This window comes from uncultured Roseovarius sp., from assembly GCF_963972555.1.
GTDB lineage: Bacteria > Pseudomonadota > Alphaproteobacteria > Rhodobacterales > Rhodobacteraceae > Roseovarius > Roseovarius mucosus.
Map to the genome: position 1 here is coordinate 1 of NZ_CAXAUM010000019.1, position 55590 is coordinate 55590.

At 61.6% G+C, this 55590-nt stretch carries 57 protein-coding genes and 1 pseudogene (1 of these 58 only partly in view); 34 read left to right on the forward strand and 24 right to left on the reverse strand.

Going from position 1 to position 55590, the window contains the following annotated elements; translation table 11 throughout:
- The 5 genes and pseudogenes from AACZ65_RS15325 to AACZ65_RS15345 all read left to right on the forward strand — a co-directional run.
- Window positions 1-122, forward strand: a pseudogene (locus AACZ65_RS15325) (S-(hydroxymethyl)glutathione dehydrogenase); the annotation flags it as partial.
- A 111-nt stretch (window positions 123-233) separates the two neighbouring features.
- Window positions 234-2036, forward strand: coding sequence for a lanthanide-dependent methanol dehydrogenase XoxF5 (gene xoxF5, locus AACZ65_RS15330; protein WP_037273091.1), 1803 nt, complete (start codon window positions 234-236; stop codon window positions 2034-2036).
- Between the two features lie 82 nt (window positions 2037-2118).
- Window positions 2119-2655, forward strand: coding sequence for a c-type cytochrome, methanol metabolism-related (locus tag AACZ65_RS15335; protein WP_037273093.1), 537 nt, complete (start codon window positions 2119-2121; stop codon window positions 2653-2655).
- Window positions 2639-3466, forward strand: a complete 828-nt coding sequence (locus AACZ65_RS15340) for a substrate-binding domain-containing protein (RefSeq protein WP_339672282.1) — start codon at window positions 2639-2641, stop codon at window positions 3464-3466. Before AACZ65_RS15335 ends, AACZ65_RS15340 begins: the two co-directional genes overlap by 17 nt.
- A complete protein-coding gene (locus AACZ65_RS15345; RefSeq protein WP_339672284.1) occupies window positions 3463-4011 on the forward strand; it encodes a PQQ-dependent catabolism-associated CXXCW motif protein in 549 nt (182 codons plus the stop codon). Before AACZ65_RS15340 ends, AACZ65_RS15345 begins: the two co-directional genes overlap by 4 nt.
- Before the next feature lie 103 nt (window positions 4012-4114).
- Here the strand turns inward: AACZ65_RS15345 and AACZ65_RS15350 are convergent, their stop codons facing one another.
- The 7 genes from AACZ65_RS15350 to AACZ65_RS15380 form a co-directional block, all read right to left on the reverse strand.
- A complete protein-coding gene (locus tag AACZ65_RS15350; RefSeq protein ID WP_339672286.1) occupies window positions 4115-4930 on the reverse strand; it encodes a quinoprotein dehydrogenase-associated SoxYZ-like carrier in 816 nt (271 codons plus the stop codon).
- Window position 4931: 1 nt separating this feature from the next.
- Window positions 4932-5450: a DUF3280 domain-containing protein gene (locus AACZ65_RS15355; protein ID WP_339672288.1), complete on the reverse strand. Its 519-nt coding sequence runs from the start codon at window positions 5448-5450 to the stop codon at window positions 4932-4934.
- Window positions 5451-5510: 60 nt separating this feature from the next.
- The gene (locus AACZ65_RS15360; RefSeq protein ID WP_339672290.1) at window positions 5511-6695 is read right to left on the reverse strand and encodes an amino acid aminotransferase; all 1185 of its coding nucleotides are present in this window, start codon (window positions 6693-6695) and stop codon (window positions 5511-5513) included.
- Window positions 6695-7546: a 3-mercaptopyruvate sulfurtransferase gene (gene sseA / locus AACZ65_RS15365; RefSeq protein WP_339672292.1), complete on the reverse strand. Its 852-nt coding sequence runs from the start codon at window positions 7544-7546 to the stop codon at window positions 6695-6697. The genes AACZ65_RS15360 and sseA overlap by 1 nt, the downstream gene beginning before the upstream one ends.
- An 80-nt stretch (window positions 7547-7626) precedes the next feature.
- Complete coding sequence (locus AACZ65_RS15370; RefSeq protein ID WP_339672294.1) at window positions 7627-7887, reverse strand: SsrA-binding protein; 261 nt, start codon at window positions 7885-7887, stop codon at window positions 7627-7629.
- A 16-nt stretch (window positions 7888-7903) separates the two neighbouring features.
- A complete protein-coding gene (gene smpB, locus AACZ65_RS15375; protein WP_297538628.1) occupies window positions 7904-8380 on the reverse strand; it encodes an SsrA-binding protein SmpB in 477 nt (158 codons plus the stop codon).
- Between the two features lie 47 nt (window positions 8381-8427).
- Window positions 8428-9084, reverse strand: a complete 657-nt coding sequence (locus tag AACZ65_RS15380) for a GntR family transcriptional regulator (RefSeq protein WP_339672298.1) — start codon at window positions 9082-9084, stop codon at window positions 8428-8430.
- 136 nt (window positions 9085-9220) lie between these two features.
- Between AACZ65_RS15380 and dctP the strand changes: the two genes are divergently transcribed.
- From dctP to AACZ65_RS15445, 13 genes are all read left to right on the forward strand, one after another.
- Window positions 9221-10207 carry a TRAP transporter substrate-binding protein DctP gene (gene dctP / locus AACZ65_RS15385; RefSeq protein WP_037273111.1) on the forward strand — a complete coding sequence of 329 codons (987 nt, stop codon included), beginning with the start codon at window positions 9221-9223 and terminating at the stop codon, window positions 10205-10207.
- 72 nt (window positions 10208-10279) lie between these two features.
- Window positions 10280-10828 (forward strand): TRAP transporter small permease, encoded by a 549-nt coding sequence (locus AACZ65_RS15390; protein ID WP_037273113.1) that lies wholly within the window; start codon window positions 10280-10282, stop codon window positions 10826-10828.
- Window positions 10828-12144 carry a TRAP transporter large permease gene (locus AACZ65_RS15395; RefSeq protein ID WP_037273115.1) on the forward strand — a complete coding sequence of 439 codons (1317 nt, stop codon included), beginning with the start codon at window positions 10828-10830 and terminating at the stop codon, window positions 12142-12144. Before AACZ65_RS15390 ends, AACZ65_RS15395 begins: the two co-directional genes overlap by 1 nt.
- Window positions 12141-13382 carry a malonyl-CoA decarboxylase gene (locus AACZ65_RS15400; protein ID WP_339672302.1) on the forward strand — a complete coding sequence of 414 codons (1242 nt, stop codon included), beginning with the start codon at window positions 12141-12143 and terminating at the stop codon, window positions 13380-13382. Before AACZ65_RS15395 ends, AACZ65_RS15400 begins: the two co-directional genes overlap by 4 nt.
- 12 nt (window positions 13383-13394) lie before the next feature.
- Window positions 13395-14912, forward strand: a complete 1518-nt coding sequence (locus AACZ65_RS15405; protein ID WP_339672304.1) for a malonyl-CoA synthase — start codon at window positions 13395-13397, stop codon at window positions 14910-14912.
- Window positions 14913-15165: 253 nt separating this feature from the next.
- Window positions 15166-16347, forward strand: a complete 1182-nt coding sequence (locus AACZ65_RS15410) for an ABC transporter substrate-binding protein (protein WP_339672306.1) — start codon at window positions 15166-15168, stop codon at window positions 16345-16347.
- Between the two features lie 10 nt (window positions 16348-16357).
- Window positions 16358-17323 (forward strand): YVTN family beta-propeller repeat protein, encoded by a 966-nt coding sequence (locus AACZ65_RS15415; RefSeq protein WP_339672308.1) that lies wholly within the window; start codon window positions 16358-16360, stop codon window positions 17321-17323.
- A 34-nt stretch (window positions 17324-17357) separates the two neighbouring features.
- Window positions 17358-17798 (forward strand): hypothetical protein, encoded by a 441-nt coding sequence (locus AACZ65_RS15420; protein ID WP_339672310.1) that lies wholly within the window; start codon window positions 17358-17360, stop codon window positions 17796-17798.
- Between the two features lie 48 nt (window positions 17799-17846).
- Window positions 17847-18566 carry an ABC transporter ATP-binding protein gene (locus tag AACZ65_RS15425; protein ID WP_339672312.1) on the forward strand — a complete coding sequence of 240 codons (720 nt, stop codon included), beginning with the start codon at window positions 17847-17849 and terminating at the stop codon, window positions 18564-18566.
- Entirely contained in the window at window positions 18563-19354 is a 792-nt protein-coding gene (locus AACZ65_RS15430) for an ABC transporter permease (RefSeq protein WP_339672314.1), read from the forward strand. Before AACZ65_RS15425 ends, AACZ65_RS15430 begins: the two co-directional genes overlap by 4 nt.
- Window positions 19355-19412: 58 nt before the next feature.
- Window positions 19413-20135 carry a response regulator transcription factor gene (locus AACZ65_RS15435; protein WP_037273128.1) on the forward strand — a complete coding sequence of 241 codons (723 nt, stop codon included), beginning with the start codon at window positions 19413-19415 and terminating at the stop codon, window positions 20133-20135.
- A gap of 46 nt (window positions 20136-20181) precedes the next feature.
- Complete coding sequence (locus tag AACZ65_RS15440) at window positions 20182-21348, forward strand: FIST N-terminal domain-containing protein (RefSeq protein WP_339672316.1); 1167 nt, start codon at window positions 20182-20184, stop codon at window positions 21346-21348.
- A gap of 3 nt (window positions 21349-21351) precedes the next feature.
- Complete coding sequence (locus tag AACZ65_RS15445; RefSeq protein ID WP_339672318.1) at window positions 21352-23559, forward strand: PAS-domain containing protein; 2208 nt, start codon at window positions 21352-21354, stop codon at window positions 23557-23559.
- A gap of 10 nt (window positions 23560-23569) precedes the next feature.
- Here the strand turns inward: AACZ65_RS15445 and AACZ65_RS15450 are convergent, their stop codons facing one another.
- Genes AACZ65_RS15450 through AACZ65_RS15460 form a run of 3 tightly spaced genes read right to left on the reverse strand, consistent with a single transcriptional unit; the run spans window position 23570 to window position 27174 of the window.
- On the reverse strand, window positions 23570-24718 hold the full coding sequence (locus tag AACZ65_RS15450; protein WP_339672320.1) for an alpha-D-ribose 1-methylphosphonate 5-triphosphate diphosphatase: 1149 nt from the start codon (window positions 24716-24718) through the stop codon (window positions 23570-23572).
- A 2-nt stretch (window positions 24719-24720) separates the two neighbouring features.
- Window positions 24721-25449: an alpha/beta fold hydrolase gene (locus tag AACZ65_RS15455; RefSeq protein ID WP_339672322.1), complete on the reverse strand. Its 729-nt coding sequence runs from the start codon at window positions 25447-25449 to the stop codon at window positions 24721-24723.
- A gap of 39 nt (window positions 25450-25488) precedes the next feature.
- Entirely contained in the window at window positions 25489-27174 is a 1686-nt protein-coding gene (locus AACZ65_RS15460; protein WP_339672323.1) for a thiamine pyrophosphate-binding protein, read from the reverse strand.
- A gap of 124 nt (window positions 27175-27298) precedes the next feature.
- Here AACZ65_RS15460 and AACZ65_RS15465 point away from each other — a divergent pair, with 124 nt between their 5' ends.
- Window positions 27299-27742: an NUDIX domain-containing protein gene (locus AACZ65_RS15465; protein ID WP_339672325.1), complete on the forward strand. Its 444-nt coding sequence runs from the start codon at window positions 27299-27301 to the stop codon at window positions 27740-27742.
- Here the strand turns inward: AACZ65_RS15465 and AACZ65_RS15470 are convergent.
- The 3 genes from AACZ65_RS15470 to AACZ65_RS15480 form a co-directional block, all read right to left on the reverse strand.
- On the reverse strand, window positions 27709-28587 hold the full coding sequence (locus tag AACZ65_RS15470) for a DMT family transporter (RefSeq protein ID WP_339672327.1): 879 nt from the start codon (window positions 28585-28587) through the stop codon (window positions 27709-27711). The genes AACZ65_RS15465 and AACZ65_RS15470 overlap by 34 nt on opposite strands.
- Window positions 28588-28758: 171 nt before the next feature.
- Window positions 28759-30399 carry a chaperonin GroEL gene (gene groL, locus AACZ65_RS15475; RefSeq protein WP_037273138.1) on the reverse strand — a complete coding sequence of 547 codons (1641 nt, stop codon included), beginning with the start codon at window positions 30397-30399 and terminating at the stop codon, window positions 28759-28761.
- A gap of 54 nt (window positions 30400-30453) precedes the next feature.
- Window positions 30454-30741 carry a co-chaperone GroES gene (locus AACZ65_RS15480; protein WP_008281664.1) on the reverse strand — a complete coding sequence of 96 codons (288 nt, stop codon included), beginning with the start codon at window positions 30739-30741 and terminating at the stop codon, window positions 30454-30456.
- A 257-nt stretch (window positions 30742-30998) separates the two neighbouring features.
- Here AACZ65_RS15480 and AACZ65_RS15485 point away from each other — a divergent pair, with 257 nt between their 5' ends.
- Entirely contained in the window at window positions 30999-31919 is a 921-nt protein-coding gene (locus AACZ65_RS15485; RefSeq protein WP_339672332.1) for a manganese-dependent inorganic pyrophosphatase, read from the forward strand.
- Window positions 31920-32071: 152 nt separating this feature from the next.
- On the forward strand, window positions 32072-34099 hold the full coding sequence (locus AACZ65_RS15490) for an NADPH-dependent 2,4-dienoyl-CoA reductase (RefSeq protein ID WP_339672334.1): 2028 nt from the start codon (window positions 32072-32074) through the stop codon (window positions 34097-34099).
- Window positions 34100-34105: 6 nt separating this feature from the next.
- On the opposite strand, the gene AACZ65_RS15495 is transcribed toward AACZ65_RS15490, so the two are convergent.
- On the reverse strand, window positions 34106-34549 hold the full coding sequence (locus AACZ65_RS15495; protein WP_339672335.1) for a DUF4399 domain-containing protein: 444 nt from the start codon (window positions 34547-34549) through the stop codon (window positions 34106-34108).
- A 193-nt stretch (window positions 34550-34742) separates the two neighbouring features.
- On the opposite strand from AACZ65_RS15495, the gene AACZ65_RS15500 reads away from it, so the two are divergent.
- Together AACZ65_RS15500 and AACZ65_RS15505 are read left to right on the forward strand one after the other, a co-directional pair.
- Window positions 34743-35648 carry a LysR family transcriptional regulator gene (locus tag AACZ65_RS15500; RefSeq protein WP_339672384.1) on the forward strand — a complete coding sequence of 302 codons (906 nt, stop codon included), beginning with the start codon at window positions 34743-34745 and terminating at the stop codon, window positions 35646-35648.
- Window positions 35649-35830: 182 nt separating this feature from the next.
- Window positions 35831-36370: an NAD(P)H-dependent oxidoreductase gene (locus AACZ65_RS15505; RefSeq protein WP_339672337.1), complete on the forward strand. Its 540-nt coding sequence runs from the start codon at window positions 35831-35833 to the stop codon at window positions 36368-36370.
- A gap of 51 nt (window positions 36371-36421) precedes the next feature.
- Here the strand turns inward: AACZ65_RS15505 and AACZ65_RS15510 are convergent, their stop codons facing one another.
- Entirely contained in the window at window positions 36422-38065 is a 1644-nt protein-coding gene (locus AACZ65_RS15510) for an ABC transporter substrate-binding protein (protein WP_339672339.1), read from the reverse strand.
- Window positions 38066-38328: 263 nt separating this feature from the next.
- Here AACZ65_RS15510 and aroC point away from each other — a divergent pair, with 263 nt between their 5' ends.
- On the forward strand, window positions 38329-39432 hold the full coding sequence (gene aroC / locus AACZ65_RS15515; protein ID WP_339672341.1) for a chorismate synthase: 1104 nt from the start codon (window positions 38329-38331) through the stop codon (window positions 39430-39432).
- A 53-nt stretch (window positions 39433-39485) separates the two neighbouring features.
- Here the strand turns inward: aroC and AACZ65_RS15520 are convergent, their stop codons facing one another.
- The gene (locus tag AACZ65_RS15520) at window positions 39486-40355 is read right to left on the reverse strand and encodes a DMT family transporter (RefSeq protein WP_339672343.1); all 870 of its coding nucleotides are present in this window, start codon (window positions 40353-40355) and stop codon (window positions 39486-39488) included.
- 83 nt (window positions 40356-40438) lie between these two features.
- Window positions 40439-41080: a ribonuclease T2 gene (locus tag AACZ65_RS15525; RefSeq protein ID WP_339672345.1), complete on the reverse strand. Its 642-nt coding sequence runs from the start codon at window positions 41078-41080 to the stop codon at window positions 40439-40441.
- A 131-nt stretch (window positions 41081-41211) separates the two neighbouring features.
- On the opposite strand from AACZ65_RS15525, the gene AACZ65_RS15530 reads away from it, so the two are divergent.
- Entirely contained in the window at window positions 41212-41979 is a 768-nt protein-coding gene (locus AACZ65_RS15530) for a cell cycle transcriptional regulator TrcR (protein ID WP_037273155.1), read from the forward strand.
- Window positions 41980-42048: 69 nt separating this feature from the next.
- Here AACZ65_RS15530 and AACZ65_RS15535 read toward each other — a convergent pair whose 3' ends face one another.
- From AACZ65_RS15535 to AACZ65_RS15550, 4 genes are all read right to left on the reverse strand, one after another.
- Window positions 42049-42405, reverse strand: a complete 357-nt coding sequence (locus AACZ65_RS15535; RefSeq protein ID WP_339672348.1) for a DUF1294 domain-containing protein — start codon at window positions 42403-42405, stop codon at window positions 42049-42051.
- 51 nt (window positions 42406-42456) lie between these two features.
- A complete protein-coding gene (gene recR, locus AACZ65_RS15540) occupies window positions 42457-43050 on the reverse strand; it encodes a recombination mediator RecR (protein ID WP_339672350.1) in 594 nt (197 codons plus the stop codon).
- 67 nt (window positions 43051-43117) lie between these two features.
- The gene (locus AACZ65_RS15545) at window positions 43118-43462 is read right to left on the reverse strand and encodes a YbaB/EbfC family nucleoid-associated protein (RefSeq protein ID WP_037273999.1); all 345 of its coding nucleotides are present in this window, start codon (window positions 43460-43462) and stop codon (window positions 43118-43120) included.
- 104 nt (window positions 43463-43566) lie between these two features.
- Window positions 43567-45333 (reverse strand): DNA polymerase III subunit gamma/tau, encoded by a 1767-nt coding sequence (locus AACZ65_RS15550; RefSeq protein WP_339672352.1) that lies wholly within the window; start codon window positions 45331-45333, stop codon window positions 43567-43569.
- A 133-nt stretch (window positions 45334-45466) separates the two neighbouring features.
- Here AACZ65_RS15550 and AACZ65_RS15555 point away from each other — a divergent pair, with 133 nt between their 5' ends.
- The 9 genes from AACZ65_RS15555 (at window position 45467) to AACZ65_RS15595 (ending at window position 53519) form a co-directional block, all read left to right on the forward strand.
- A complete protein-coding gene (locus AACZ65_RS15555; protein WP_339672354.1) occupies window positions 45467-45955 on the forward strand; it encodes a protein-tyrosine phosphatase family protein in 489 nt (162 codons plus the stop codon).
- A gap of 115 nt (window positions 45956-46070) precedes the next feature.
- Entirely contained in the window at window positions 46071-46448 is a 378-nt protein-coding gene (gene crcB / locus AACZ65_RS15560; RefSeq protein ID WP_339672356.1) for a fluoride efflux transporter CrcB, read from the forward strand.
- A complete protein-coding gene (locus AACZ65_RS15565) occupies window positions 46445-47488 on the forward strand; it encodes an RluA family pseudouridine synthase (RefSeq protein ID WP_339672358.1) in 1044 nt (347 codons plus the stop codon). Before crcB ends, AACZ65_RS15565 begins: the two co-directional genes overlap by 4 nt.
- On the forward strand, window positions 47485-48159 hold the full coding sequence (locus AACZ65_RS15570; protein WP_339672360.1) for an HAD-IA family hydrolase: 675 nt from the start codon (window positions 47485-47487) through the stop codon (window positions 48157-48159). Before AACZ65_RS15565 ends, AACZ65_RS15570 begins: the two co-directional genes overlap by 4 nt.
- A 3-nt stretch (window positions 48160-48162) precedes the next feature.
- Window positions 48163-48885, forward strand: a complete 723-nt coding sequence (locus tag AACZ65_RS15575; RefSeq protein ID WP_339672362.1) for an ATP12 family protein — start codon at window positions 48163-48165, stop codon at window positions 48883-48885.
- A gap of 204 nt (window positions 48886-49089) precedes the next feature.
- On the forward strand, window positions 49090-50109 hold the full coding sequence (locus AACZ65_RS15580) for an amino acid ABC transporter substrate-binding protein (RefSeq protein WP_037273172.1): 1020 nt from the start codon (window positions 49090-49092) through the stop codon (window positions 50107-50109).
- Window positions 50110-50230: 121 nt separating this feature from the next.
- Complete coding sequence (locus tag AACZ65_RS15585; protein ID WP_037274004.1) at window positions 50231-51445, forward strand: ABC transporter permease subunit; 1215 nt, start codon at window positions 50231-50233, stop codon at window positions 51443-51445.
- Window positions 51446-51447: 2 nt separating this feature from the next.
- On the forward strand, window positions 51448-52737 hold the full coding sequence (locus AACZ65_RS15590; RefSeq protein ID WP_037273175.1) for an amino acid ABC transporter permease: 1290 nt from the start codon (window positions 51448-51450) through the stop codon (window positions 52735-52737).
- Between the two features lie 14 nt (window positions 52738-52751).
- Window positions 52752-53519 carry an amino acid ABC transporter ATP-binding protein gene (locus AACZ65_RS15595; RefSeq protein WP_008281687.1) on the forward strand — a complete coding sequence of 256 codons (768 nt, stop codon included), beginning with the start codon at window positions 52752-52754 and terminating at the stop codon, window positions 53517-53519.
- Window positions 53520-53619: 100 nt separating this feature from the next.
- On the opposite strand, the gene AACZ65_RS15600 is transcribed toward AACZ65_RS15595, so the two are convergent.
- The 3 genes in view from AACZ65_RS15600 to AACZ65_RS15610 are tightly spaced (at most 7 nt apart) and all read right to left on the reverse strand, a layout consistent with a single transcriptional unit that may run on beyond the window.
- Window positions 53620-54735: an acetoin utilization protein AcuC gene (locus AACZ65_RS15600; RefSeq protein ID WP_339672367.1), complete on the reverse strand. Its 1116-nt coding sequence runs from the start codon at window positions 54733-54735 to the stop codon at window positions 53620-53622.
- A gap of 7 nt (window positions 54736-54742) precedes the next feature.
- Window positions 54743-55231, reverse strand: coding sequence for a histidine phosphatase family protein (locus AACZ65_RS15605; protein ID WP_339672369.1), 489 nt, complete (start codon window positions 55229-55231; stop codon window positions 54743-54745).
- Window positions 55228-55590, reverse strand: the 3' portion of a protein-coding gene (locus AACZ65_RS15610) for a ferredoxin (RefSeq protein ID WP_339672371.1). It continues 282 nt past the right edge of the window; 363 of the gene's 645 nt are visible here — the last part of the coding sequence; its start codon lies beyond the right edge, outside the window; the stop codon is at window positions 55228-55230. The genes AACZ65_RS15605 and AACZ65_RS15610 overlap by 4 nt, the downstream gene beginning before the upstream one ends.

Below are 55590 nucleotides of genomic sequence, written 5' to 3' on the forward strand. Positions count from 1 at the left end.
ACATGCAGGGCAAGATCGAGATCGACCCGATGATCACCCACACCATGCCGCTCGAGGACATCAACAAGGGCTTCGACCTCATGCACTCCGGCGAAAGCATCCGCAGCGTGGTGGTCTACTGAGCGCGGCCCCGAAGAGGGGCTGCAACCCAAGAAATGTGCCCCGGTTCCATCGCAGAGGAGGGCGATGCGGGGCAACAGACAGACGACAAAGTTTTATCCAGGGAGGACAAAATGAAGAAATCACTCTTGATGTCGGCGGCGTTCTTTGTCGGCGCATCCGGCATGGCCACGGCCAACAGCGATCTTCAAGCGCTGATTGACGATCCAACGCAATGGGCGATCCAGACCGGCGACTACGCCAACACACGCTATTCCGAGTTGGAGCAGATCAACAAGGACAACGTGGGCAAGTTGCAGGTCGCTTGGACATTTTCCACCGGCGTGCTGCGCGGGCATGAAGGCTCGCCGCTGGTGATCGGGGACATCATGTATGTCCACACGCCCTTTCCGAATATCGTCTATGCGCTCGACCTGAACGACAACGGCAAGATCATCTGGAAATACGAGCCCAAGCAGGACCCCAACGTGATCCCTGTCATGTGCTGCGATACGGTCAACCGAGGCGTGGCCTATGCCGACGGCAAGATTTTCTTGCATCAGGCGGATACCACCGTGGTGGCATTGGATGCAAAGACCGGCGAGGTTAAGTGGACGGCCGTGAATGGCGACCCCTCGATTGGCGAGACCAACACCGCGACGGTGCTGCCGGTCAAGGACAAGGTGATCGTTGGCATCTCGGGTGGTGAATTCGGTGTGCGCGGCCACACGACCGCCTATGACATGAACACTGGCGAACTTGTCTGGCGAGCCTATTCGATGGGGCCGGACAGCGACACGCTGATCGATCCGGAGAACACCACCCATCTGGGCAAGCCGGTGGGGCCGGATTCGGGCACCAACACTTGGGAAGGCGATCAGTGGAAGATCGGCGGTGGCGCAACCTGGGGCTGGTATTCCTATGACCCGGAGCTGGACCTCTTCTATTACGGCACTGGCAACCCTTCGACCTGGAACCCGGCGCAGCGTCCCGGCGATAACCGCTGGTCCATGACCATCATGGCGCGTGATCCCGATGACGGGATGGCCAAATGGCTCTATCAGATGACCCCGCATGACGAGTGGGATTATGACGGCGTCAACGAAATGATCCTGACGGATCAAGAGGTGAACGGTCAGATGCGCAAGCTCTTGACCCACCCGGACCGCAACGGTCTGGCCTATACGCTGGACCGCGAGACCGGCGAATTGCTGGTGGCCGAGAAGTTCGACCCAGCGGTGAACTGGACCACGGGCGTGGATATGGACCCGGCCTCCGAGACCTACGGCCGCCCGGCTGTGGTGGCGCAGTATTCGACCGAGCAGAATGGCGAGGATGTGAACTCGACCGGTATCTGCCCGGCGGCACTTGGCACCAAAGACCAACAGCCCTCGGCATTCAGCCCCAAGACCGGGCTGTTCTATATCCCCACCAACCACGTCTGCATGGATTACGAACCGTTCCGTGTGAGCTATACCGCCGGTCAGCCCTATGTGGGTGCCACGCTGGCGATGTATCCCGCACCGGGCAGCCATGGCGGCATGGGCAATTTCATCGCCTGGGACAATATCGAGGGCAAGATCAAGTGGTCGATCCCCGAGCAGTTCTCGGTCTGGTCAGGTGCTCTGGCCACGGCGGGCGATGTGGTGTTCTATGGCACGCTTGAGGGCTATCTCAAGGCGATTGATGCCTCGACCGGCGACGAGCTTTACAGCTTCAAGACGCCATCGGGTATCATCGGCAACGTGATGACCTATGAGCATGGTGGCAAGCAATATGTCGGTATCCTGTCGGGTATCGGCGGCTGGGCCGGGATTGGCCTTGCGGCTGGTCTGACCGATCCGAATGCCGGCCTGGGGGCCGTGGGCGGCTATGCGGCGCTGAGCGACTATACTGCACTTGGTGGTCAACTCACTGTCTTCAAACTGCCGGATTGATCGCGAATCCGACCAACTGACTGGCGGCGCGGCCCCTAGATGTGCCGCGCCGCCGAACCTAAGAACCCAGAAGGAGCTACGAATGTTGACGTCCCGCCGCCTCTTGTCCGCCGGTCTGGCCGCATCTCTGGCGCTTGTTGCGCTACCGGTCCTCGGCGAAGAGGCCCCGTCGCCCGATGATCCAAAGTTCGCCGCCTCCTACGAACAGGAGGGGCGCTATTTCACCGCCGATGATATTCCGACCTTTAACGTGGCCGAGGATGGCACGGTGGATTGGCGTACATTCTCCGGGTTTCGGCGCTATCACGCGGAATGCCATGTCTGTCACGGCCCGGATGGCGAAGGCTCGACCTACGCGCCGGCGCTCAAGAATTCGGCTGTGAAGATGGATTACTACGACTTTTACGGGGTCGTGGCCGAGGGGCGGCAAAAGGTGAATGCGTCGGAAAATTCGGTAATGCCGTCCTTTGGCACCAATCCAAATGTGATGTGCTACCTCGATGACATCTACGTCTATCTCAAGGCGCGCGGTCTGGGTGTGGTCGAGCGTGGCCGCCCGGCCAAGAAAGAGGCCAAGTCAGAGGGTATACAGGCGGATGAAGATGCCTGCATGGGTTAAGGCACTGGCGTTTATCGCGGCTCTGTTGCCAGGGGCTGCGGGCGCGCAGATGGCGGAGTTGGTTTCGCAATCGGCGCTGCGGGTCTGTGCCGATCCGGCCAATGATCCGATGTCGACCGAGGCGGAAACCGGGTTCGAGAACAAGATCGCCGATCTTCTGGCCGCTGCGTTGGAGCGACCGGTTGAATATACTTGGTTTCCGATGGCGACGGGTTTCGTGCGCCGGACCTTGGGCGAAAAGCGGTGTGACGTAATCATCGGTTTTGCGCAGGGGCATGAGCTGGTGCAAAACACCAATCATTACATGGTCTCGGCCTATACGCTCATCCTACCGCAGGCGGGCGAATTGTCGGATGTGGTGACGCTGGCGGATCCGCGCCTCAAAGGCAAGGTGGTGGGAATCATCGCGGGTAGTCCGCCGGGCACGCATATGGCGCGCAACGGGCTGATGGCCAAGGCGCGCGCCTATCCTCTGTTCGTGGATCGACGCGTGCAGTCGCCCGCGCAGGATATGCTGCGGGATCTTGAGGCCGGAGAGATTGACGCCGCCGTGCTCTGGGGGCCCATCGGCGGCCCGTTGGTCAAGCGCGAGCATCCCAGTTTGAAGGTGGTGCCGCTGATGCAGGAAGCGGGGGCGCCCAAGATGTTCTATCGGATCACCATGGGGGTGCGTCTGGGCGAGGATCAGTGGAAGCGACAGCTGAATTCGCTCATTCGGCGCAATCAGGCGGGGATTGACGCAATCCTGGTCGAGGCAGGGGTGCCGCTGCTCAATGACATGGGCACAGAGGCCAAGGTGCTCTTGCAATGATCCGCGCAGCTCTGGCCGTGCTGATGCTGCTGACTGGACCGGTGGCGGCGCAGGGCGTGGCAGAGCCCGAGGGCTATCGCGGCGAGCCCTACCGCGCGCCGGTGCCCAAGACATTGGCGGGGGCAGTTGTGGTCGATGCCGGCGCTGCGCATGACCTCTGGCAGGGGGGAGAGGTGGCTTTTGTCGACGTGCTCCCGCGCCCGCCCAAGCCTGCGAACCTGCCTGCGGGCACGATCTGGCGTGACAAGCTGCGCTTGTCCATTCCGGGTGCAGTCTGGCTGCCCAATACCGGCTATGAGCGGATCGCGCCCGAAACGGAGGCGTATCTGCGAGAGGGCCTGACAGAGGTGACAGGGGGCGATCCGGACCATCCAGTGTTATTCTTCTGCCTGGAGGACTGCTGGATGTCGTGGAACGCGGCCAAGCGGGCGCTGGAGATGGGATATTCCGAAGTTTACTGGTTTCCAGAGGGTACCGATGGCTGGGATTTTGAAGGCTATCCGCTGGAACGGGTGCAGGCGAGACCGGGGGAGCCGGGGACGTAGGGGCCTCAATTGGCCTGAAGGGAACCTTGGCTTGGTGCTCCTACGCGCGGCTTATTGCTTGAGTCCGATGGCCATTTCAGGCCCAACCTTAATCAGCTCTCTCTCAATACGCCGCAAGGCTGGTGCGGGCGCTCGTCCTGGTGCCGTCGGTATCGCGCAGGCCGACCGCTGCTGTCGTGGTGCCAGTCGGGATCGAGACCCGCACGCGCGGGTTCTCAGAGAGGGAAATACTGCCCGTCATGGTGAGGTAGGGGCGATCGTCGAGCGTGATCGCGATTTCATCCACAACGCGCATCGGCGTGAACAGCAGGGTGATCTGATCCATCGCCAAACCGGAATGGCTGGGATGGCTGATATCTACATCAAGCGCGTGAACCTTGCCCGAAAGCGCCGCAAGACGGGTGTTCACGCTCTTGCTGGGGGCGGCGAGGTCGGGCAGAAACGCCAGTTCCATCTTGCCCAAGGTGGCTAGGGCCGCGATGGGATCGGTACCCGGTGGCGCGGCGCAGGCACCCTGGCCCGAGGTTTTGAGGAACGCCTCGGCCACGTGTCGCTCGCCTGTGTCGGTGAGGGCGACGAGGTGCAGCGGCGTTTGGCCGTTGAGACGGGCGGTGAGGGAAAAGGCGAATTCGTCCTGCGGTTCCGCCAGATGGAATTCGGCGGCCACTGGGGCGGGGTTCTCGTCGATCACAAGCGTCACGTTGGTGATCTTCTGCCCCGGCGGGGCGACCACATGCCCGCCCAACACAGTGCGTGCATCATCCGTGGCGCGGTAGGGCGCATCAAGCGTGACATGCGCGCTTTGCGCGATGAGGGGCGCGTCGCCGTAGAGAGCGTGTTGAATGTCGGGCCAAGCGGACTGCGCCAGTGCGGGGCCAGAGAGCAGCAGCGCCGCAAGGGCCGGGGCCAGATGTTTCATGTCATCCCTCCGCAAAAATATGGGTCTTGAAGATATAGCGCATGCCGCGCAGCCAGGAATCATCGGTGTTGGAGCGGATATCGACCGCGCGGGCGCGCACCACCTCGCCGCTGGGTACGGCGCGCAGCACGAGGTTCATCGACAGGATCAAGTTCGAAACCTTTTGCACCTCGCCCACCAGCACGTAATCGGCATTCAGCCGCGCAGCGAGGCGGGTTTCGCAGCCGTAACAATCGGCAGGGTTGGTTACGGCGGCAAGGTCAGTGGAAATCGGCGCGAGGTCGATCAGGACAAACCCATCCTCGGTAAAGCGGGCCTCGACATAATCGCGCACAAGCGCCAGTCGCGCGGTCTCATCGGAACGCACAGGGTTATAGGCCCCTTCGGTCGATGTGTCGATGAAGGTGATCCCGAGAAAGGCGACGCGCGCCCCTTCGCGCAACGGCACAAGCCCCTGCGCCGTGGCGGCGGAGGCCGACAGCAACCCGGCCAGTAGCCAGAGGAAAAGTGCCCGTTTCATGCGGCGATGTTATGCCGCGTCAGGGTGGGGCGCTATGCGACTTTGGGTGGAGGGGGCGCCCTAGACGCCCACCTCGATCATCGCCTTGGCCAAGATCGGCACCGTCTTCGCGTTGAGTCCCGCGATATTGATGCGGCTGTCGCCGATCATGTAGATCGCGTGATCGGCGCGCAGGCGCTCGACCTGTTCGGGTGTGGCCCCAAGGCGCGAGAACATTCCGCGATGCTGGGCGATAAAGCCGAAGCGATCCGAACCCGAGAGGCGCTGCAACTCTGCCGCAAGGGATTCGCGCAGCTTGAGCATGCCGAGGCGCACCTCCTCAAGCTCTGACTGCCAGTCGGCACGCAGGGCGGGATCGGTCAGCACCATTGTCACCAGTCGCGCACCGTGATCGGGCGGGAAGGAATAGTTCTGGCGATTGAGATAGGCGAGATTGCCTTGGGTAACTTTTTGCAAGGCGCGGTCCTGCGCCACGGCCATCAGGATTCCGGTGCGCTCGCGGTAGATGCCGAAATTCTTGGAGCAGCTGGCCGCAATCAGCATCTCGGGGCAGTTTTCCGCCACGAACCGCACCGCGGCGGCATCAGCCTCGAGCCCGTCACCGAAACCCTGATAGGCGATGTCGATCATCGGCAGCGCGCCGCGCGCATTGAGCAGATCCACCACGGCCCGCCACTCGGTCATGTTGAGATTGGCGCCGGTAGGGTTGTGACAGCAGCCGTGCAAGAGCACCACATCGCCCGCGCGCAGACCGTCGAGATCGGCCATCATGCCGGTGAAATCGACGCCCACGGTTTCAGGGTCGAAATAGCGATACATCACCACCTCGATGCCCATATGGGCAAGGATGCTCAGGTGGTTGGGCCATGTCGGATCAGAGACAAAGACGCGGGCACCGGGGCTGGCCATCTTGATGAGATCAAAGGCCTGACGCACGGCACCGGTACCGCCCGGCGTGGCAATGGCAGAAACCTGATCGCGCGCGACCGCGTCACCCAGAACGAGCGTAATCATCGCGTCTGCAAAGGCCGGATCCCCGGCGAGGGCAGTATAGGCCTTGGTGGTCTCGGACTCCCAAAGCTGTTTCTCGGCGGACTTGACCGCGCGCATGACCGGGGTCACGCCCTCGGGAGTTTTGTAGACGCCGACTCCAAGGTCGATCTTGGTCTCGCGCGGGTCCTCGCGGAACGCCTGACCGAGGGCCAGAATCTTGTCGGCGGGTTTTTCTTTCAGTGCGTCAAACATCAGGCTTCTCCAGTGGCGACAGGCAGGGTGGGGAACGCGCCCCATTCGGTCCAGGACCCGTCATACAGCGCATGGTCGGTCTTGCCGATCCGCTCCAGCGCCAGATTGATGATGGCGGCGGTCACGCCAGAGCCGCAGGAGGTGATGACCGGCTTGGTCATGTCCACCCCGGCGGCGGCAAAGACCGCGCGCAGGGCGTCGGGGTCTTTCATGGTCATGTCGGCGTTCAAGAGGTCCGTATAGGGCACGTTCTTGGAGCCGGGGATGTGGCCGGCGCGCAGACCGGCGCGGGGCTCGGGGGCTTCGCCGCGAAAGCGGGCGGCAGAGCGGGCATCGAGAATTTCGTAGTCGCCCAGCTTGGCTGCGGCGGCGACCTGGGTCACGTCCTTGACCATCTGGTTCTGGCGGCGCACGGTCATGTGGCGGTCGCGAATGACGGGCGGCATATCCTCGATTGGGCGACCTTCGGCCTGCCATTTCGGAAAACCGCCATCGAGCACGGCGATATTCTCCTGGCCCATCAGCCGGAACAGCCACCAGACGCGGGCCGCGGAAAACAGCCCCTTGGCGTCATAGACCACCACCTGATGCCCGTCACCCACGCCCATGGCGCGCAGTTTGGACATGAATTTTTCGACCGGCGGGGCCATGTGGGGCAAGTCCGAGCGTGCATCGCTGATGTCGTCAATGTCAAAAAAACGCGCGCCGGGGATATGCGCCGCGTCGTATTCCGCTTGCCCACTGCGCCCCTCAGAGGCCATGAACATGGTGCCGTCGAGAATACGCAGGTCTGGGTCCTTGAAATGGGCCGCCAGCCAATCGGTGGAAACAAGCGTTTTAGGATCGTCCATGGCCATTTGCCCCCCGGTTCAAACGATTTCTGCCTACAGTCTGAGGGGCAAAAGGGCAAGACCGCGCAGCATAAGCGCGGTTATCTGCGCAACAGGCGGGCGATGGCCCCAATGGCCCAAAGTGTGACGGTGCCGCTCGCGCCGGCGACGGCGACGAGCCGGATCAGATAGGCCACGTCACCGCCTGTGGCCGGGACGATGTTCAGGAGATAGATGCTAACAGCGCCACCGAACGCGCCCAGGCCCGCATGAATGAGCCACCCCAGACGCGGCGAGAGCCAAATTGACGCGGCGATCATCGCCGCCGTGGCGCCGGTCAGAAGGGCGATCAGCAATTCCATCCGCCGCTCCCTTGCCCTAGCCGTGATCCTTGAGCAGGCGCTGTTTCTGCCGGGCCCAATCGCGCTTGGCCTCGGTTTCGCGCTTGTCGTGGTTCTTCTTGCCCTTGGCGATGCCAATCTTGAGCTTGGCGATGCCGCGATGGTTGAAATAGAGCACGAGGGGCACCAGCGTCATGCCCTTGCGCTGGGTCTCGCTCCAGAGGCGGGAGAGCTCTTTTTTGGACACAAGCAGTTTGCGCCGCCGTTTTTCCTCGTGGCCAAAGGTCTTGGCCTGCTCATAAGGAGCGATGTAGGAATTGACGAGCCAGAGTTCGCCATTCTCGACCATGGCATAGCTCTCAGCGATATTGGCACTGTTGACGCGCAGCGATTTCACCTCGGAGCCTTCGAGGATGATGCCACATTCGAGATCGTCCTCGATTGCATAATCATACCGCGCACGCCGGTTCTCGGCGATCACCTTGTAATTCGGATTTTCCTTTGCCTTGGCCATTGCGCTTACCTAATGGCGCGCGCGGGCGCTGTCCAGCGGGGGTGATGTCATTCCGCAGCGCGGCGGAGGCTTGCCATCAGGAGATGGAATTTCTCGCCTTGAATGGCGACATGACCGCGCAACACCTCGGCGGCGCGCTCTGCCTCTCCGGCGCGCAGGGCGGTGACGACCGCCTCGTGTTCGGCCATGGATTGTGCCATGCGCCCGCGCAGGCGCAATTGCATCCGACGAAACGGTTTCAGGCGGCGGTGCAGGCGCAGCGCCTCTTGTTCGAGAAAGCCGTTGCCCGCGTGACGATAGATCATGTGGTGAAACCGCTCATTCTCGCGGTAGTATCCGTCGGCATCGTCTGCCGCGATGGCCTCCGTGCAGCGGGCGTTGGCGGTGTCGAGATCGGCGAGAGCCTCTTCCGAGATGCGGTGCGCGGCGAGGCGGCCGCAAACTCCCTCGATTTCGGCCATGGTCTCGAACATTTCCATCAGTTCGACAAGGCCAGGCTGGCGGATGAAAACCCCGCGACGTGGGATTTGCACGGCCAGACCTGAGGCCACAAGCCGTTGCAATGCCTCACGAATCGGAGTGCGCGAGACATTGAATTGCCTGGCGAGGCGGATTTCATCCAGCCGGTCGCCATCGCTGAAATCGCCAGTAAAGACCAGCTCTTCCAGTGTATCGGCGATCATGTCTGCGCGGCGTATCTCCATGAAAAAATCGTAGCGAGGGCAGGGTTTGTGCGCAAGTGGGAAAATCTTGTATACAAAAATCTTGACTCTGAATTCAAAACACCAAACACTCTTGGTACGGTCCGGGCCACACGTTCGGGCAGAATGGGAGGAAGATATGAACAAGATGACTTTCACGGCGGCTGCTGCTGCCGGGATGATGCTGCTGAGCAGCGCAGCCTTTGCCACCGAACTGCGCCTGTCGCATCAGTGGTCCAACAGCGATGTGCGGCACAAGGTGGCGCAGATCGTGGCTGACGAGGTGGCCGCTGCCGGTGTCGATCTCGACATCAAGATTTTCGGATCGCAATCGCTATTCAAGGCCCGCGAGCAATACACACCGCTCAGCCGGGGTCAGCTTGACATGACCGTGCTGCCGCTCAGCTATGCCGGGGGGCAACAGCCTGCCTATAACCTTACGCTGATGCCTGGTCTCGTCAAAAACCATGACCACGCAGCGCGCCTGTCCGACAGCCCCTTTATGGAGGCGATCGAGGCCAAGATGGCCGAAGATGACGTGATGGTTCTGGTCCATGGCTATTTGGCTGGTGGCTTTGCAAGCACCGACAAATGCATCACCAAGCCCGAGGATGTGGCAGGTATGCAGACCCGCGCCGCGGGCAAGGCGTTTGAGCAAATGCTGGCCGGCGCAGGCGCGTCCATTGCGTCGATGGCCTCGTCCGAGATTTACAACGCTATGCAGACCGGCGTTTTGGATGCGGTCAACACCTCGTCCTCTTCTTTCGTGTCTTTCCGTATCTACGAGCAGGTGAAATGCTATACCCCTGCCGGCGATGTGGCGCTGTGGTTCATGTATCAACCGCTCTTGATGAACAAATCTACCTTTGACGGGTTGAGTGCCGAGCAACAAGCGGCTCTGCTGACTGCGGCGGAAAAAGCCGAAGCCTTCTATCTGGAAGAAGCTAAGAAAGAGGATGCCGCGTCGGTCGAGGTGTTCCGCAACGCTGGTGTCGAGATCGCAGAGATGACCGAAGCGGATTTCGACGCATGGCGCGCATTGGCGCAGGAAACCTCCTATAAGGCATTCGTTGAAAGCGTGCCGGACGGACAGGCGCTGCTTGACATGGCGTTTGCCGTCGAGTGATCCCCTCGGGCTGCCGCGCAGGTCGCGCGCGGCAGCCGCTTACATGCCCTCCCCCCTGACATGAGGTAGACCATGGCTGGCCATGCATCGGGTGCCGTTGCGCGCACCGGACAAAACCCTTTTCTGCGTGCGGTTGCCGCGCTCTCTACACTGGCGGGGTGGATCTCGGCGGCGATGATCGTTGCCTCTGTGGTCATCACCTGCCAGATGATTTGGGTGCGGTTCGTACTGAACGGCACGACCGTTTGGCAGACGGAGGCAGTGGTTTATCTGATGATAGCGGCCACGCTTCTGGGCCTGTCGTATGTGCAGCGGTTGCGGGGGCATGTGAACGTGGACCTGATCCCTCTGGCTGTGCCTCGCCGTGCGCGCAAAGGGTTGGCAGTGGTGACGCTTACGCTGTCCATCGCGATTGTCGCAGTCATGCTCTGGTACGGCTTTGAGTTCTGGCATGTCGCCTGGGCACGCGGTTGGACCTCGGACACGGTTTGGGCAATTGATCTGTGGATCCCGTATCTTGCCATCCCCGTGGGCCTTGGCCTCTTTCTCTTGCAACTGGTTGCCGATCTCGTGGCGCTGCTCTTGAACATTGATGCGCCCTTTGGGCTGGAGGATGTCTGATGGACCCGCTTTTGCTTGGCCTGATTGTCGCGGTCGCGACCATCATGGTGTTGTTCTCCGGGGTATCTGTTGCCTTGGGTCTGCTGATCGTCTCGGGCGGGTTCCTGATCGTGTTCGACGGGATGCGCTCGCTTGAACTCATGCCGGAAATCTTTTTTGGCAAGCTCGACAATTTCGCCCTTCTGTCGATCCCGATGTTCATCATCATGGGGGCCTCTATTGCCTCGACGCGTGCGGGTGCTGACCTTTACGAGGCGCTGGAGCGGTGGCTGACGCGCGTGCCCGGCGGCTTGGTGATCTCGAACCTCGGAGCTTGCGCACTTTTCTCGGCAATGTCGGGGTCAAGCCCCGCCACCTGCGCCGCGATTGGCAAGATGGGCATCCCCGAGATGCGTAAGCGTGGCTACCCCGATGCGGTTGCCGCAGGCTCTATCGCGGCGGGGGGCACCTTGGGGATTCTCATCCCGCCCTCAGTGACGATGATTGTCTACGGTATCGCCACCGAGACCTCGATTGGGCGACTGTTTCTGGCCGGGGTTATTCCGGGCCTGATGCTGGTGGGTCTCTTTATGGCGTGGTCACTCTATTCCACATGGCGCTCCGGGGATATCAACCTGCTCACGGGGCGCAGCTATAGCTGGCGCGAGCGGATCGAGATCCTGCCACGCGTCCTGCCGTTTCTCTTCATCATCCTTGGTGTGCTCTATGCAATGTATGGCGGGATCGCGACGCCATCCGAAACGGCGGCAGTGGGCGCGCTCTTGTGCCTCGTGATTGCGATGGTGATCTACAAACTGTGGTCGCCTGTGGCTCTCTGGGTGGTGCTGCGCGACAGCACGCGCGAGAGCGTGATGATCCTCTTCATCATCGCGGCGGCTGGGGTGTTCTCCTATATGCTGTCGTCGCTCTTTATCACGCAATCCATCGCCGAATGGATCGGCACGCTGGATGTGAACCGTTGGGTGTTGATGGGAGCGGTCAATGTATTCCTTCTCGTCGCTGGCTTTTTCCTGCCGCCTGTGGCGGTTATCCTGATGGCGGCACCGATCTTGTTGCCGATCATCACGACGGCGGGATTTGATCCGATCTGGTTTGCCGTAGTGCTGACGATCAACATGGAAATCGGGCTGATTTCGCCGCCTGTGGGCCTCAACCTCTATGTGATCAACTCCATCGCGCCGGATATCAAGCTCAAGACCATCCTCTATGGCTCTTTGCCCTATGTGGGCTGCATGGTGTTGGCGATTGTTCTCTTGTGTCTCTTTCCCGGTCTGGCGACGTGGCTGCCGGATGCGGTGATGGGAGCAACACGATGAGCGTTCTGGCCGATCTGCTGGCGACCGTGTTCGAGCGGCGCTATCGCGGCGCGTCAGAGCCGGATCACAAGAACCGTAGCATCGAGAACCTGTGTCGTGACCTCTTGGGTAGTTCTGGCGAGGTGTCGGGAATGGCGCTGGCGCGGCTCATCCTGGATCGTTATGCCGGGATGGAAGATGATGAGAAACTGAGCTTTTTCAGGTTTCTGACCGACGGCATGGGCGTAGATCCCGAGAGCGTGCGAAACGCGCTGGACGCATTTGAGGCAGGGCCGGACCGGGCCAGCTATCGCGCCTTCATGTCAGCAGCAGAGCCACCAAGGCAGGAATTGGCGCGCCGCCTCAATCAGGTGCCGGGGGCCACGGCGCAGCTTGTGGCGATGCGGGCCGATCTCTTGCGGTTGGCGCGGGACAACCCGGCGCTGGCCGTGGTTGACTTGGACCTCAAACATCTGTTCGCCTCATGGTTCAATCGCGGTTTTCTGGTGCTGCGCCCGATCAATTGGTCATCGCCCGCCGATGTGCTGGAAAAGATCATTGCGTATGAGGCGGTGCATGCCATTGACAGCTGGGACGACCTGCGTCGGCGGCTCGCACCCAAAGACCGCCGCTGTTTCGGGTTTTTCCACCCTGCCATGCCAGACGAGCCGCTGATTTTTGTTGAGGTGGCGCTGAGCCAGGGGATTCCGGGGGCGATTCATGACGTGTTGTCCGAAGAGCGGGCCGTGATTGGCGCGCATGAGGCGGATACGGCGGTTTTCTATTCGATTTCCAACTGTCAGTCCGGGCTGGCGGGAATTTCCTTTGGCAACTCGCTGATCAAGCAGGTGGTGGCGGACCTGTCGCAGGAACTGCCGGGGCTTAAGACCTTTGTCACGTTGTCGCCGATTCCGGGGTTGACCCGCTGGTTGAGCGAGACCCGTGCCGTGCTGCCCGAAGAGGCAGAGACCCGCCGCGCCGTGACGGCCCACTATCTGCTCAAGGCCAAGCGCCCGGACGGCGGTCCCTATGATCCGGTCGCGCGATTCCATCTGGGCAACGGCGCCTCGGTGCACGCCATTCATGCCGGTGCGGACCTGTCGCCCAATGGTCAAAAACAATCGGGCGGGGTTATGGTGAATTACCTTTACGACCGCGCGCAGATTTCGCAGAACCACGAGCGATTTGCAGGGGCAGGCGTGATTGCCGCCTCTGCCGAGGTGACAGCGTTGGCCGCCGCCGCGAAAAAGACAGAGTGAAGGACAAGAGCCATGGCCAATCCCCTCTACGATAACCTGTTCGGACGCCATGCCGGGCAAACTGCGCCTTTCCTGCATTTGGCGGATGGCGCTGTAGTCAGTTATGACGCGTTCCTGCGTTTGACGGCACGCTATGCCCATGCGCTGCGCGGCGCAGGGCTTGCCCCCGGCGATCGTCTGGCGGCGCAGGTCGAGAAATCGCCCGAGGCGCTCGCGATCTATGCCGCCTGTGTGCAGGCGGGGATCGTGTTTCTGCCGCTCAACACGGGATATACCGGCGATGAGGTGGGTTATTTCGTGGGTGATAGCGGTGCCAAGATTCTGTTGTGTGACGAGGCGAAAGCGGGCGCGCTGCAGGGGGTGGCGGAGCGTGCCGGGGCGGTGCTGATGACGCTCAACGCCGATGGCACGGGCACATTGCCGGAGGCGGCCAAAGAACAGCCTGAGCATTTCGAGACCACCGCGCGCGGGCCGGATGACCTGGCGGCGTTTCTCTATACCTCGGGCACGACAGGGCGCTCCAAGGGGGCGATGCTGACACAGCGCAATCTGCTCTCCAACGCCGAGGTCTTGGTGGACTATTGGCGGTTTACGGCTGACGACGTGCTTTTGCATGCGCTGCCGATCTTTCACACTCACGGTCTCTTTGTTGCGACCAACATCATCCTCTTGGCGGGCGGGTCGATGATATTCCTGCCCAAATTCGATCAGGATCAGGTGATCGCGCAATTGCCGCGCGCCACCTCGATGATGGGAGTGCCGACATTCTACACGCGCCTTCTGGATGATCCGCGTTTTACCCGTGATCTGGTGGCGCATATGCGGCTCTTTACCTCTGGCTCTGCGCCTCTGTTGGCGGAAACCCATGTGGCCTTCGAAGAACGTACTGGCCATCGCATCCTCGAGCGCTACGGCATGACCGAGACCAATATGAACACCTCGAACCCCTATGAGGGCGCGCGGCGGGCGGGCACGGTCGGCTTTCCCTTGCCGGGGGTGGAACTGAAAATCACCGATCCGCAAACGGGGGCCGAGGTGCCGCAGGGAGAGATTGGCATCATCGAGGTGCGGGGGCCGAATGTCTTTGCGGGCTATTGGAACATGCCCGAAAAGACGGCTGAGGAGTTGCGTGAGAACGGGTTTTTCATCACGGGCGATCTGGGGCTCATTGACGATCAGGGTTATGTGCAGATCGTCGGACGCAACAAGGACCTGATCATTTCGGGTGGGTACAATATCTACCCCAAGGAAATCGAGTTGTTGCTGGATGAGCAGCCCGGTGTCTTGGAGAGCGCCGTGGTGGGCGTGCCGCATCCCGATTTTGGCGAGACGGTGGTTGGGTTCCTCGTGCCGCAAAAGGGGGCGGCGCTTGATCTGGAGGCGATTGCCGTGGCGGCCGCCAAGAGCCTTGCACGGTTCAAGCATCCCCGGAAATTGATCGTGCTCGACGAGTTGCCGCGCAACACGATGGGCAAGGTGCAAAAGAACATCCTGCGCACGGATTATGCGGGGCTGTTTGCCCCGGCGTGAAACGGGCGAAAACGAATGGATCATGGCCCGGCAACCGATGGTGCCGGGCCTTTTGGTGCAGGTGGTGGACCCGTGCGACCAAAGTATGACATGATTTAATGCTTTGAAATACATGAATAATAAGGCGAAACCTAGGTGGTTTTCCGCAGGCAGGCCTGCTTTCGTGCGAAAGACCCTTACAAACCTGTCGGTTTTGCTAGGATACCCGTATGGGGCGATCACGCCCCCGCCATGACGTTGACGGAGACCGCGCATGTTACGCTTAGCCCTGCTCGTTCTTGCGGGCCTGCTGACCCTCGCAAAGCCTTCCCAAGCGCAAGATGTTAAAGCCGTCGTGCTTCGGGTGGACTACCCGGCGCTCTTGCCCGTGTCGCGGCTTGATCTGCGGCCTGATGATCTGGGGTTTGCCGGTGCGCAACTGGCGACCGAGGATAACCAGACCACAGGGCAGTTTATGGGCCAGACCTATGTGACCGACGTGGTGGCCGCCGCGCCCGAGACTGCCTTGACCGAGTTCGAGCGCTTGCAGGACGCGGGCCTGCGGTTCTTTGCGGTGCAGGCGCGGGCCGAAGAATTGCTGGCGATTTCAGAGGCCGCCGCTCCGGATACGCTGATCTTCAACACTTTGGCACCGGATACCGCGCTGCGCAGCGCCGAATGTCGCGGCAATATCCTGCATATCGCCCCTTCACGCCAGATGCAGAGCGATGCGGTGGCGCAATTCCTGATCTGGAAGAAATGGCCGCGTTGGGCGCTTATCCATGGCTCCCACCCCGAGGACGTGGCGCTGGCCGAGGCATACCGCGCCTCTGCCGCCAAGTTCGGCGCGAAAATCGTGGATGAGCGTGAGTTCACCGACACGGGCGGCGCGCGGCGCACCGATACCGGGCATGTGCAGGTGCAACGACAGTTGCCGGTCTTAACGCAGGACTTGAAAGAGCATGACGTCATCATCGCCGCCGATGAAACCGATGTTTTCGCTACCTATCTGCCGTTTCACACATGGCGGCCCTCGCCCATTGTCGGATCGGCGGGGCTGCGGCCGTTGGAGTGGCATCCGGCGCTGGAGGCTTGGGGCGGAACTCAGTTCCAGAATCGGTTCGAAGAGTTGACGGGCCGCTACATGCGCCCCGAGGACTACACCGCCTGGCTTGCGCTGCGGGTGCTGGGCGAGGCGGTGACGCGCACCAAGAGCGCCGATCCCGCCGAAATCCGCGCCTATGCGCTGAGCGACAAGTTTGAATTGGCGGCGTTCAAGGGGCAAAAGCTGACCTTTCGGGGATGGAATGGCCAATTGCGCCAGCCGATCCTGCTCGCCGATGGGCGGATCATGCTGAGCGAGTCGCCGCAAGAGGGGTTCCTGCATCAACGCTCGCTCTTGGATACGCTTGGGCTTGATCAACCCGAGAGCGCCTGCACCGCCTTTGATCGATAGGAGAGAGCACATGAACCGAGTGGCCCTTGCGAGCGCCCTTCTTGCCCTGATGACCAGCCCTGCACTGGCGGGCAAGGTGTTTGTCAGCAATGAACGCGGCAACACCATCACCGTTGTCGATAGCGAGACATGGGAGGTGATCACCGAATTCCCCGCCGGAAACCGCCCGCGCGGCATCACCGCAAGTCCCGATGGCAAGCATCTCTATGTCTGCGCCTCGGATGACAATGTGGTGCGGGTGTTTGATACCGCGACCTATCAGGAATTGCACACGCTGCCCTCGGGGCCTGACCCGGAGCTTTTCGTGCTGCACCCGTCGGGCAATCCGCTGTTCATCGCCAATGAGGATGACAATCTGGTCACGGTGACGGATGTGAACACACACACGATTCTGGCCGAAGTGCCGGTGGGTGTGGAGCCGGAGGGCATGGGGATTTCGCCGGATGGCAAATATGTGGTCAACACGTCCGAGACCACAAACATGGCGCATTTTATCGACACCACGAGCTATGAGATCGTGCAGAATACGCTGGTGGATCAGCGTCCGCGCTTTGCGCAGTATACGGCGGATGGCAAATACCTGTTTGTGAGCGCCGAGATTGGCGGCACGGTCAGTGTAATCAATCCCGATGGCGGTGAGATCGTCCACAAGGTGACGTTCGAGGTGCCCGGCATCCCGCCGGAACTGTTGCAGCCTGTGGGGGTGCGCGTCACCTCGGATGGCAAGAAAATCTTTGTGGCGCTTGGGCCGTCGAATCGAGTCGCGCTGGTCAATGGCCAGACCTTCGAGGTCGAGAAATACCTGCTGGTTGGACAGCGCGTCTGGCAACTGGCCTTCGATGCCGAGGAAAAATACCTCTACACCACCAACGGCAATTCCAACGATATTTCGATCATTGATGTCGCCGCCGAAGAGGTCGTGAAATCGGTGCAGGTGGGGCAACAGCCTTGGGGCGTCGTCGTCGTGCCCAATTGATCCGAGCCAATCCAACAGCAAAGAGGAAAGAGTGATGAAACATCTGTTGACTGCCGCCGCGTTTGCAATGCTGGCGATGCCCGCCCATGCCGCACCGCTCTGCGATGATCTGGGCTTTGCCGGGCTTTTGGCGAAATGCAACCGCGGGGATGAAATCGAGGTCACGCTGGCCTCGGGCAAGCCCTTGGGCGAGGGGCCGATCACCCTACAATCGGGGGCCTACTACGAGATGGAGATCACCGCCGATGGCAGTGCAGAACTGGCGCTGACGGGGCCAGAGTTCTTTCGCGCGATCTGGATGGACGAGATCGTGATCAATGACATCGAGATCCGGCCAATGGCAATCGACAGTTTCGAGTTTGACGATGCGGGCACGGCGGAGTTTTCCTTTATCGCGATCAAGCCGGGTCGGTATAACCTCTTGATCCCCGGCACGACAGGTGAGAGCCAGCGGCTCGAGTTCATCATTCAATAAGGTCTCGCTCCGGTCTATGGTAGCCGCTGGAGCAGGTAGGAACGCGGCATGGCGGGGCTGAGGATCGAGGGGCTGGGATTTTCCTACGGGGCCAAGCGGGCCTTGGACGATGTGAGCTTTGAGGTGGGGCAGGGCGCTTTCTGTGCCCTGCTTGGACCGAATGGCGCGGGGAAATCGACGCTGTTTGCGCTGCTCACGCGGCTTTTCACGACGCGTGAAGGGCGGATCAGGGTGGCGGGCCATGACATAGCCACCCATCCCCGCCAGGCGCTGGCGCGGATCGGGGTGGTGTTTCAGCAACAGACGTTGGATCTCGACCTGAGTGTGCGGCGCAACCTGCGCTACTTCGCGGCCCTGCACGGCCTTGCGGGGCGCGCTGCGGAGATGCGGATCGAGGCGGCTCTGGAGCGGATGGCGATGCTTGAACGTGCGGATGAGTTGGCGCGTGATCTCAATGGCGGGCACCGCAGGCGCACCGAGATTGCCCGCGCGCTGGTGCATCAACCAGCGGTTCTGCTGTTGGATGAGCCGACCGTGGGGCTGGATGCAGAGGCGCGGCGCGCGATTACGGGCCATGTGCATGATCTCTGCGCGAATGACGGGCTGACCGCGCTCTGGGCCACGCATCTGACCGATGAGGTCTGGCCGGAAGATCGCTTGGTCATTCTGCACCGGGGCCGCGTGCTGGCCGACGGCCTCTCACGTGAGATTGCCGGGCAGGACGGGCTGACCGAGCGATTCCTGAGCCTGACAGGGGCGCCCGTATGAGGCCGCTCTTGATCGCTCTGGCGGCAATTGTGACGCGCGAGGCGTTGCGCTTTGCGCGGCAACGCTCGCGCTTTGTCTCGGCCCTTGTGCGGCCCCTGGTGTGGCTGGTGGTCTTTGCCGCCGGCTTTCGGGCCGCACTCGGACTTTCGATTATCCCACCCTATCAGACCTATATCACCTATGAGACCTATATCGTGCCGGGGCTCTGCGGCATGATCCTGCTCTTCAACGGGATGCAATCGTCGCTCAGTCTGGTCTATGATCGCGAAATGGGCTTGATGCGGCTGTTGTTGACCAGCCCTTTGCCGCGTTGGTGGCTCTTGTTCGCCAAGATCCTCGCGGGGACCGCCGTGTCGGTGCTGCAATGCTACGCATTTCTGGGCATTGCGGCGGCGATGGGGATCAAGATGCCGGTGATGGGCTATGTCTATGTGCTGCCCGCGCTGGTCCTTGGCGGGGTGATGCTTGGCGCGCTCGGCGTGGCGCTCTCGTCTTTTATCAGTCAGATGGAGAATTTCGCAGGCGTGATGAATTTCGTGATTTTTCCCACGTTTTTCATGTCCACGGCTCTCTACCCGCTGTGGCGGATGGCGGAAAGCTCGACGCTGTTGCGCGATATATGCGCGATCAATCCGTTCAGCCATGCAGTCGAATTGATCCGCTTTGCGCTCTATGAACAGTTCAACGGTATGGCGCTGTTTTGGACGGCGCTGGCAAGTCTGATGTTCCTTGGTCTGGCGCTCTGGGGCTATGATCCGGGGCGCGGGTTGATGCGGCGGCGGGGCTGAGTGGTCTCAGACCTTGGTGTGAGTAGGCCCGCGCGTGGGCCTTTGCTAGGATAATAGAATGACACCGAAAACGGCGCATATTCCCGGCACCCGTCCCGCACATGCGGGACCGGGGCGTTTTACAACGGCGCTCATTGTGGATGATCATCCGCTGTTTTGCGATGCGCTGTCGATGACGTTGAAATCGGTGGCCGGCATTGCCCGGATCGACACCGCCGAGAGCCTCGATCAGGCGCTGGCGATGGTGGCTGAGAATGGCCCACCCGACATTATCGTGCTCGATCTCAACCTGCCGGACGTGAGCGGGCTGGATGGTCTCGCGCGGCTGAGGGCGGTCGCGGGCGCGACACCGATTGTGGTCGTATCCTCGATGTCCGAGAGTCGGATGGTCTGTTCGGTCATTCACGCAGGCGCGGCGGGGTTCGTGCCCAAACACAGCCAGCGGCCGGTGTTTCGCGCGGCCTTCGAGGCGATTGCGGCGGGTGAGATTTTCCTCCCCGAGGGGGTTGTCCTGACCAAGACGCAAGAACAGCCGGTGAATGATCGCGACGAGGCGGTTGAACGTCTGGCGCATCTGACGCGGCAGCAGGCGCGCATCCTTCAGTTGATCTGCGAGGGGCGGTTGAACAAGCAAATCGCCTATGAGTTGTCGATTGCCGAAACCACGGTCAAGACCCATGTCACCGCCATCATGCGCAAACTGGGGGTGCAGACCCGCACCCAGGCGGTGCTGATCGCGCAGATGGCCAGCTTCTCTAACGTCTTGCGCGAGGCGGAGTAAGCGGATTACGCTCTGACTGGGGTGGAGGACCCCGAGGGGAGGAGCCATGGACAGCAGCCTGTCAGTGCTGGCGCTGTGCGATCACGCTATCGTTGCGCGTGCAGAGGTGCCGCATGATTCCGACGACGCCATTGGCACCCTGCGCCGGGCCATGGGTGACATGCGGCTCGCATTGGTGCTGTTCTTTGTCACGCCAGAGGCGGATTTCGAAGGGTTGATGGCTGAGGCCGCGCGCATCTTTGTCGATAGCCGCTGTGTCGGCTGCACCACCGCCGGTGAGATCGGGATGAGCGGCTACGCAGAGGGCAGCATCGTTGCCGTGGGGTTTGCCGCCGATCATTTCCACGCGGTGTTGCAAGTGGTGACGCCGCTGTCAGAGCTGGACAGTACCGCCTGTGTCTCCCAGACGGTGCGGGCGCGGGCGTGGCTTGCCACGCAGGCGGGCGAGAGCCTGCCCAACGAATTCGCCTTTCTCGCGGTCGATGGCTTGTCGCTCAAGGAGGATGAACTGGTTGCGGCCATCGCGGCGGGGCTTGGGCCGATGCCGCTCTTTGGTGGATCGGCGGCAGATGGCGAGCGTTTTTCGCAGACGCTGATTTCCTGTGACGGGGTGACGCTGCGCAATGCCGCCGTGGTTTGCCTCATGCGCACCGATTGCCCGGTGCGGGTGTTTCGGCTCGATCATTTCCAGCCGACCGACCGGCGCATGGTGGTGACGGATGCCGACCCCGCGCGCCGCATCGTCCATCAGATCAACGCCGAGGTGGCGGCACAGGAATATGCCCGCATTCTTGGCTGCCGGATCGACGAGCTAACACCCTCGACCTTTGCCGAAAACCCGGTGGTGGTGCGGATCGGCGGTCAGCATCACGTGCGCGCCATTCAGCGCGCCGAGGCGAATGGCGACTTGCAGTTCTTTTCCGCGATTGACGAAGGGTTGGTTCTTACCCTAGCACAATCGCAGGACATGGCAGCGCATCTGGATCGCGAACTGGCCGGGCTGGGGATTGAGACTGCGCCGCTGACGGTGCTGGCCTGCGACTGTATTCTGCGCCGGACCGAAGTGCAGCAGCGCCAGATCGGCCCCGAGATTTCGCGCATTCTGGCCGCGCATCGTGTGGTGGGATTTTCCACCTATGGCGAGCAGATCAACGGCCTGCATGTCAATCAAACCATGACCGGGGTGGCGATCTATCCCCCCATCGGGCGCTAGGCCATGTCGGCGGCGCTGATTGACAATTCCGACCCGCTGGATCGGCAGAACGGTAAACTGCTCAAGATCATCGAAGTGTTGATGCGCCGGGTCGAGCAGGTGACGGATGACGGCGGCGCGGCCTATGCGCATTTCGAGCGGGCGGTCATCCTCGAAGATCAGATCAGCGAACGCACCCGCGATCTCGAACACGCGCTCGACCTGCTGAACGAATCCAACGCGCAACTGGCGCAGGCGATCCGGCAGGCAGAGCGGGCGCGCTCGGACCTCGCCAATGCCATCGAGACGATTCAGGAAGGGTTCGCGCTCTTTGACAGCGACGGGCGGCTGGTTCTGCACAACAGCCGCTTTGGCATGTATATGCCCGATCTGGTGGCCGAGTTGCGCCCCGGTCTGGAGTTTGCAGATTATGTCCGCCACGCGAGCCAGAGCCGGTTTCTGGAATTGCCCGACATGCAGAGCCGAGGTGATTGGGCGGCGCGACGGATGCAGTTGCATCAGGAAAAGCATGTGATGTTCAACCTCAACCTGACCGGCGATTGCTGGGTTCAGGTCAGCGAGCATCGCACCCGCGACGGACAAACGGTGATTTTGCAAACCGACATCACCGATATAATCCGGCTGGAACGGCGCGAGCGTGGCAAGCTCTTGGATGATCAGGCGCAGTTGATCCGGGCCACGTTGGAGCACATTGATCAGGGGGTGTGCATCTTTGATCGAAGCGGGCAGTTGCGCGGCTGGAACCAGAACGCGGGCAGCATGTTGTCGATCCCGATCTCGCGGTTTCGGGTGGGGATCGAGTTCGATGTCATTCTGCGACGCATCGGTAGCGATTTCGAGATCGAGGGCGGTCTGACCGCGCGTGACATTGCCGCTTGGGTGGCGGCACAGGATCGGCGCGCGCCGCTGCGGTTCTATATGCGCTCAGGCACGCACAAGACTCTAGATGTCTTTGCCCGGCAAATGCCCGACCGGGGCTTTGTCATCAGCTTCTCGGATGTGACGGCAGAACGTGCTGCTACGCGCGCGCTTGCCCATGCCAATGAGCGGCTGGAACAGCGGGTGCGCGACCGCACGCTGGAGTTGGAGGATGCGCTTGGCAAGGCCGAGCGCGCCAATGCCTCGAAATCGCGGTTTGTAGCGGCGGCAAGCCATGATCTGCGCCAGCCGTTATCGGCGGCGCGGCTCTATCTTGCGTCCTTGCAAGAGGATCTGACCAGCGACGATCACCGGGTGTTGATGGATAAGGCGCAGCGGGCGTTAACCAGTGTCGAGGATATCATCGACGCGCTTCTGGATATTTCGCGATTGGAATCGGGGCATGTCGAGGTGGATGTGACCCACGTGCCGCTTCGCCGGATCATGGACCAGTTGATCGACGAGTTTGCGCCTATAGCCGCACTCAAGGGGTTGGATTTGCGCTATGTGCCCTGCGCGGCTGTGATCGAGAGCGATGCAAGCTACCTGCGCCGTGTGTTGCAGAACCTGATTGCGAATGCGATCCGCTACACGCCCTCGGGCCGGGTGCTGGTGGGCGCGCGACGGCAGGGGCGCAATCTGCGGCTTGAGGTGCGCGATACGGGTCCGGGGATCGCGCCCGCAGATCAGGATCGTATTTTTCAGGAATTTCATCGGCTTGATGCCCATGTCAGTGCAGCTGAAGGCATGGGTCTCGGGCTGGCTATTGTGGATCGGGCCTGTGCACTCTTGGGGCATCCGTTGGAACTGCGGTCTGATCTGGGCTGTGGGGCCTGTTTCAGCGTGACCGTCCCGTTGGTGTCTGTGGGGCGGAGCGGACTAGAGACCCGGGGCGGTGGCGGGGCCGTACGCGTGCGGGACACGTTTGAAGGGCGGATCGTGCTCCTGATCGAGAATGACCCGGACTTGCGCCACGCTCTGACCCTACTCTTGCGGGGTTGGGGCGCGGATGTGGTCGAGGCGGGCAATCTCTTTGAGGCGTTGACGCAACTGGCAGATCTTGGGCTCAGCCCCGATGCGATGCTGGTAGATTACGAGCTGGACGAGGGCGTGCGTGGGCCGGATGTGATCGCGCGGATTATTGCGCGGCACGGGGCCATCCCTGCGCGGATCATCACCGGGCATCTGACGGCGGACATGCGCGCACATTGTGACGGGGCGGGGCTTGAGGTGTTGCCAAAACCTATTGATCCGGCACAGCTTGAGGCTTTTTTGGCGGCGGCGGTGGGGTGAGGCACGCGGCCTATCCGACAAAGCGGCTTGCCGCGTCGCCCGCCATGTAGCTGATCCGACCCTGCGCGATGGTCGCCATTACGCGGCGCGTCTCTGGCGCTAGGACAACCAAATCGGCCCGCAGACCTGGCCGGATCGCGCCGCGGTCCATCAGCCCCAAGAGCTGCGCCGGACCCGTTGAAATCAGCCCCCAAGCGGTCGACAGATCGCAAATTCCGCCATCGGCCAAGAGAAAGGCCGCGCGTCGCAGTGAGGGGTAATGATAATCCGAGGCCAGCGCATCCACGAGCCCCATGGCCACTAGGTCGACGGCGCTGACGTTACCCTTGTGTGACCCACCACGCACCAGATTGGGTGCGCCCATGATGACATGATCGCCGCCAGCGCGCGCCTCTTCGGCAGCCGCAAGCGTTTCGGGAAACTCGGCGATGGTCATGCCGCGCCCGCGCGCCTGCCTGCGGCCCTCGGCGGTGGAATCGTCATGGCTGCCCAAGCGCACGCCACACGCAGTCAGGGTTGCGGCGAGACGCTCCATTGCGGGGCCGACCTCGGGCATGCGATCATGCAGGCCTTGGATGAACTCCAGATGTTTTTCGGGGTTGCGCCCGATGCGCAATGCCTGTCCGGTCAGCCCCTGTGGACGCTTGCCCGCCGCAAGCGCCTTGTGCGGCAGGTGATCGTTGAACACGAGATAGCCGATGCCATGCCGCGCGACCATGTCTTCGACCGCGCCATAGTCGTCGAGCAGCGATATCTCAAAGCGCAATTGGGCGTGTAGGTCGGTTTCGACATGATCGCGCACCTCGGCCAGGGCCGCAAAGACCTGATCGGCGAACTCTGGTCCCCGCATGCCGCCTTCCCAGCTATAGAACTGCGCCAGAACGGCGGTGGTGATGCCATTAGCGGCCAATTCCGCCTCGGTCGCGATCATGCCTTGGGCGAGGTCCTTCATCGCTCCGCGCCGGGGGGCCAGATGCCGTTCGAACCCGTCGCCATGGACATCGACGATGCCGGGCAGGATCATGTAGTCGGTCAGGTCCACGATACGGCCCTGCGGGGTATCGGCAATCCGCCCGCCACTAAGCGAGAGGTCGCAGATGCTCAGCCCCTCTGGCTTCAACACCTGTGCCCCGCGCAGTGTGATCTCGAGCGCCGTCATCGTCACCTCCGTCCCAAGAGCACATCGCCAAGGGTCAAGCCATGGTTGAACTGCCCATGTTCCAGAAATTCCTCGATCTGCGCAATCACGAGAGGGTTGTTCATCAGGAATGTATGCGTAACCGGCAGGGTTATGTGATCCGCCATCCCTACAACGCGCGTCGAGGCGACCGAGACCTTGCCGTCGTCTGGTCCTTCGATCAGGCTGGAAAAATAGGGGTTGAGCGAACGGGTGCCTGCGATCACCCCCAGCTCGAAATCCACCGGCGGCAGGTTTTCCGGCACGCCGCCTGGCCCGGTTTTCAGTTGCAGCCCCGCAGGTCCGTTGAGCCAGCGAAAGAGCTCGAGCCCGCCAAGTTCATCGACCAATTCGCTGCCATGGTTCGGCGGAGCAAGCATCACGACGCGCCCCATCTGTGCGGGCCGGTTATCCTTGAGCCAGAGCCGCAAGAGGATGCCACCCATGGAATGCGTGACGAAATGCACCCGCGTCGCGCCACAGACCCGCACCGCAAAGGGCAGGGTTTCGCGCGCGAGCCGTTCGATTTCCTCTTCGGTCGAGGGGTAATCGGGGCTGAACACGTCATAGCCGCGCGCTTCGAGCACCTCTTGGAGGATCACAAAGGACGCATCAGAGCGTGCCAGCCCATGCAACAGCACCACACAATCGGCGCGCGCCGCCGTTGTCCAAAGGGCCAGGATAAGGCCGGTAAGGATGCTCCATCTGTTCATGCCGACCCCATAGGCGCAAATGCGCGTTGTGAACAGAGGTTACATGCTGTCACGTTTGCGCAGGCCCGCCGCGCGCATCTGGCTCAGCGTCACGCGTGGGGTCAGAGCCTCGGGCGAGATCACGAGATCGAGCACGGCACCGGTCGGCGAGGCACAGGCGCGCGCAAAGGCGTCTGCGAAATCCTCGGTCCGCTCTACCCGTTCGCCGTGAAAGCCATAGACGCGCGCAAGGGCGGAAAAATCCGGGTTGACCATCTCTGTGCCCGAGACTCGCTCGGGATAGTTCCGCTCTTGATGGGCGCGGATGGTGCCATAGATGCCATTGTTGAGGATGAGGATCACAGGCTGGGCGCCCGCCTGCGCGGCGGTGGCCAGTTCCTGACAGGTCATCTGGAAATCCCCATCCCCGGCAAAGCAGACGACGCGGCGCTCTGGATGTACGACTTTGGCGGCGACAGCCGCCGGGATGCCATAGCCCATGGCCCCCGATTGCGGGGCCAAGAGGCGCATGGCGGGTCCGTATTTGAGGAACCGGCCAGACCAGATCGCGAAATTGCCCGCGCCATTGGTGATGATCGCGTCTTTAGGTAGTACGTCACGCAAATAGGCCGTCACCTTGCCCATGTCGACGGGCGAGGGCAGGTCGGGCAGATCAAATCCCGCCTCATAGCCCGCGCGCGCCTCGGCCTGCCATTCGGCCCAAACGCCTGTCACCGGCCCACCTGCGTTCAACGCGCGCACAAAGGCATTTGGCCCCGCCTGAATGCCCAATTCCGGCTGATAGACCTTGCCCAGTTCCAGATCGGAGCCATGCACATGGATAAGACGTTGGCGCGGCACTGGCAGATCAAAGACCGTGTAGCCATCGGTGGAGTTTTCACCAAATCGGTTGTTGATCGCCAGAATCACATCAGCCTCGGCCAAGAGACGGTGCACATTGGGCACCATGCCCACCCCTGCCTCGCCACAAAAGACCGGGGCGTGATTGTCGAACTGGTCCTGATAGCGAAAGACCGAAATGACCGGAATGTTCGACCCGGATGCAAAGTCCTGCAAGGCCGCGCGCCCCGCTTCTGTCCAGTTGCACCCGCCGTAGAGGATCAGAGGCCGCTTTGCCCCCGCCAGCATGTCGCGGGCGCGGGTCACGGCCTCGGCGCCCGGCTCCGGCTCTGGATAGTCCCCCGGCCCGGAGAGGGCCGCGACCTCGGTCAGATCGGTCAGCATATCCTCGGGCAGGGCCACCACAACTGGCCCCGGTCGCCCCGTCACGGCGGTTTTCCACGCCCGCGCCACGATCTCGGGGATGCGGTCCACCTGATCAATCTCGACTGCCCATTTTACCATCGTGCCAAAGACGGCGCGATAGTCCAGCTCTTGAAACGCCTCGCGCCCCTTCATATCGGTGCCGACTTGGCCCACAAAGAGGATCATCGGCGCGCTGTCCTGCATCGCGGTATGCACGCCGATGGAGGCATTGGTCGCCCCCGGTCCGCGCGTGACCCAACAGATGCCGGGACGGCCCGTCAACTTGCCATAGGCGGCGGCCATGAAGGCTGCGCCGCCTTCTTGACGGCACAGGGTGAAATCAAGCCGCCCGGCGGTGTCGTGCAGTGCATCCAGCACCGCAAGATAGCTCTCGCCAGGCACGCCAAACGAATGTCGCGCGCCCAGTGCCAGCAAACACTCCACCAGCAATTTCCCGCCGTTGCGTGTGTTGGTTCTCATGTCCCGCTCCCCTGTTCTGGTCGCGCGCAAGCTGACCAAAGGAGGGTTCAAACACAACCCCTTTTCAGCGCATAGCCCGCCACCTAAGGTTGGCTCGCGTCGTTCTCTTGTTTCAGGTCCGCCCATGCCCTTGCCCCGTCTAGCCGCCCGTGCCGTGATCGTCGAGGATGGGCGGCTTTTGCTGGTGAATGCCTATGCCGATGCCGCCAGCACGCTCTGGTGCGCGCCGGGTGGTGGGGTGGAGGCGGGAACATCCCTGCCCGAGAACCTGATACGCGAGGTTCATGAAGAGACCGGATTGACGATCCGCGTGGGCCCGCCCTGCCTGATCAACGAGTTTCACGCGCCTTCAACCGGCTTTCATCAGGTCGAGGTCTTTTTTCGATGCACGCTTGTTTCGGGTACGCTCTCGGACGATTGGCGTGATCCGGAACAGATCGTGACCCGTCGCCGATGGGTGACAGAGGCAGAGATGGGGGACTTGCGGATCAAGCCTGACAGCCTTGCGCGCGTCGCGTTTCAGCGTGGGATGGGTTACGACCCCTTGGAGGAAATCGTTGGTCCCTGAGCGCGCCGGGAAATCACCGAGACCGCAACGCCGCCCAGCACCAGCGCGCTTGCCAGCACGAATTCTGCAGTGAGTGCCTCACCCAGAAACAGCATGCCCCCTGCCATCGCAATGACTGGCACGGTCAGTTGCGCCACCGCTGCGACCGAGGCGGCCAGCCGCGGCAAGAGGCTGTACCAGAGCGCATAGCCCAGCCCGGATGTCACCGCCCCCGACAGCACCGCCAACAGGACGCCCTGCGGCCCGATCACGATCCCCTCGGCCCCCTTGGGCACCAGCCAGCCAACCAAGAGGCCCATGGGGGCCGCCGAGATGAAGTTTGCCGCCGTGGCCATCAGCGCATCTCCCGAGCGCCGCCCGTTCAGGGAATAGACGCCCCAGCCCACGCCCGCCGCCGCCATCAAGAGGCCGTGGAGCACGCTAACCTGTGGTCCCGCGCCGGGCCAGAGCAGCCACGCAAGCCCGCCAAAGGCCATTGCGGCCCCGATCCAGCGCTGCCTTGGCATCGCCTCGCGCGCCAATACCCCCCCCGCGAACATGGTGATCTGCACCACGCCAAACAGGATCAGCGCGCCCAGCCCGGCATCCAGCGCCCGGTACGCCAAAGAAAACCCGTAGAGATAGACCAAGAGCGCCAGCACCCCGATCGCGCGCCCCGGACCCCAAAGCCGCAGCCCGCCGCGCAGCATCAGGCACAACAGGCCCAGAACAACCGCGCCAGAAATCAGCCGGATCACCCCGAAACTGACCGCATCCATCGTCCCACCAGCGATGGCCATACGGTTCAGAACCGAATTGGCGGCAAAGGCGATCATGGTGAGGGCGGTCATTAGAAAAAGGCGCATGGGTCAGTGCTAACCGCTTGAACGCGCCACGTATAGTCAGAGTTTCGTGAGGCCATATCCATCCTGTTCCTCACGTCCTCATGGTCAGGACCAAGCCGGATCTGACCTGTGCGCATGAAAAGGGGCCGCCCAAAGGCAGCCCCGATCCGATAGCATTTTGCCGAGCGTGGCTTACATCATGCCGCCCATGCCGCCCATGTCGGGCATGCCGCCGCCAGCGGCATTTTCCTTTTGCGGCTTGTCCGCCACCATCGCTTCGGTGGTGATCAAGAGGCCAGCGATCGAAGACGCATCTTCAAGCGCGGTGCGGACAACCTTGGCCGGGTCGATGACGCCAAACTTGAACATGTCGCCATATTCATCGGTCTGGGCGTTGTAGCCGAACTTGGCATCGGAGCTCTCGCGGATTTTGCCTGCGACGACGGAGCCGTCAACACCAGCATTCTCGGCAATCTGGCGCAGCGGTGCTTCGAGCGCGCGACGCACGATGGCGATACCGGCGTTCTGGTCGCTGTTGACGCCTTCCAGACCTGCCAGTTTCTTGGCCGCCTGAACCAGAGCCACACCACCGCCGACAACGATGCCTTCTTGCACGGCTGCGCGAGTTGCGTTGAGCGCGTCATCGACGCGGTCCTTGCGCTCTTTCACTTCGATCTCGGTCATGCCGCCGACGCGGATCACGGCAACGCCACCGGCCAGCTTGGCCACGCGCTCTTGCAGCTTTTCGCGGTCGTAGTCCGAGGTGGTGTCCTCGATCTGCTGACGGATCTGGCTGACCCGTGCTTCGATCTCGGCCTTTTCGCCAGCGCCATCGACGATGGTGGTCGCATCCTTGGTGATCGACACCTTCTTGGCGCGGCCCAGCATGTCCATGCCAACATTCTCAAGCTTCATGCCGAGGTCTTCGCTGATCACCTGACCACCGGTCAGAATGGCGATGTCCTGCAGCATGGCCTTGCGACGGTCGCCAAAGCCGGGGGCCTTGACGGCAGCGATCTTGAGGCCGCCGCGCAGTTTGTTCACGACGAGGGTTGCGAGGGCTTCGCCTTCGACATCCTCGGCAATGATCAGGAGCGGCTTTTGCGACTGGATCACTTGCTCGAGCAGCGGCACCATCGGCTGAAGGCTCGACAGCTTCTTCTCGTGCAGCAGGATGAGGCAGTCTTCTAGGTCTGCAACCATCTTGTCGGCGTTGGTCACGAAATAGGGGCTGAGATAGCCACGGTCGAACTGCATGCCCTCGACCACATCGGTCTCGGTCTCGAGGCCCTTGTTCTCTTCGACGGTGATGACACCCTCGTTGCCGACTTTCTGCATCGCTTCTGCGATCTGGCGGCCGATTTCGGCTTCGCCATTGGCAGAGATGGTGCCAACCTGCGCCACTTCGGCGCTGTCGCTGACGGGGCGCGATGCGGCCTTGATGGCCTCGACAACCTTGCTGGTGGCCAGATCAATGCCACGCTTGAGGTCCATCGGGTTCATGCCGGCGGCAACCGCCTTCATGCCTTCTTTGACGATGGCCTGAGCCAGAACCGTCGCGGTGGTGGTGCCGTCGCCGGCCTCATCATTGGTGCGGCTGGCGACTTCTTTCACCATCTGCGCGCCCATGTTTTCGAACTTGTCTTCCAGTTCGATTTCCTTGGCAACCGACACACCGTCCTTGGTGATGCGCGGGGCGCCAAAGGATTTGTCCAGAACCACGTTCCGGCCTTTGGGGCCGAGGGTGACTTTGACAGCGTCGGCCAGAATGTTCACGCCCTTGAGCATGCGATTGCGGGCGTCGGTATTAAAGCGTACGTCTTTTGCAGCCATTTGAGGTGCTCCCGTGTTTGATTTCCGGTTGGATCAGCGTGAGGGGGAATGCCCTTACGAAATCACGCCCAGAATGTCGCTTTCCTTCATGATCAACAGCTCTTCGCCGTCGACCGTCACTTCAGTGCCAGACCATTTGCCGAACAGAATGGTATCGCCAGCCTTGACGGCCATTGCGATCAGTTCGCCATTGTCCTTGCGGGCTCCATCGCCGCAGGACACAACTTGGCCCTGGCTCGGTTTTTCCTTGGCGCTGTCGGGAATGATCAACCCGCCCGCGGTTTTAGCTTCGCTCTCAACGCGGCGGACAAGCACGCGGTCATGCAGCGGTTTAAATGCCATCTCTGAGGCTCCTTGGCTCAAAGTTACTCCCTGATGATCCCAGCTCGGGGATCATTAGCACTCATGGGGTTCGAGTGCTAACGGCGCATAGCTAGGGAGTGCGCCGGGGCGAGTCAACCGTTTTGATCCGCAAAAATCGCGTTTTGTGCGTGATCCGAACTGGGATTTTATGCCGCAGCGCAGCATCGGGCAGGTGACAAGTTGTGCCCACCCTCCTATAAGGCGCTCAAACCCGTATCAATGACAGGATTACCCCAATGACCACGCTTGTTTTCGGCCATAAATCGCCCGACACCGATTCCACCGGATCGCCCATTCTCTGGGCCTGGTATCTCAATGAGGTGAAGGGCGTGCAGGCCGAAGCTGTCCTCTTGGGCGAGCCCAACACCGAGGCCGCCTTTCTCTTGCAGAAGTGGGATCTGCCCAAGCCGCGCATCATTTCCGATGTCGAGGCCGGTCAGCCCTGCGTGATCGTCGATACAAACAACCCGGCAGAACTGCCTGCCAATGTGAACAATGCCGACATTCAGGCGATCATCGACCATCACAAGTTGGTGGGCGGGCTGGAAACCAAAGGCCCGATCGACATCACCGTCCGCCCGCTGGCCTGCACCGCAACCATCATGCTCGACCTGATGGGCGATGATGCCGCGAAAATGCCCGCTTGGGCCAAAGGCACGGCGCTGACCTGCATCCTGTCGGACACGCTCGAATTCCGCTCGCCGACCACCACCGCGCATGACCGCGCCGTCGCCGAGAAACTGGCCGCCGATCTGGGCATTTCGATCCCCGATTACGCCGCCGAAATGTTTGCGGCGAAATCCGATGTATCGGCCTTTTCCGACGCTGAATTGCTGCGGATGGATTCTAAGGAATACGAGGTTGGCGGTAAGTCATTCCGCGTGAGCGTTTTGGAAACCACAGCGCCCGCCATCGTGCTTGACCGCAAGGCGAGTCTGATGGAGAGCATGAAAACCGTCGCCGCCGAGGATGGCGTCGATCAGGTGCTGCTCTTCGTGGTCGATATCCTGAATGAAGAGGCCACGCTTTTGGTGCCCAATGATCTGGTCAAAACCGTCGCGGAAAAGAGCTTTGGTGCGACCGTGTCGGGTGATGCCGTGGTCCTGCCGGGTATCATGAGCCGCAAGAAGCAGATCATCCCCAATCTGACGCTCTGAATGTCACATAGAGATTTTGAGTAGGGCCGCCGATGGGCGGCCCTTTTCATTTTAGAGGATCGAATCTGGCCGCAGACGCCATAACGCAGCGTTCCGGGGTGACAAGATCGTGGTGCCGCGCCATGGTGCGACGCAGCCAAGGGAGGTTAGCCATGTCCGAATATCCGCATCTTCTCAGCCCGCTCGATCTGGGCCATGTGACGCTGAAGAACCGCGTTCTGATGGGGTCGATGCACACCGGGTTGGAGGAAACCCGCGACTGGAACCGGGTGGCAGAGTTTTACGCGGCGCGGGCGCGGGGGGGCGTGGGTCTCATGGTCACGGGCGGCATGGCCCCCAATCGCGAGGGCGGCGTATTTCCCGGCGCGGCGGGGCTGTTTACGCCCGAGGACATCGCCAATCACCGCATCGTCACGGACCGGGTGCATGAGGCGGGCGGTCTCATTGCGATGCAAATTCTGCACGCCGGGCGTTATGCCTATGGCAAGGAATGTGTGAGCGCATCGGCCATCAAATCTCCGATTTCCCCCTTTACGCCCAACGAACTGGATGAGGAGGGGATCGAAAAACAGATTTCCGACATCGTCACCGCCGCCGTGCGTGCGGGCGAGGCAGGTTATGACGGGGTCGAAATCATGGGGTCCGAGGGATATTTCCTCAACCAGTTCCTTGTGACCCATACCAACAAGCGCGCGGATCGCTGGGGCGGTTCGTATGAAAACCGCATGCGTTTGCCAATCGAGGTGGTGCGGCGGGCACGGGCGGCGGTGGGCTCTGATTTCATCATCATCTATCGCCTCAGCATGATTGATCTGGTGCCGGGCGGAAGCACCCACGCAGAGGTGGTGCAACTGGCGCAAGAGATCGAGCGTGCGGGGGCCTCGATCCTCAACACCGGAATCGGCTGGCACGAGGCGCGGATTCCCACCATTGCGACCAGTGTGCCGCGCGCGGGCTTTGCCTGGGTCACGAAAAAGCTGATGGGCAAGGTGGGCATTCCAGTCATCACCTCGAACCGGATCAACACACCCGAAGTGGGCGAGGCGGTGCTCGCCGATGGAGCCGCTGACATGGTCAGCATGGCGCGGCCGTTTTTGGCGGATGCAGAGTTCGTCAACAAGGCGGCGGCCGGACGGAGTACCACGATTGCGCCCTGCATCGCCTGCAATCAGGCGTGCCTTGATCACACATTCTCGGGCAAGCTGACGTCTTGTCTGGTCAATCCGCGCGCCTGCCATGAAACGGAACTGGTGATTGCGCCTGCCGCCACGCCCAAGCGGATTGCCGTGGTCGGTGCGGGGCCCGCCGGCCTCTCGGCGGCGATCACGGCGGCGGGGCGGGGGCATCAGGTGACGCTCTTTGACCGGGCGACAGAGCTTGGTGGTCAGTTGAACATGGCCAAGGTCATCCCCGGCAAGGAAGAATTCCGCGGGCTGGTGGACTGGTTTGGTGTCATGGTCCACGAGGCGGGCGTTGATCTGCTTCTGGGGCAGGAGGTGACGTCGGACGATCTGGACGGGTTCGACGCGGTAATCATCGCCACCGGCGTGATTCCCCGCGATCCTGGTATTCCGGGTCAGGACGGGCCGAATGTGGTCAATTACATCGACGTGCTGCGTGGCGGCGCAGAGGTGGGCCACCGCGTGGCTGTGGTGGGCGCAGGCGGCATCGGGTTCGACGTGTCCGAGTTCCTCGTTCATAAGGGGATCAGCCCGACCGAAGATATCGCGCTCTGGCGTTCCGAATGGGGGGTGGGTGATCCTGCAGAGGTGCGCGGTGGCCTGGCCGAGCAAGGACCGCAGCCCGAGCCGCCCGCGCGCAAAGTGACGCTCTTGCAGCGCAAGGCAGAGGCCCCCGGCAAGCGTTTGGGGAAAACAACGGGCTGGATTCATCGCGCCGCGCTCAAGATGAAGGGCGTCGAGATGATCGGCGGCGTCAATTATGAGAGCATTGACGCGGCAGGGCTGCATGTAAGTTTCGGCGCGGCGCGTGAGCGCCCAACCTTGATCGAGGCGGATACCATCGTGCTCTGCGCCGGGCAATTGAGCGAACGCAGTCTGGCCGATGCGCTCGAGGCGCGCGGTGTGGCTGCGCATGTGATCGGCGGCGCGGATCTCGCTGCCGAACTCGATGCGAAACGTGCGATTGATCAGGGCACGCGACTGGCGGCCACGCTCTGACGCGGGCTATTCGACGGTGATCGTGATCACCTCGGACACGACGGGCGGGTTGTGCGGCACATGGTTCATATCGCCCATGACCAGTTGCAGCGTGTGTGTGCCCGGTGCGAGATCCAGCGTCACCTGTGTCTGACCGCCGCCGAAATGGCGATGATTGTCATCGGCGGGCAGGCTCACGCTCAGCTCTTCGGCACCGTCCGGCCCTTCGCCCAAGGGCGGGCGGTCGACCAGAACGTGATGATGCCCTGTTGCCTCTTTGTCGGTGCCGGCAGGGGCCACGCCCATGCCCTTGAGGCCAAAGACGACCGTCACGGGGGCGCTGACGGTAGCACCATCCTCTAGATTGACGAAATAAACCTCGGCCCCCTCGGGCGCGGGGGTGTCCCCGGCGAAAAGGGGGGGTGTGAGGCTCAGAAAGACGGCGGCAGTCAATGCAATGATGCGTGTCATAGTAGCTCCTCCCATGGGCATGCTATCATAAGTGGTGCGATGGCTCAGCCCGTCAACAATCACAGCTTGGTGTTTCCGTGTTTCCAGCTGGCGAACTATGCCGACATTATCCAGATATTGTCCGGCAAGCGCCCCAGTTGTGCCTGATTTTCCCGTCACAAAGACAATCAAGATGCAATTCAGAGGGACTAGGATGGATCGCCTGACCGAAATGGAAGCCTTTGCCACCGTAGTGGATCAGGGCGGATTTACAGATGCGGCGCGCAAAATGGGCATTTCCAAATCCGCCGTGTCCAAGCATGTCTCGTCGCTTGAGGCGCGTTTGGGGGCACGGTTGCTCAATCGCACGACGCGGCGCGTCAGCCCAACCGAGATCGGTCTGGCCTATTACGATCGGGCGCTTCGCGTTCTCAATGACGCAGGAGAGGCCGATGCTCTGGTCAGCTCGATGCAGTCGGACCCTTCGGGTCTTTTGCGCATCTCCGTGGCAACGGACTTTGGGGTCAATCATCTGAGTCCGGTTCTAGGTCAATTTCTAGAGGAATTTCCGGACATCACCGTCAACATGGTGCTTAATAACCGCTATGTTGAGCTCATTTCCGAAGGCTTTGACATGGCCGTCCGCATCGGCGAGTTGGAGGATAGCACCCTGCGCGCCCGCAAGCTGACAGAGACCACCAAGCGCATGATCGCGAGCCCGAGCTATTTCGTAAAACACGGGCGCCCGCAAAAGATCGACGACCTGAACGAGCACAAGCTTTTGCATTACTCCAGCCAAGCTGGTGGCGCGGTGTGGAAGTTGACGGCACCCTCCGGAGAAAAGCGGCAGGTGCGCACGGCCGGAGGCCTCAGCGTGAATGACGGGCAATCCCTGCTCAATGCCGCGATTTCTGGGCTTGGCATCGCTTATCTGCCCTCGTTCCTCTATTCCCGCGCTATGGCCGATGGGCTGGTCGAAGATGCCATGCCCGAATTGCCGCTCGAATCGCAGGGTATTTACGCGGTTTATCCGCCGGGCCGCTTCACCCAACCCAAAGTGCGGGCATTTATTGACTTTCTGGTCCATCAATTCGCCGATAAAGGCCCGGTGGACTGGTAATCGCGTCCTCCTCGCCACGAGAGGCGAGTATCTGCCCCGGCTGCGGTCTGCTCGCTGCGCCGGGGCTTTTTATTTGGGTCTGAGGTGCCGCACAGGCGCTGTGCAACCACTTCATATTGTCAATTTCCCTCCATCGCCCCAGTTTAACCAGTGACACGGATTAACCCTTGAGAGGATGAATAATGGCAAACCCAAAACTCCTGTTGATTTCCGGATCGCTGCGCAAGGGATCGTATAATCGCATGCTGCTGGCTGAGGCGGCAGAGGCGTTCGGCCCCGCAGAGATCAGCGAAGGCAGCCTTGATCTGCCGCTCTACGATGGCGATCTGGAAGAGGCGGAGGGCGTGCCTGAGGCCGTGAAGCACCTCGCACAGCAGATCAAGGACGCCGATGCCGTTGTGATCGGCGCGCCTGAATACAACAAGGGCATCACGGGTGTGCTCAAGAACGGGCTTGATTGGATCAGCCGGGTTCCGGGGGCAGCGTTTAAGGGCAAGCCTGTGGTGGTCGTCTCGGCCTCGGCGGGGCGCACGGGCGGCGAGACGGCGCAATTCATGACGCTCTCTTGCCTTACACAGTTGCAGGCGCGGTTGGTGCCAGGTACGGCGATTTTGATTGCGGGAGCGATGAACGCGTTTGATGATGCGGGCAAGCTCAAGGATGAAACATCGCGCAAGTTGCTGGCGGATCGTATGGCCGCGCTGCGGGTGGAAGTGGTCTGAATGAAAAAAGGCCGCCCGTGAGGGCGGCCTAAGTCTAGGCTTTGGGCGCGATCAGACGTCGAGCCAGACCTTTTCATAGTGCATTTCGCGGAACTGATGCGCCTGCACACCTTTGACCTTGTCGGTGTGGTGCAGCGCCTGATTGCGCCAGAAAGGCTGAATCACGGCACCGCTGTCTTGCAGCATCGCTTGCAGCTTGGCCGAATATTCGCGGCGCTTGTCGGCGTCGAAAATACCCAAGGCCTCATCCAGCAGCGCATCGAAATCGGGGTTTGTATGGCCCGATTCGTTCCAGGCTTCGCCCGATTTATAGGCTAGTGCCAGCACTTGAACGCCCAGCGGGCGCGGACCCCAGTTGGTGGTCGAGAAAGGATACTTGGTCCAGTCATTCCAGAAGCTGGCCCCCGGAATAACCGTGCGTTTGACGTTGAACCCTGCCTGACGCAGCTGATCGCCGATGGCGTCAGTGGTGGTGGTCCGCCAGTCGCCATCAATCGAGATAATGTCGATCTCGGTATCGCCATGCCCTGCGGCGCGCGCCATTTCGATAGCCTTGGCCGGATCCGCCGCAATTGCCGGCAGTTCAGCATATTCCGGATGGAAGGGCGCTACGTGGTGGTTCTCGGCCGGGATACCCTCTCCATTGATCGAAATAGCGAGCAGCACGGCATTGTCGCAGGCCAGTTGGATGGCGTTGCGCAATTCCTTGCTGTCATAGGGTGCGGTATCGGCGCGCATGCGCGCGACGATGGTGTTGGCTGTGGGCTTGGATTGCTTCACCAGACCAAGCGCATCGTAGGATTCAATGAAATCGGCGGTGGATTCGTCGTTGATGTCGATCTCGTCGCCATCAAATGCCGCCACGATAGACGCGTTGTCCTCGCCAAAGTCGATAAAGCGGATCCCGTCGAGATAGACGTCGCCGCCCCACCATTTGCCATCTTCGCGGCGCTTGTATTCCGCCGCCACGCCAATTTCGATCGACACAAGCTCGAACGGGCCGGTGCCGATGGGAGCCTTGGCCAAGTCGCCATCTTCACCAAAGCTGGGGTGGACGCAGAGTGCCGGATAGTCGGACATGCCCGCGATGATGGTGATATCGGGGCGCGGCAGGTTGAGTCGGACGGTATAGTCATCGACCCGCTCAATCGCGCCCTCAATTGCCTTGTTGGTCTCGGGGTCAATCAAGGTCCCCATGCGCGAAGCCATGGAATTGCCCTCGGCGGCCTTGTCGCACCAGCGGTTGAGGTTGTGGATGATGTCATCAGCGGTGAAGGCATCGCCATTGTTCCAAACGGCGTTCTGACGAACCTTCAGCGTATAGGTCTTGGCGTCGTCGCTGACCTCCCAGCCTTCCAGCAGCATCGGCTGAAAGCTGAAATCAGAGGCCCAACGCACCATCGGTTCGCAGAATTGGCGGGCAAGGTTGCCCGGCTCGGTCCATGCATATTTGCGCGGATCGGTGATATCCATCACGCGGCTGGCCACGCGCAGCACGCCGCCTTTCTTGCCCTCATGCTCGTGCGCCTGTGCCGGAGCGGCGAGGCCCAGGAGGCCGTAAGCTGCCGTTGCCGAGGCGCCAAAGGTCGAGGCAAGTGCCACGAATTCACGGCGGCTCATCTTGCCCGCGCGAGTGTCCTCGGCCATTTTGGCGACGATTGGGCGCACAGTCTCGTGCGATAGTTTGTTGGTCATTCTCTTCTCCCTGTTGATCTTTATGTTGAGCGGCTGTCGTTTTTTGGACAGTCTTGTCGCTAGTGTTAGCAGGGCCTGCGCTCTGCACCAGTGTTTTCTGATTGATCCGGTTTCAATTGATTTGGGCAACCTCACCAGTCTGACACGGGGCAAAGACTACCTTGATTCGGTCCCATAGATCGCCTGTTTGCGACAAAAGCCCGCCAAATTGGCTTGAGGCTGGCGCGGGCCGGGGCTAGATCAGCGCCAAAGGAGCCCCGCGCATGAGCCTCAACACGTTTGGACATCTGTTTCGTTTTACCACCTGGGGTGAAAGCCATGGGCCCGCGCTTGGGGCAACGGTGGATGGCTGTCCGCCGGGGGTGGCGCTGGACGAGGGGATTTTGCAGCACTGGCTGGACAAGCGCCGTCCGGGGCAGAACAAGAACATGACCCAACGCAACGAGCCGGATGCGGTGCGCATCCTGTCGGGCGTCTATGAGGGGCAGAGCACGGGCACGCCGATCCAGTTGATGATCGAGAACACCGATCAACGCTCGCGCGATTATGGCGAGATTGCCAAGACATTCCGCCCCGGGCACGCCGATATTACCTATCACCTCAAATATGGCCTGCGTGATCCGCGCGGTGGTGGTCGGTCTTCGGCGCGCGAGACGGCGGCGCGGGTGGCGGCAGGCGGTGTGGCACGCGCGGCCTTGGCAGCATTGGTGCCGGGGGTCGAGATCAAAGGCTATATGGTCGCCATGGGCGAGATGGAATTGGACCGCGCGCGGTTCGACTGGGCTGCGATTGACGGCAATGATTTCTGGCTGCCCGATGCGGCAGCGGCCCCTGCGTGGGAAGACTATCTGCAAACGCTGCGGAAGAAGCACGATTCGGTTGGCGCGGTGATCGAAATCGTTGCGCGCGGAGTGCCTGCGGGGCTTGGCGCGCCGATCTACGGCAAGCTCGATACGGATCTGGCCGCCGCGATGATGTCCATCAATGCCGTCAAAGGCGTCGAGATTGGCGAAGGCATGGCCGCCGCGCGTCTCACGGGCAGCGCCAATGCCGATGAGATTTTCATGGGTGAAAACGGCCCGGAATTCGCCTCGAACCACGCGGGCGGTATCCTTGGCGGGATTTCCACGGGCCAAGAGATCGTTGTGCGGTTCGCGGTCAAGCCAACGTCGTCGATCCTGACCCCGCGCCAGTCGATCACTGTGGATGGAAACCCTATCGAGGTCGTGACCAAAGGGCGACATGACCCCTGCGTCGGTATCCGCGCGGTGCCGGTGGGCGAGGCGATGATGGCCTGCGTAATCCTAGACCATCTGCTGTTGCACCGTGGTCAAGTCGGTGACGGGCCGCGCGGAAGGATCGGCTGAGTCCGTTTTCTTGAAAAGAAAACGGCCCGGAATCTTTCGAAAATTCCGGGCGCTCAGACTCGCCCTTGCCGGGACAGTTGCACCGCCAGAATCCCGCCCATGATCACCAAGACCCCGATCAGGTCGCCCAATCGCAGGGCTTCGTTCAAGAGCACAGCGGCGATCGCTACGCCAAAGAACGGGTTGAGGAAATGAAAGGTGGCGGCGCGCGTTGCGCCAATGCGCTCGACGAGCAGGAACCAGACCAACGTGGCGGCGAGGCCGGGAACGAGCGTGGTATAGAGAAACGCCACGACAAGCCGCGTGCTCCACTCGATTACGAGGGGTTCGGTGGCAAGGCCGATAGAGCCGGTCAGAACCGCGCCCACCATCATCTGCAATCCCACGACCATCAGAAAATTGCCCCCCGATGCCGCACCGCGCACCGCCAGCGTGGCAAAGGCCAATGCAAAAACCGCGATCACGCAGAGACCCACGCCATAGAGGTCCATCCCCCCCTGAAGCCGTGCGCCCATGATGATCACCACGCCGCCTAGCCCGGCAAAGAGGCCGAAAATACCGATCTTGCCCAGCCTCTCGCCCAGAAAGGCCCAGCTAAAGAATCCAACGATCAGCGGCATGGTCGATGCGATAATGGCTGCGAGCGATGCCTCGATCGTCTGCATCGCCACGAAATTCAGCCCGAGATAGAGCGCGTTCTGGCAAATGCCGAAAACGATCGTCGCGCGCCATTGCGCGCGTGTCAGCCGCCACGTTTGCCCCAGAATCAGGGCTATGGCGATGCCGATCACTCCCGAGATCAGGAACCTCAGGCCAAGCGCGGTGAGTGGCGGTGCGGCAGAGACAATGATCCGAGCCGAGGTAAAGGCCGAGGACCACATGAGCGCAAAGCCCAGCCCCATGAGGATTGCCCGGATATCCATGTCTTGCCTGTCCCGTCTGATGCGCGCGTTTGGCGCGACCATTCAGGAATTGCAGGCGGGGTTCAAGGGGCGATGCGGGATGATCACCGGATCGGATCAAAGAGCGCGTCGCGCATGGCGCAATCGCGCACAACATCGACGCCGCAGGGCACCGGGGTCAGATCGCGCGAAAGACAAAGCCGCGCCTCTTGGATGCGTCCCTCGCGGCAGGTGATGGTCAGCATGTCAGGCTCCAACCCCGGATTGGCCTTGAGAAACGCCTCTTCGACCACCTTGGCGGGCAGTTTCACTGGTTTGGTGAGCTTGCGAAATACCTCTGGCCGGGTGACACGGTCAAATGCCACGCGCGACAGCGCGAAATAGTCGGCGGCACTCAACCCCGAGCACGAGCCGTGTTTCTTCCATTGATACCAGGCAAGGCCCGCGCTTCCCATCACATCTTCCATCGCGCGGGTCATGGCGCGGGTGGGGGGCGCATGTGCGCTTTGGCAATGTTCTGGCCAGCCACGATGATACTGCGGCCAAAGCCCATGCAGAACCCAGCCGGTATCGGCGGCATCGTCACATTGTGTCGCGTCCCGCGCATCGCCCTCAAGCGCGCACCAGGTCGGCGACCAACTGAGGCTAAGTACATAGTAATCGAAGACGCCCGACCGGTGGGATTGCGCGGCAGCGGACAAGGGCAGCAAGAAAAGGCAAAGAAACAAGGCAACGGACACACGCATTCTTAGGTCTTTCATTTTATCGGCAAGGCCAGTATAAGGCCGCCAAGTTCCCCTACAATGGAAACCCGTTCCGGCCCGCCGGAACCGCCTTTCAGGCGCCGGGGAAGTTTTGGGTAAAGGAGACCTGAGAAATGTCAAAGCCGATCATGGCCAAGGCCACAGCTGTCTGGCTGGTGGACAACACGACAATCAGTTTCAAGCAGATTGCAGATTTCTGCGGCATGCACGAATTGGAAGTGCAGGGGATCGCCGATGGCGATGTGGCCGCAGGTGTTAAAGGCTTTGATCCGATTGCCAACAATCAGTTGACGCAGGACGAGATCGACCGCGCCCAAGCAAGCCCGCTACACAAGCTCAAGCTCAAGTTCAATGCCGCTGCCCAAGGTGAAGAGACCCGGCGGGGCCCGCGGTACACTCCGCTGTCGAAACGGCAGGATCGCCCCGCGTCGATCCTGTGGCTCGTCAAGTTCCATCCCGAACTGGCCGACAGCCAGATTGCGCGCCTTGTGGGCACGACGAAGCCGACCATTCAGGCGATTCGCGAGCGCACACATTGGAACATCGGCAGCATCCAACCGATCGACCCCGTGGCGCTCGGCCTGTGCAAACAGTCCGAGCTGGATGCCGCTGTGCAAAAGGCCGCGGCGAAAAAGGCCAAGGAGGGGGCGGCGCTGACCGATGACGAGCGTCGCAAGCTCTTGAGCACCGAGCAGAGCCTCGAGGCTGATCTCGAGCCGCGCATGCCGACGGCAATGGAAGGGTTGGAGAATTTCACCCTCGGGCAGGATTACCACCCGGAAGTGCGTGAAAAGAAATACGACGCAGACAGCTTCTTTAACCTGCCGGCCTCGGATGATGACGACGATGAGGAAGAGGACAGTGGCCGCCGTCGCCGTTGAGCCGGAAATTTTTGCAAATGTTCGAATGGCCCGTGAGGAAACTCCGGGCCATTTTCTTGTGAACGGCGGTTAGGCTGCGGCTATCAAGCTGGCGGCAAGGCCGAGGACATAGCTGGTGGCCTCTGTCAGAATGTTCATGACCGAGGCGCGAAATTCGGGGAGGACGAGCGCCCCGAGAAACCCGACATGCAGCACCGCAATGGCATTGAGCGAGGTGCGAAACGGTTCCTTGCGGGTCTTGTGGCGAAAGATGCCTTGGCCGGTCTTGGCCCCCAGCGATCCGCCGATCAGGCAGAGTGTCAACAACGTGCTCTCGGGCACGCGCCAGCGCCGCTCAATGGCGCATCGCTTGTCCCACCAGAACAGCGCCAGCGTGAGCAGGTTGAGGGCCAAAAGATAGAGCAGGATCAAGGTCAGTGGCGACATGGCTTTGAATATTGGTTCATCGACTTGGGAGCGCGTAAAGATCAGGGCGGGTCACAGACGCTTGCGGGCCGCGAGGGCCGCGCTGATCGTGCCGTCGTCGAGATAGTCCAACTCGCCGCCAATGGGAACACCTTGTGCGAGGGACGTAAGCGTGACTTTGCCGTCAAGCTGATCCGCGATGTAATGCGCGGTGGTCTGCCCTTCGATCGTGGCATTGAGGGCCAGAATCACCTCGGTGATTTCCTCTGCCTCGACCCGCGCCATCAGGGCCGGAATACGCAAAACCTCGGGGCCAACCTGATCCAGCGCCGAGAGTGTACCGCCCAGCACATGATACCGCCCTTTGAAGGACTGTCCACGTTCCATCGCCCAAAGATCGGCCACATCCTCGACCACGCAGATTTGGCCATTGGCGCGTTTGGTATTGGTGCAGATGTCGCACACCTCGGTGGTGCCGATATTGCCGCAGGTGGCACATTCCCGCGCCGTATCCGCCACGGTCTGCATCAGCCGCGCCAGAGGCGAGAGCAACAATGCGCGCTTGCGGATCATGTGTAGAACTGCGCGCCGGGCCGACCGGGGGCCAAGCCCCGGAAGGCGGGCCATCATGTCTATGAGGGCGTCTATGTCGCGGGTGCTGCTCAATCTCTGGCTCCGCTCAGGGGACAGGCGTTGGTGTTTTTGAGTATTTAGGCCAAAAAGAAACAGCGTCTCAGAAAGGCAACTTCATGTCCTTGGGCAGGCCCATGCCTTCGGTGATCTTGCCCATTTCCTCTTGGGCGCGGGCCGATGCCTTAGCCTGTGCGTCCTTGATCGCGGCGAGGATCAGATCCTCGACGACCTCTTTGTCATCGGAGTTGAAGATAGAGGGGTCAATGTCGAGCGCCTTGAGCTCCCCCTTGGCGGAGCAGGTCGCCTTGACCAGACCGGCACCGGATTCACCCGTCACCATGATCGTGTGCATTTCTTCCTGCAACGCGGCCATCTTCTTTTGCATTTCCTGCGCGGCCTTCATCATCTTGGCCATGTCGCCCATCTGGCCCAAACCTTTGAACATGCTGTGATCTCCTGTGGCTTTGGCCCTCGGGTCGGGCCATGGAATGAGGATGCTGTCTTTAAACATATCTGCAGGGGAATGGCGACAGGCAAGAGCGGCGCGGTTTAGTCCTCTTCAAACGGATCCCATTCATCCTCAACCTCTGGCAGAGCCTCGGTCTCGGCGTGGGTTGCGATGTCTTGGACCGTTTTAACGCGAGCGATCTTGGCTCGTGGAAAGGCAGCAAATACCGCCTGCACCAGCGGATGTTGCCGGGCCTCGGTCTCGGCTGCATCCTCGGCCGCGTGGCGCGCCTCGAGAATGGTGGGGGCTGTGGCCGAATTCACGAGAGTTACGGCCCAGCGATTTCCGGTCCAGCGTTGCAGTGCGCCGCCGAGACGCTGCGCCAGATCACCGGGGGCATCTGGCGTGGGGGTGAATTCGATCCGGCCAGGGCGGTAATTGGCAAGGCGGATAGAGCCCTCGACCTCAAGAAGGAGTTTCACGTCGCGATTGGCGCGAATGAGCTCCAGCACATGCTCGAAGGTGGGATAGCGCGCCAGCGCCTCTTCCGGGTCTTGGGCCAGAAGGGGCGAGGCGCCGCCTTGTGACACGGGGCCAGTCGGGCCGGAATGGGTAAGCGTGTAGCTTTGGCCTTGGGCATGGGTGGCTTGGTTCGGAGCAGTTTGAGGGCGTGCGCCCCCGCCACTGCCGGGTCCGGTGGGCGGCGCGTCTTGCAGGCGGCGCACGAGGTCCTCCGGTGTTGGCAGGTCGGCTACATGGGTGAGGCGGATCACCGCCATTTCGGCAGCCATCATCGCATTGGGCGATTGCCCGACCTCATCCAGCGCCTTGAGCAGCATTTGCCACATCCGGGTGAGCACGCGCATTGGCAGCGATGCGGCCATGTCCAGCCCGCGTGCACGCTCGTCCGGGCCGATGGTGGGATCGTTGGCTGCGTCAGGGGTGATTTTTACAACGGAAACCCAATGGGTTATCTCGGCCAAGTCGCGCAGGACCGCCAGCGGATCGGCACCTTCGGCATATTGCGCGCTGAGTTCGGAGAGCGCGCCAGCCGCGTCACCCCGCAGGATCATGTCGAAGAGGTCGAGCACCCGGCCCCGGTCCGCCAGCCCGAGCATGGCGCGGACCTGATCCGCCGTGGTTTCGCCCGCACCATGGGAAATTGCCTGATCCAGCAAAGAGGTCGCATCGCGGGCAGAGCCCTCTGCCGCGCGGGTGATGAGGGCCAGTGCGTCATCGGTGATCTGCGCGCCCTCGCGGTCGGCGATGCGGCGCAGCAGCGCGATCATCACCTCGGGCTCGATCCGGCGCAGGTCAAAGCGTTGGCAGCGCGACAGCACCGTCACCGGCACCTTGCGGATTTCGGTGGTGGCGAAAATGAACTTTACATGCGCGGGCGGCTCTTCCAGCGTCTTGAGCAAGGCGTTGAAGGCATTGACCGAGAGCATGTGCACTTCGTCGATGATATAGATCTTGTAACGCGCTGATGCCGCGCGATAATTCACGCTTTCGATGATCTCGCGGATGTCGCCCACGCCGGTGCGGGAGGCCGCGTCCATCTCCATCACATCGACATGTCGGCCCTCCATGATGGCGCGACAATGTTCGCATTGGCCACAAGGCTCGGTCGTGGGGCCACCCTGCCCATCGGGGCCGATACAGTTCATGCCCTTGGCGATGATGCGGGCCGTCGTGGTTTTGCCGGTGCCACGAATCCCAGTCATTATAAAGGCTTGCGCGATGCGGTCGGCCTGAAATGCGTTCTTGAGGGTGCGCACCATCGCGTCTTGCCCGACCAGATCGGCAAAGGTTTCGGGCCGGTATTTCCGCGCGAGAACCTGATAGCCGGGAGTTGGGGTGTCGGACATGGGGTGCCTTTGCGGGATTCGGATACGCCTGTAACGTAAGGCGGGGGGGCGGAGGCGTCCACCTTGCTTTTTGCGAGCGATATGACAAAGCTGAAGGCAGGCAGAGGAAAATTGCGATCAAGGTGTTGGCTGCGTGAGTGATTTCATCATCTACGCCCTGCGGGTTGGCGGGGGCACTCTGGCGCTGGCGCCCTTGCCGGGGGCGGCGGGGAACTATGCCGCCGACCTCGCGCATATCCGTGACTGGAAGCCAGCCATGGTGGTATCCCTGACCACGCCCGCCGAGATGTTGAGTGCGGGGGCCGAGACCCTAGGCAATGACGTGCAGGAGGCTGGGACCCGATGGGTGGCATTTCCAATCCCGGATTTCGGCGTGCCGGACCCTAGCCAGATCGAGGCGTGGATTAAGACCAGTCACGATATTTCCCGCGCTCTGGCCGGGGGCGGGCGCGTTCTGGTGCACTGCCGGGGGGGCTGCGGACGGTCGGGAATGGTGGCGCTGCGCTTGATGATTGCGCAGGGTGAGGAGCCTGAGGCGGCGCTGGAGCGATTGCGCCATATCCGGCCCTGCGCGGTGGAAACCGAGGCGCAATTGCGCTGGGCGCGGCGTGGGGCGGGCTGAGCGTCGGCTTACGAACCTTACAAAATCGGGCGAATTTGTGCAGGTCTGGTGCCTTGCGCTGCTAGACCGGGTGGCGCGCTTGACAAACCACCATCCGCGCGCGACAGACGCGGGCATGATGACAGCTTTCCTTCAGGTGGCCGTAGGAGGCGCGATCGGCTCTTGCTTGCGCTACAGCGTGGTGCTCTTGGCACAGCGTTGGACCGCGCCGGGTTTCCCGGTGGGCGTACTCGGTGTTAACATCGTCGGGTCGTTCCTGATGGGGCTGGCGGTAGTGATCCTTGCGCAGCGGGGGACAGGGCAGATGAGCCCCTTGGTCATGACCGGCCTCTTGGGTGGGTTCACGACGTTTTCGGCGTTCTCGCTCGAAGCCTTCACACTCTGGGAGCGAGGGCAGGCGATGGCGGCTTTGGGATATGTCGGCCTGTCGGTGGGATTGTCCATCGGGGCCTTGATTTTGGGCGTCTGGTTGGCGCGGGGGTTTTTCGCATGAGCGGTGTGCAGACGCGGGTTGTTGGACCGGATGAGGGCGATCAGCGGTTGGACCGGTGGATCCGGCGGCTGTTTCCGCATGTCGGCCAAGTGCAGATCGAGAAGATGTGTCGCAAGGGCGAGTTGCGGGTTGATGGCGGGCGGGTGAAACCGGCGACGCGGCTGGAAGTGGGACAGAGCGTGCGTGTTCCCCCATTGCCCGATGTCGATGAGCGCCCCACGGGGGCCTTGGCGCGGATCAGCCCGGCGGATGCCAAGATGATCCAGTCCTGTGTTATCTATCGCGACGATCACATCATTGCGCTGAACAAGCCGCCGGGCCTGCCGGTGCAAGGCGGCAGCAAGCAGTTGCGGCATGTGGACGGGTTGGCGGAGGCGCTGCGTTTTGGCGCCGAGGACAAGCCGCGTCTGGTGCATCGCCTGGACAAGGATACGTCGGGCGTATTGCTTCTGGCGCGCACCCGCGAGGCGGCCAAGGGCCTGACGGCGGCGTTCCGGCATCGCAACACGCGCAAGATTTACTGGGCGGCCGTGGCGGGCGTGCCCACGCCGCGCATGGGCACGATCCGATTTGGTCTGGTCAAGGCGCCGGGCCATGGGGCCAAGGGCGAGGGCGAAAAGATGCTCTGCCTGCATCCGCGCGACATTGACGCCACGCCGGGTGCCAAGCCCGCGACCACCGATTATGCCGTGATCGAGGCGGCGGGCGCGCGCACGGCGTGGATGGCGCTGATCCCGGTGACGGGGCGGACACATCAGCTGCGCGCGCATATGGCCGAGATCGGGCATCCCATCGTCGGCGATGGCAAATATGGCGGATCAGGGCAGGAGAACCTTGGCGATGGCTGGGGCGCGCAACTGGGCGGCGATGTAAGCCGCAAGCTGCATCTGCATGCCCGATCGCTCAAGATCGAGCATCCTGTGACCAAGGCCATCCTGCATGTCACCGCCCCCTTGCCCGAGCATATGGCGCGGACATGGGACCTGTTTCAATGGGTGCCGTCCGAGGCACCGGAGGATCCGCTCGAGGATATGGCATGAGCCGTCCCTTGCGTCTGGTGATCTTTGATGTCGATGGCACGCTGGTAGATAGCCAAGGCGATATTCTGGCGGCGATGCGGTCCGCGTTTGATCGCGCGGGAGAGCCTGCACCGGAGCGCGAGATGATCCTGAGCATTGTCGGTCTGTCGCTCGATGTGGCGATCCCGCGTCTGGCGCCGCACCTGCCCGGCGATGTGCAGGCGCGCATCGTGGCGTGGTATAAAGAGGCCTATATGGGATTGCGATTAGAGACTGGCGTGCAAGCGTCCTCTCCGCTCTATCCGCATGCGCTCGATACGCTCAAGGCGCTGCATGCGGTGCCTGAGACCTTGCTGGGCGTGGCCACCGGCAAATCGGCGCGGGGACTCGACAAGCTTTTGGATGGGCATGACCTACGGTCGTATTTCGTCACGCGGCAGGTGGCGGACCATCATCCGTCAAAGCCGCATCCCTCGATGCTGCGCGCCGCGCTGGCAGAAACCGGGGTGTTGCCGGAACATGCGGTGATGGTGGGCGATACGAGTTTCGATATGGAGATGGCGCAGGCGGCGGGGATTGCGGGCATTGGTGTAGCCTGGGGTTATCACCGGCCTGACGCGCTGAGGGCTGCGCGCGAAATCGTGCAGGATTTCCGGGCGCTGCCCGAGGCGATTGCGCGGGTTTGGGGGTAGGCGATGAGCGAATGGAAAGCCAAGCGGTTCTGGAAAGAGGCGGGGGTTGTCGAGGAGGAAGGCGGATTTGGTGTGCGCCTGGATGGGCGCGCGGTGCGCACCCCGGCCAAGGCCGCGCTGATCGTGCCAACGCGGGTCTTGGCCGAGGCGATTGCCGCCGAGTGGGACGCGCAGGAGGGCAAGATCGACCCCGGCACGATGCCCTATACCCGGTCTGCCAATGCCGCCATCGACAAGGTGGCGCGGCAGAAATCCGAGGTGGCAGAGATGCTGGCGGCCTATGGCGACAGCGATCTGATCTGTTATCGGGCAACCGGCCCCGTGGAACTGATCGAAAAACAGGCAAAGGCGTGGAATCCGCTCCTGGATTGGACCGAATCGGTCCTGTCTGCGAAGCTACTTGTGGTTGAGGGCGTGGTGCATGTGCCGCAGGATGCGGCAGCGCTGGCGCGGTTGCGGGCGCATGTTGACGCCCTTGATATATGGGCATTGACCGCATTTCACGATCTTGTGAGCCTGAGTGGCTCGCTTGTGATCGGTTTTGCCGCGCTGGACGGGTTTTACCCCGCAGAAACGCTCTGGAACCTCTCGCGGGTGGATGAAACCTGGCAGGCAGAGCAATGGGGTAGCGACGAAGAGGCCGAAGAGATGGCGGCCAGGAAACAATCTGACTTTATTCACGCCAAGCGGTTTTATGATCTTTCGCGCAAGGATCGGGCAATCTGATCGCTGGGTGGCTGACGCAACGGCAAGGGCGGGTTTGGCCGGTGTTCCACATAGGGTTTGGTGAACAAAGACTTGACGTTTCGTGATGAATCCACACAAACTTGGCGTCACTGAGAGGGGTGAAAGCCCTGCCAACAGTGTCACAATGGGCCGATTGGCCCGACAAACCGCTCTTTAAGGGCGGATAATCAGGAAGAGGTAAACATGAAAAAAACCGTATTTTTGGGCGCGCTGACGGTGGCCGGCCTTGCGGCTGGCGCTTCTGCGGCTGCCACGTTGGATGACGTGAAGGCCCGCGGCAAGCTGAACTGTGGTGTGACCACCGGCCTCGTGGGCTTTGCCGCTCCCGATGCAAACGGTGTTTGGGAAGGTTTTGACGTGGCTGTGTGCCGTGCCGTTGCCGCTGCCGTGCTGGGCGATGGCAATGCCGTTGAATTCGTGCCGACCACCGGCAAGACACGCTTTACCGCGCTTGCCTCGGGCGAGATCGACATGCTGGCGCGCAACACCACCTGGACCTTTTCGCGCGACACCGACCTCAAGTTCGATTTCGTCGGCGTGAACTACTATGACGGTCAGGGTTTCCTTGTGCCCAAGTCGCTGGGTGTCAGCTCTGCCAAGGAGCTGGACGGCGCGACGGTTTGCATCCAGACAGGCACCACCACCGAGCTGAACCTTGCGGATTTCTTCCGTGCCAACAACATCAGCTATGAGCCGGTGCCGATCGAGACCAACGCCGAAGGTCAGCAGCAGTATCTGGCAGGTGCCTGCGATACCTACACGACCGATGCGTCGGGTCTGGCATCGACCCGCGCCGCGTTCGAGAACCCGACGGATCACGTGATCCTGCCGGAAATCATCTCGAAAGAGCCGCTGGGCCCGCTGGTGCGCCATGGCGACAACGACTGGGGTGATATTGTGCGCTGGACGTTCTACGCGCTGGTCGCTGCCGAAGAAATGGGCATCACCTCGGCCAATATCGGCGAGCTGTCGGCGGCACCGGGTGCAAACCCGGAGATCAACCGTATCCTCGGCACCGAAGGTGAACTGGGTGCGATGATCGGCCTCGACAACGAGTGGGCCAAGCGCGCGATTTCCGTCGGCGGCAACTACGGCGAGATCTTTGAAAAGAACATCGGCGAAAAGACCCCGATCGGTCTGGCCCGTGGTCTGAACGCACAGTGGACGCAGGGCGGCATCATGTATGCCCCGCCGTTCCGTTAAGCGAACCTGACGAGGGGCGCGGGATACTTCCCGCGCCCTTTTCACCTTAAGACCACTTAAAAATCGGCCCACGGCAGAGATGCCGATAAAAATCCGGGTTGAAACACAGGGAAAATCCCAGATGACAACGATGACCGACCCTCCTAAGGCGTCGTTTCAGCTATCTATGCTGATTTACGATACGCGGTATCGCTCTTACACCTTCCAATTCATCGCGCTTGTTTTGTTGATGCTGCTGCTTGGCTATCTTGGGGCCAACCTTGTCAGCAATCTGGCCGCGCAGGGGCAGAACATTTCTTTCGACTTCCTGAGCAGCCCCGCGAATTACGACATCAACCAGCGGCCCATCGAGTACGACAGTCAGTCGAGCCACTTGCGCGCCTCGGTGGTGGGGGTGATCAACACGTTGATCGTGGCGTTTCTGGGCTGTGCGACGGCGACGGTTTTCGGGGTCACGGCCGGTGTGCTGCGGCTCTCGCCCAACTGGCTGGTGCGCAAGCTGATGGCCTTTTATGTCGAGATCTTTCGCAACATCCCGGTGCTGATCTGGATCCTCATCATATTTACCGTGATGACGGCGGTGATGCCCGCGCCCAACCAGTTTCGGGGTGAGAACCCGGATGCGTCGATGCTGTTCGATGCCTTCGCCTTTACCAATCGGGGGGTCTATGTGCCCGCGCCCGTCTGGGGGCCGGGATCGCTGGTGGTGGTTCTGACATTCCTTGCGTCGGTGATCGGCGTCTTTGCCTATCGCCGGTATGCGACCAAGCTGCTTTATGACACCGGGCGGCTCTTGCCGATGGGCTGGCCCTCGCTGGTGATCCTGTTCGTGCCGACGGTGCTGATCTATTTTGTGCTTGGTCAGCCGATCAGCCTTGCATACCCGGCGCTCAAGGGGTTCAACTTTGATGGCGGTCTTCATATTCGCGGCTCTTTGATCGCGCTGTGGTTCGCGCTGGCGATCTATACCGGCGCCTTCATCGCGGAAAACGTGCGCGCGGGTATTCAGGCGGTAAGCAAGGGGCAGACGGAAGCGGCGGCGTCGCTTGGCCTACGGCCCAAGCGGATCATGAACCTGGTGATCCTGCCGCAGGCACTGCGGGTGATCATCCCGCCACTGATTTCGCAATACCTGAACCTGACCAAGAACTCTTCGTTGGCGATTGCCGTGGGTTACATGGATGTGACCGGCACCTTGGGGGGGATCACGCTAAACCAGACGGGGCGCGCGATTGAATGCGTGCTGATGCTGATGTTGTTCTATCTGACGATCAGCCTCGCCATTTCGGCGATCATGAACGTCTACAACAACTCGATCAAGCTGAAGGAGCGTTGAGCATGTCCCGTGATCAATTCGCCTTTGTGCGCAAGCACATGCTGCCCGAAGCGCCGCCGCCCGCGACGCAAACCGGCGCTATCAAATGGCTGCGTGAGAACCTGTTTTCCTCGCCGGGCAATGCGTTGCTGACGATTGTGTCGGCCTATGTGGTGTTTCAGATTGTTATCTCGGCGACACCGTGGTTTCTGAACGGGGTCTGGGACAGCCCGAGCCTGTCGGCCTGTCGAGAGATTCTGGATGGCAAGACCGGGGCCTGTTTCGCGGTGCTGAGTGAGCGTTGGAACCAGCTCTTGTTCGGGTTCAAATATCCATCCGAGCTATACTGGCGTCCGGGTCTGGCGTTCTTGTTGTTGTTCATTGCTGCTGCACCGGTGCTCTTTGGCAAGATATTCCCGCGCAAGATGCTGATCTTTACCGGGCTTTACCCGTTCGTTGCCTATTGGCTGATTTGGGGCGGGTCCCTGATGGTGCCGATCTTTGCCCTCTTGGGCGTTCTGGTAGGTGCCTTCGTCTATCGCCGCATGGTGACGGTCAACGCTGGTATTGCCGTGATCGTCGCGTTCGTGGCGGCGCTCGTCTTCTGGATTCTGTCGGGCTATGTGACCGCGCCGATGGAAAATGTGCTGGCGATTGAGGCTGTGGCCTCGCGCGATATGGGCGGGTTCATGATCAACCTGATGCTGGGGGTGGTCTGTGTGTCGCTGTCCTTGCCCCTGGGCATCCTGCTGGCCCTCGGGCGGCAATCGAGCATGCCGATCATCAAGTGGATCTGCGTGGTCTTTATCGAGTTCATTCGCGGTGTGCCGCTGATCACGCTCTTGTTCGTGGCCAATGTGGTGCTGGCATATTTCCTGCCGCCGGGGACGAATTTCGACCTGATCCTGCGGGTGATCATCATGATCACGATGTTCTCTTCGGCCTATATCGCCGAGGTGATCCGGGGGGGGCTCGCCGCGCTGCCGCGCGGGCAATACGAGGCGGCGGATAGTCTGGGACTGGACTATGCGCAGGCGATGCAGCTGATCATTCTGCCGCAAGCGCTCAAGATCTCGATTCCGGGCATCGTCAACGTGGCGGTGGGCCTCTTCAAGGATACGACGCTGGTCTCGGTCATCTCGATGTTCGACATCGTGGGCATGATCCGGGGTCCGATCCTGGCCTCGTCCGAATGGAACGGGGTCTATTGGGAGCTCTTTGGCTTTGCCTGCGTCCTCTTCTTCATCACCTGCTACGGTATCTCGCAATATTCCCAGTGGCTGGAGCGTCAGCTTCGCACGGATCATCGGTAAGGAGGGTCACGGATATGGCCGCAGAAACACAAATGAATGTCTCGGATCAGGTTGCCGTCGAGATTACCAAGATGAACAAGTGGTATGGCGCGTTTCACGTGCTGCGCGACATTGATCTGACTGTCTATCAGGGCGAGCGGATCGTGATCGCGGGTCCGTCGGGATCGGGCAAATCCACGCTCATCCGGTGCATCAACGCGCTGGAAGAGCATCAGAAGGGCAAGATCACGGTCGATGGCACGCTTCTGTCCAATGACCTCAAGAATATCGACAAGATCCGGTCAGAGGTTGGCATGGTGTTCCAGCACTTCAACCTGTTTCCGCATCTGACGATTCTGGAGAATTGCACGCTGGCCCCCATTTGGGTGCGCAAGACGCCCAAGCGCGAGGCCGAGGAAGTGGCGATGCATTTCCTGGAAAAGGTCAAGATCCCCGAGCAGGCCAATAAATATCCCGGCCAACTCTCGGGCGGGCAGCAGCAACGGGTGGCGATAGCACGCTCCTTGTGCATGCGGCCCCGGATCATGCTCTTTGACGAGCCGACATCGGCGCTCGACCCCGAGATGATTTCCGAGGTGCTCGATACGATGATCCAACTGGCCGAAGAGGGGATGACCATGCTCTGCGTGACCCACGAGATGGGGTTCGCGCGCAAGGTGGCGAACCGGGTGATCTTTATGGATCAGGGGCAGATCGTCGAGCAGAACGAACCGGAAGAGTTCTTCAACAATCCGCAGTCGGACCGGACCAAGCTGTTCCTGAGCCAGATTCTGGGGCACTGACGCAAGGATGGGGGCGCTGCCCCCCGTCGCCTGACGGCGACTCCCCCGAGGTATTTGGGGCCAGATGAAAGGGGTGGCGCTCGTGCCGCCCCTTTTTTCGTCAGACCCAAGTGCTGCGGCGTGCGCGCAGATGTTGGACGGCTGTGCGCAGGTCATCGGCGATAGGGCCGGGGCGCGGGGCGTCGCGCAGCGTATCGATGAGGCTGTCGTCGGGTAGGGCCGGGCGGCGCGTCCATGAGAGGGCCGCAAGGATGGCGCGGGCGGGTTCGGGCAAGCGGTCGGGGATTTCGTAGGTGTTGAGCGTGGCCCAGACACCGGACCAGAGGCGGCCCACGGTCCAGGGATTGTAGCCGCCGCCGCCCAAGGTGAGGAGGCGCGGGGCGAGCGGGCGCAAGAGCGCCGCCGCTTCCCAATGGGCGTTGTTGGAAAGGCAGAGGCGCGACAGCGGGTCTTCGGTCACGGCATCGGCACCGCATTGCAGGACGATGGCTTGGGGATGGAAGGCCTGCACGGCGGGAAGGATGACCTCGTGCAGGGCCATGGCAAAGCCGCTGTCATTGGTGGCGCGGGGCAGGGGCAGGTTGATGGCATGGCTGCCCGCGCGGTCGTCCAGCGTGCCGGTGAAAGGCCAGCGCCCGGCCTCGTGGGTGGAGATCATCAACACGCGGGGCTCATTGGGAAAGGCCGCCGCGACCCCGTCGCAGTGATGCGCGTCGATATCGACATAGGCGATGCGGCTGAGGCCCTGGGCCAGAAACGCCTTGATCGCCAGCACCGGGTCGTTGAGGTAGCAAAACCCGCCCGCGTGATCGGCCATGCCGTGATGCGTGCCGCCACCGGGATTATAGGCCACGCCGCCGTTGGCCAAGAGGTCGGTGGCGAGCAGAGACCCACCGGCGGCGGTGGCGGGGCGGCGGAACATTTCCCCAAAGATCGGGTTGGAGAGCGTGCCGATCTGGTGGCGGGCGCGGATTTCTGGTGTAACCTGACCGGATGTTTCGGCCGCTTGTAACGCCGCGATATAGGCCGGGGTGTGCCATGGGGTCAGCGCCTGCGGCTTGGCGCGGGGGCTGGTGCGATACTGCGACTGCGGCAACCAGCCGAGAGCGCGGCAAAGGTCGATCACCGTGGGCACGCGCGGGATCGAGAGCGGGTGGCGCGCCCCGTAAGAGGAGCCGCGATAGATCTCTGATCCGATAAAGACGGGCGGTTGCATCAGCCCGTTATGGCAGGTCGTGGGGCGTGAGGAACTGCAGCGCAGAGCCGGTGCCGGGCTGAAGGGCGGACCAATCGGCGATGTCGAACTGTACCAACAGGGCGGCCCCGGTTGGGTAGTCTTCGAAACGATCGTGATCGGGTGCATTGGCCACCAGAAGGACCGCGAATTCGGCGATGCCGGGATTATGAGCCAGCATGAGGACAAGATCACCGCTAGCGCGGCGCAGGACCGCGAGCATCTCGTCCGCTTCGGCGAGATAGAGCGAGTCGATGAGGTCCGGTGCTGTGTCGAGCTTGAGCCGGGCGCAGGTTTCCTGTGTGCGAACGGCGGAGGAACAGAGGATTTGGTCGGGGTGCTGATTCTGCGCCCGGAGCCAGTGACCGAGGGCGGTTGATGCCTTGCGCCCGCGCGCATTGAGAGGGCGGGCGCTGTCGGGGAGGCGAGAATCGCCCCAATCGGATTTGGCGTGACGCATCAGAATGAGGGTCTTCATCCGAAATACCCCATGTGAAAGGCGGATTGTTCTTCGCGGCGACCATAGGATTGGCTGAGCGGGCAGGCGCGGCGCACCGCACAGCCGCGCGCGCGGCAGTCATTGCCGGGGCGGTCGAGATCGGATTTGCAGGCCGGGACGTTATAGGCGTCCGGGCGCAGGGCATCGACCGGGCAGGCGCGCAGGCAGGGCTGATCCGGGCAGGTGTCGCAGGGGCGCGGGCCGGAGGGTGGCAGGGCAAAGCGGTCGCGAAAGGCGAGCGCGCCGCGATAGGAGATCATCAGACCGGCCGCGTCATGCACCAGAAGGCCCACGGGCGAGGGCCAGGCGCGGGCGCTGCGCCGCGCCCAATTGGTGAA

Bases quoted from the DNA above. Each gene is read 5' to 3' on its own strand.
- dctP (WP_037273111.1), top strand. From the start codon at position 9,221: ATGAACAAGATGACTTTCACGGCGGCTGCTGCTGCCGGGATGATGCTG.
- AACZ65_RS15465 (WP_339672325.1), top strand. From the start codon at position 27,299: ATGCCCTTGCCCCGTCTAGCCGCCCGTGCCGTGATCGTCGAGGATGGG.
- AACZ65_RS15355 (WP_339672288.1), bottom strand. From the start codon at position 5,450: ATGAAACGGGCACTTTTCCTCTGGCTACTGGCCGGGTTGCTGTCGGCC.
- AACZ65_RS15460 (WP_339672323.1), bottom strand. From the start codon at position 27,174: ATGAGAACCAACACACGCAACGGCGGGAAATTGCTGGTGGAGTGTTTG.
- AACZ65_RS15455 (WP_339672322.1), bottom strand. From the start codon at position 25,449: ATGAACAGATGGAGCATCCTTACCGGCCTTATCCTGGCCCTTTGGACA.
- AACZ65_RS15335 (WP_037273093.1), top strand. From the start codon at position 2,119: ATGTTGACGTCCCGCCGCCTCTTGTCCGCCGGTCTGGCCGCATCTCTG.
- AACZ65_RS15470 (WP_339672327.1), bottom strand. From the start codon at position 28,587: ATGCGCCTTTTTCTAATGACCGCCCTCACCATGATCGCCTTTGCCGCC.
- AACZ65_RS15400 (WP_339672302.1), top strand. From the start codon at position 12,141: ATGAGCGTTCTGGCCGATCTGCTGGCGACCGTGTTCGAGCGGCGCTAT.
- AACZ65_RS15380 (WP_339672298.1), bottom strand. From the start codon at position 9,084: ATGGAGATACGCCGCGCAGACATGATCGCCGATACACTGGAAGAGCTG.
- AACZ65_RS15505 (WP_339672337.1), top strand. From the start codon at position 35,831: ATGGCAAACCCAAAACTCCTGTTGATTTCCGGATCGCTGCGCAAGGGA.
- AACZ65_RS15490 (WP_339672334.1), top strand. From the start codon at position 32,072: ATGTCCGAATATCCGCATCTTCTCAGCCCGCTCGATCTGGGCCATGTG.
- AACZ65_RS15485 (WP_339672332.1), top strand. From the start codon at position 30,999: ATGACCACGCTTGTTTTCGGCCATAAATCGCCCGACACCGATTCCACC.
- AACZ65_RS15570 (WP_339672360.1), top strand. From the start codon at position 47,485: ATGAGCCGTCCCTTGCGTCTGGTGATCTTTGATGTCGATGGCACGCTG.
- AACZ65_RS15500 (WP_339672384.1), top strand. From the start codon at position 34,743: ATGGATCGCCTGACCGAAATGGAAGCCTTTGCCACCGTAGTGGATCAG.
- AACZ65_RS15430 (WP_339672314.1), top strand. From the start codon at position 18,563: ATGAGGCCGCTCTTGATCGCTCTGGCGGCAATTGTGACGCGCGAGGCG.
- crcB (WP_339672356.1), top strand. From the start codon at position 46,071: ATGATGACAGCTTTCCTTCAGGTGGCCGTAGGAGGCGCGATCGGCTCT.
- groL (WP_037273138.1), bottom strand. From the start codon at position 30,399: ATGGCTGCAAAAGACGTACGCTTTAATACCGACGCCCGCAATCGCATG.
- AACZ65_RS15390 (WP_037273113.1), top strand. From the start codon at position 10,280: ATGGCTGGCCATGCATCGGGTGCCGTTGCGCGCACCGGACAAAACCCT.
- AACZ65_RS15525 (WP_339672345.1), bottom strand. From the start codon at position 41,080: ATGCGTGTGTCCGTTGCCTTGTTTCTTTGCCTTTTCTTGCTGCCCTTG.
- AACZ65_RS15440 (WP_339672316.1), top strand. From the start codon at position 20,182: ATGGACAGCAGCCTGTCAGTGCTGGCGCTGTGCGATCACGCTATCGTT.
- AACZ65_RS15370 (WP_339672294.1), bottom strand. From the start codon at position 7,887: ATGGAATTGCTGATCGCCCTTCTGACCGGCGCCACGGCGGCGATGATC.
- AACZ65_RS15550 (WP_339672352.1), bottom strand. From the start codon at position 45,333: ATGTCCGACACCCCAACTCCCGGCTATCAGGTTCTCGCGCGGAAATAC.
- aroC (WP_339672341.1), top strand. From the start codon at position 38,329: ATGAGCCTCAACACGTTTGGACATCTGTTTCGTTTTACCACCTGGGGT.
- AACZ65_RS15535 (WP_339672348.1), bottom strand. From the start codon at position 42,405: ATGTCGCCACTGACCTTGATCCTGCTCTATCTTTTGGCCCTCAACCTG.
- AACZ65_RS15600 (WP_339672367.1), bottom strand. From the start codon at position 54,735: ATGCAACCGCCCGTCTTTATCGGATCAGAGATCTATCGCGGCTCCTCT.
- AACZ65_RS15415 (WP_339672308.1), top strand. From the start codon at position 16,358: ATGAACCGAGTGGCCCTTGCGAGCGCCCTTCTTGCCCTGATGACCAGC.
- AACZ65_RS15435 (WP_037273128.1), top strand. From the start codon at position 19,413: ATGACACCGAAAACGGCGCATATTCCCGGCACCCGTCCCGCACATGCG.
- AACZ65_RS15395 (WP_037273115.1), top strand. From the start codon at position 10,828: ATGGACCCGCTTTTGCTTGGCCTGATTGTCGCGGTCGCGACCATCATG.
- smpB (WP_297538628.1), bottom strand. From the start codon at position 8,380: ATGGCCAAGGCAAAGGAAAATCCGAATTACAAGGTGATCGCCGAGAAC.
- AACZ65_RS15340 (WP_339672282.1), top strand. From the start codon at position 2,639: ATGCCTGCATGGGTTAAGGCACTGGCGTTTATCGCGGCTCTGTTGCCA.
- AACZ65_RS15580 (WP_037273172.1), top strand. From the start codon at position 49,090: ATGAAAAAAACCGTATTTTTGGGCGCGCTGACGGTGGCCGGCCTTGCG.
- AACZ65_RS15420 (WP_339672310.1), top strand. From the start codon at position 17,358: ATGAAACATCTGTTGACTGCCGCCGCGTTTGCAATGCTGGCGATGCCC.
- AACZ65_RS15510 (WP_339672339.1), bottom strand. From the start codon at position 38,065: ATGACCAACAAACTATCGCACGAGACTGTGCGCCCAATCGTCGCCAAA.
- AACZ65_RS15495 (WP_339672335.1), bottom strand. From the start codon at position 34,549: ATGACACGCATCATTGCATTGACTGCCGCCGTCTTTCTGAGCCTCACA.
- AACZ65_RS15590 (WP_037273175.1), top strand. From the start codon at position 51,448: ATGTCCCGTGATCAATTCGCCTTTGTGCGCAAGCACATGCTGCCCGAA.
- AACZ65_RS15565 (WP_339672358.1), top strand. From the start codon at position 46,445: ATGAGCGGTGTGCAGACGCGGGTTGTTGGACCGGATGAGGGCGATCAG.
- AACZ65_RS15450 (WP_339672320.1), bottom strand. From the start codon at position 24,718: ATGACGGCGCTCGAGATCACACTGCGCGGGGCACAGGTGTTGAAGCCA.
- AACZ65_RS15410 (WP_339672306.1), top strand. From the start codon at position 15,166: ATGTTACGCTTAGCCCTGCTCGTTCTTGCGGGCCTGCTGACCCTCGCA.
- AACZ65_RS15585 (WP_037274004.1), top strand. From the start codon at position 50,231: ATGACAACGATGACCGACCCTCCTAAGGCGTCGTTTCAGCTATCTATG.
- AACZ65_RS15480 (WP_008281664.1), bottom strand. From the start codon at position 30,741: ATGGCATTTAAACCGCTGCATGACCGCGTGCTTGTCCGCCGCGTTGAG.
- AACZ65_RS15530 (WP_037273155.1), top strand. From the start codon at position 41,212: ATGTCAAAGCCGATCATGGCCAAGGCCACAGCTGTCTGGCTGGTGGAC.
- AACZ65_RS15425 (WP_339672312.1), top strand. From the start codon at position 17,847: ATGGCGGGGCTGAGGATCGAGGGGCTGGGATTTTCCTACGGGGCCAAG.
- AACZ65_RS15605 (WP_339672369.1), bottom strand. From the start codon at position 55,231: ATGAAGACCCTCATTCTGATGCGTCACGCCAAATCCGATTGGGGCGAT.
- sseA (WP_339672292.1), bottom strand. From the start codon at position 7,546: ATGGACGATCCTAAAACGCTTGTTTCCACCGATTGGCTGGCGGCCCAT.
- AACZ65_RS15575 (WP_339672362.1), top strand. From the start codon at position 48,163: ATGAGCGAATGGAAAGCCAAGCGGTTCTGGAAAGAGGCGGGGGTTGTC.
- AACZ65_RS15350 (WP_339672286.1), bottom strand. From the start codon at position 4,930: ATGAAACATCTGGCCCCGGCCCTTGCGGCGCTGCTGCTCTCTGGCCCC.
- AACZ65_RS15545 (WP_037273999.1), bottom strand. From the start codon at position 43,462: ATGTTCAAAGGTTTGGGCCAGATGGGCGACATGGCCAAGATGATGAAG.
- AACZ65_RS15360 (WP_339672290.1), bottom strand. From the start codon at position 6,695: ATGTTTGACGCACTGAAAGAAAAACCCGCCGACAAGATTCTGGCCCTC.
- xoxF5 (WP_037273091.1), top strand. From the start codon at position 234: ATGAAGAAATCACTCTTGATGTCGGCGGCGTTCTTTGTCGGCGCATCC.
- AACZ65_RS15405 (WP_339672304.1), top strand. From the start codon at position 13,395: ATGGCCAATCCCCTCTACGATAACCTGTTCGGACGCCATGCCGGGCAA.
- AACZ65_RS15595 (WP_008281687.1), top strand. From the start codon at position 52,752: ATGGCCGCAGAAACACAAATGAATGTCTCGGATCAGGTTGCCGTCGAG.
- AACZ65_RS15345 (WP_339672284.1), top strand. From the start codon at position 3,463: ATGATCCGCGCAGCTCTGGCCGTGCTGATGCTGCTGACTGGACCGGTG.
- AACZ65_RS15445 (WP_339672318.1), top strand. From the start codon at position 21,352: ATGTCGGCGGCGCTGATTGACAATTCCGACCCGCTGGATCGGCAGAAC.
- AACZ65_RS15520 (WP_339672343.1), bottom strand. From the start codon at position 40,355: ATGGATATCCGGGCAATCCTCATGGGGCTGGGCTTTGCGCTCATGTGG.